Consider the following 57,671-nt stretch of genomic DNA (forward strand, 5'->3'; position numbering starts at 1 on the left):
ATTATGCGTTTAATAGTCGGTCTTCCATATTCATCACCGGGAGCAATCCCGCGGCAACTCCAGAACTTTTACTCGATGAGCGGGAGTTTAATATTAGAGCCAAGGCGAGACAGATCTTTCCCTAGAGTCGTGAAGAAAAAGCCAAGCCGATATCCTAGAAAAAACAATGCCGCTCACCTTAAGTGAACGGCATTAGAGCAACGGCTCCCTCTTTAATGAATCAAAACTTAGTTTAACTTGTTTAGCGTTGGGTATTCAGAGTTTTTAATATCATCAATACTCTTAACGAACGGCTGCAGGTTTTTGAAAGTCGCTGGAAGAGCTGATATTGCCTTTTTAGCTTCTAAGCGTGTCGCATAGTCACCGTAAAGTACCGTGAACCACTTAGTGCCATTCACCATTTTGTAGTTTTCCCAGACCGGCTGAGACGCCGTTGGGAGCATTTTCACGAAAGAGTCGACTTTACTTTGGCTACCAACCGCAACAACTTGAACTGTATAGCCAAAACGCTGGTTCATATCTTGTTGTTTTTTCGTTGGGCCTTTCACCGCCGCAACGGGTTTAGCCGTCGTGCTTTTAGTGACCTTCTGTTCAACAGGCTCGGTCTTAATAACGTTAGTCGTAACATTCTCTTCAACAACGCTTGTTTGCTCAGATTGAGATACAACTGGAGCTTCAACTTTAGCTGTTTTGTACTCTTCCTGATAACTATCTGAAGTCACATCCGTGATGTAGTTCTCAGAGACACATGCAGCCAAGAGCAGTGGCAAAGTCGCAATTGCAAATTTTTTCATGGAAAGCTCTATATCCTTAATAATAGTTACTATAAATCATGCCGATACGCTGATTTAGAATCAAGTTAACTTTGAGATTATACATCATTAGTGGGTGACCTATTTCACAAACTTTATGCCGTGTCCGCTTATTCATCTAAATTCGGTGAATAAGCCGTCAGCCTATCAGTGAAAAGTAAGTTACGATGAACTTACGTGCATTGCTAGGATATGTCCATGAATCATCTTGATCCCCTACTCAAACCCCGTTCAATCGCCGTTGTTGGTGCCTCTCAACGAGAATCACATGCGGGATACATCGTCATGAATAACCTTTTGCATGGGGATTTTAAAGGTGCGGTGATGCCCGTGACGCCGAAATACGGTTCAGTCGCGGGGGTCCTCTCTTATAGAAACATTCTATCGCTGCCCATTGTTCCCGACCTAGCGATTTTGTGCACCAATGCGACGCGTAATATTGCTCTCTTTAAAGAACTTGCTGACAAAGGGATCGCTTCTGTGATTGTGCTCTCTTCTGATATGCACCAGCACTTAGACAATGGCGAAACGTTTGATTCAATGTGCCTAAAGATCGCCAAGCAACACAACATTCGTGTGCTCGGGCCGAATAGCTTGGGCGTGATCATCCCTTGGCTTAACCTAAATGCGTCTTTTTCTCCTGTCACTGCACTGCCCGGTAAAATCGCGTTCATCTCTCAATCAGCAGCGGTGTGTACCACCATTCTTGATTGGGCCAACGACAAAGAGATTGGTTTCTCTGCGTTTATCTCGATAGGTAATGGTAGTGACATCGAGTTCTCTGAGTTGTTGGATTACCTGAGTACCGATTCCCACACAGAAGCGATATTGCTTTATGTCGACAGCGTTAAGGATGCAAGACGATTCATTTCTGCAGCAAGAGCTGCATCACGTAATCGAAGAATTCTTGTGTTAAAAGGAGGTCGCACCGAAAAAGGCAGAGCCGCCGCTATCGCACACACTGGCGGTACCAATACGTTAGATATCATTTATGACTCGGCGATTCGTCGTAGTGGTATGCTGCGAGTTAAGAATTTGCATGAACTGTTTGCAGCGGTAGAGACGCTCACTCATTCTGTACCTTTACGGGGGGAACGGCTTGCTATTGTTACCAACGGCGGTGGGCCGGCTATCATGGCAGTGGATACTTTATTTGAACGCGGCGGTAAGCTTGCTGAGTTATCAGATAACACGCTTGATGCATTAAGCAAGGTGTTGCCAACCAGTTGGTCACATAGCAACCCCATAGACATTGTTGGTGATTCTGATGTTCAGCGTTATATAGACACCATCAACATTCTGCTTGATGGTGACGAAACCGATGCCATTCTCATCATGCACAGTCCTTCTGCGATCGCGCACTCAGCCAACACCGCCAAACGAATTATTGAAGCGATTAAAAAGCACCCTCGCCATAAGCGGTTTAATATTCTGACCAATTGGTCTGGTGAGTTAACCGCAAGACCTGCACGAAAATTGTTTACTGAAGCGGGGATCCCTACCTATCGTACACCTGAAAGTTCCGTGGTTGCTTTCATGCACTTGGTGGAGTACCGACGTAATCAAAGACAATTAATGGAAACGCCGACCACGGCAGAAAAAGTTCACATTGAAGACTTAGCCGATGCCAAAAACTGGATAGAACAACAACTACTGGATAAAAACACAGTTAGTCTTGATACCCACCAAAACAGCCAATTTTTCAAACACTTTAATTTGTCAGTTTTACCTACCTGGATCGCTTCTGATCCTAGTGAAGCGGTACATATTGCAGAGACAATTGGTTACCCTGTCGCGGTAAAACTGCGTTCGCCAGATATCGCCCATAAGTCAGATGTACAGGGTGTGATGCTTAACCTGAGAAACAGTAATGAAGTCGCTAATGCCGCGCAAGCCATTCTCGATCGGTCTCAATTATCATACCCGACCGCCCATATTCATGGCTTATTGATTCAAGGAATGGCCAAACTTGCAGGTAGCCAAGAGTTACGGATCAAAGTGACCACCGACGACACCTTTGGTCCTATTATTTTATTGGGTCAAGGTGGATCCGAATGGGATGAATCCATTGACGCTGCTGCGGCGTTTCCACCACTGAACATGACACTGTCTCGTTACTTGATTATTCGAGCGATAAAAAGTGGCAAGATTCGTTTGCAAAAACTGCCGAATCCGATTGATATTGAGGGACTATCTGAGCTTCTGGTCCGTATTTCGCAGATGGTTGTTGATTGCCCTGAAATTCATGAACTGGATATACACCCAGTACTTGCCAATGGTGATAAATTCACAATACTCGATGCCGATATTATACTAAAAGCCTATGAAGGCGACCCTCAAGAAAGGCTCGCAATTCGTCCTTACCCTGTTGAACTTGAAGAATATATAACGTTGAAAGATGGTTCAGAGGTGTTATTGCGCCCGATCCTTCCTGAAGATGAACCACTGCATGCTGACTTTATTCACCGAGTTTCAAAAGAGGATCTCTATAAACGTTTCTTTAGCGATGTCGGTGAATTTAATCATGAGGCGCTCGCCAATTTCACGCAAATTGATTTTGATAGAGAAATCGCCTTTGTGGTCGTTAGTGAAGAACATGGCGTTCCAGCAATTATTGGTGTGTCTCGAGCGCTGATTAACCCAGAGAATACCGATGCAGAGTTCGCGATATTAATACGTTCAGACTTAAAAGGTGTCGGTTTGGGTCGTATTCTGATGACTAAGGTTATCGATTACTGCCGTGCAAAGCAGACGAAACAGATGTCTGGAATGACGATGCCGACCAATAGAGGAATGCTGACACTAGCTCAAAAACTTGGTTTTAAGCTAGATATCAGTTTTGAAGATGGAACCGCAGATATGGTGTTACCGCTATTTTAATGACCAAGTCTTTTTAAGGTGTTGAATGCACCAAGATTTAGCATCACCCATTTTGTTGCGGCGCCACGCCATAACAATGTCAATCGCGTGTAATTCTGTCCCTGAGATCTGCTGTAACACACCAGATTCTATTAATGGGTTCGCGATAACCGTCGGCATGGTGCCAATTCCTAATCCTGAAGTTAACGCGTCAACTTTGGCGGCAAAACTTGTCACGGTTAGGCGCGGCTGTTTTTCTAGAATATTGATACTCATTGCGGGTTGATCACGGGCTGTATCGGCGATAGCAATAACCCTGTAACTTTCTCTTGCCTTTTGATCAAACTCACCTGAACGCTTGTGAACATAGTGGTTTGATGCTGCGACCCAAATCATCTCTATCTTACCAATGACATCACTTTTCATATCATTTGGAATAGTATCGATCTTCGGGCACACCAGTAAGTCGGCACGTCCATCGGCGAGTGACTCCCAACATCCCGCTAAGATCTCTTCCTGTAATCGAACTTGCGTTTTACTTATTTTACCTAGCTCATCGACCAATGGGAACAAATTGGCAATGGGGATAATGCCATCAAACGCGATGGTTATATTGAGCTCCCAGCCGTTAGCAAGAATACTCGCATCATTCACTAGTCGTTCTGTCGCACCAAGAATCAATCGTCCCTGCTCGAGTATCAATTGACCCGCTTCCGTGAAGTTAGCTCGGTGTCCAGATCGATCAAAAATCATAATATCTAACTCTTGTTCGAGTTTTTGTATTTGATAACTGAGTGACGATGGCGCTCTATCCATTTCATTGGCCGCCGCAGCGAAACTGCCACGACGTTCAATCGCATCTAATATGTGTAACGCTTCGAGTGTTATTGGGCTATGCATCAGTACTTCACTTTATAAATGAGAGGTTTATCACAAAAATAAAAGCATTTAATCGTTAAGCGAAACGTATTAAAATCCTTTTAATACAGTGGTTTACTGTACTTAAAAAGCTTTCAGTTGATAAAGTTATAAATAAATTTAAATACAAATAATAGTAATTATCATTTAGATCCAATAGTATCTTTCTCGTAATCAAGATAATACTATGGAATTAAGGTAACTATCAGATGTATAAGCAATCCCTACTCTCTGCTTCAATCATTTTAGCGCTTTCATCAACCTCAGCCTTAGCTGAAGATTATGCCCTATTTAACGAGGTTGTTGTATCTTCAACTCGTACAGGTCAACAACTTGAAGATGTGGCGGCTTCAGTCACTGTGATCAACGAGAAAGATATCGAAAAAAACATGGTCACGGATGTAGAAGATTTATTTAAGTACACACCAGGCGTGACGGTAACAACAAATTCTCGCCAAGGCATTCAAGGCATTAATATCCGAGGAATGGAAGGTAACCGAGTCAAAGTTATCGTTGATGGGGTCTCTCAAACCAACCAATTTACGCCAAGTGGTACTCAATCATTCAATTTCATTAACTCTTCCCGTGTTGATGTTGATACCGATATGTTGAAGTCCGTAGAAGTTGTAAAAGGCGCAGCGTCATCGCTATACGGTTCAGACGCCATTGGTGGTATTGCGGCATTTGAGACAAAAGATCCAAGCGATTTTTTAAAAAACAAAGATTTTGGTGGCCATGCTAAGTTCAACTATTCATCTTCTGACAACACTTTTAGTGAGTCTGTCGCTTTAGCAAATCGTGTTGGCGATCTTGAAACCTTAGTAGCTTATACTCGAAGAGATGGCGAACAAATAGATAACTTCGGAACACCTGATGAGCAAGATACTCAGAACAATAACTTATTAGTTAAGCTTCAATATCAACTCAATGAACAGCACCGTTTAGAATTCTCGGGCAACTTTATTGAAAACTCTGGCGATACAAACTTAGAAGACTCAAGCTACACCAACTACACTGGCGAGGACTCAACGAGCCAGCAACAAATTGGCATCAAACATATTTGGGATGCCAATTTAGCGTTTGCCGATACGATGACTTGGCAAGCAGACTGGCTGAGTAAAGAAGAAAATGGCATCACCAATCGTACTTCGAACGGCGGAATGTTCTTACCGCCAGCAGGAAACATTCAGAAAAAAGACTATGTCTATTCGGATGAAGGTTATCAATTTGATGTTCAATTCGATAAGTTCTTCATGGCTGGTAATGTAGAGAACTACTTCATTTATGGCGCTTCTTATTCAGACAAAGATATTGAAAACGTAAATAACGAATATAACTCTATCAGTGACGATCAGGTTATCTTCTATATTCCCGCCGCCTCAGAAAGAAAATATGGCTTCTTTGCGCAAAATGAAATGACGATCGGCAATTGGATGGTCACTCCTGGCGTTCGTTTTGATAGATTTGAAACGGACCCGGGCGATGCCAGCCAAAACCCAAGTGGCAACCCTGAAGAAGATTATGCTAAATACTCAGATTCCGCTGTCACGGGCCGTTTAGGTGCAACTTACACACTCAATGATGAAAACAAAATTTTTGGTCAAATCAGTCAAGGCTTTAGAGCTCCTGATTTCCAAGAGCTGTACTACTCATTTGGTAACCCTGCTCATGGTTACGTGAATGCCCCTAACCCAGATCTAGAAGCCGAAGAAAGCCTCTCTTATGAGCTCGGTTGGCGTCATAACACCGATTTCTCATCAAGTGAGATTGCGGTCTTCTACAGTGATTACGATAACTTCATTGATACGTTGCCAGTAAGCGGTTCTGGCTCTCCAATGGACCCGACAATCTACAAAAATGTGAATATTGATGAAGCGATAATTAAAGGCATCGAAGCATCTAATACTTTGTCATGGAATCATTTCGTGTCAGTAAAAGGAATTAGCACGCGAATTGCTGCAACCTACACTGAAGGTGAAGATGGAGAAGGCAACCCTCTTAACAGCGTAAACCCTTGGAATGCGGTCATTGCCTTCAACTACGATGCACCGACGTCACTTTGGGGCACGTCATTGAACATCAGCTACACTGCAGCTAAAAAGTCGAGTGACATCAACAGTGTCGGTCTAACTGACGAAATTCTTCCTATTGATTCAGCAACGGTCGTTGACCTGACGGCATATTACTTGCCAATGAAAGATCTCACACTGCGTGCGGGACTCTTTAATGTTACCGATGAAGAGTACTACTCGTGGAATGATGTTCGTGGATTCTCACAAGAAGAGAGAGATTACACACAAGCTGGTCGAAACTGGTCAGTAACGGCTAAATACGAGTTCTAATTCGTTAGAAGACTGATATTAAAGCAACTTATCGCACTAAAAACTAAAAAGCCAGCACATGCTGGCTTTTATTTATTTCACTAAAAATTGTATAAAAAAGGGAATAAAGTGAAATTACTGTTCTGCCATCTCTTTCTTAACCATTACAGCAGATGCAATGATGAAAGCGATAATTAGACCTAGTTCCATGATTAACTCCAAAGAAAATTAACATTAAGCAAACAATTCGAGAGAATGGTAACACAACAGTTTTAGAATGATACTTTTTAACGGCAAATTTATTTTTTATTCGATTTAGATCAAAAAAAGATGCCCAAGGCATCTTTTTCTACATTAAACATTCATGAAACTGCTCGATCAGCTTGGGAAACCATCAGGGTTTGTTGACTGCCAAAGCCATGTATCTTCTGTCATGTCCTTTAGTGTGCGTGTAGCATTCCAGCCCAACTCTTTTTGAGCTTTAGCAGGATCGGCCCAGCACTCTGCAATATCGCCAGGACGACGTTCAACAAGCTTATAAGGGATATCTTTACCGCTCGCTTTTTCGAACGCTTTAACCATATCCAAGACACTAGAGCCATTACCTGTACCAAGATTATAAATATGGAGGCCGTCGTTATGCCCTACTTTATCTAGTGCTGCGATGTGTCCATCAGCTAAGTCCATTACGTGAATATAATCACGAACACCAGTGCCATCTTTTGTTGGGTAATCGCTACCAAAGACAGACAAGAACTCACGTCGACCAACAGCAACTTGAGAGACAAATGGCATTAGATTGTTTGGAATACCTTGTGGATCTTCTCCTAGCTCACCACTTGGGTGGGAGCCTACTGGGTTAAAGTAACGCAGCAGCGTAATACTCCAATCTGGATTGGCTTTTTGAAAATCAGCTAAGCACTCTTCAACCATTAACTTACTGCGACCGTATGGATTGGTTGCACTGGTTGGAAAATCTTCAGTAATCGGTACGCTTTCAGGATCACCATAGACCGTAGCCGACGAGCTAAATACCAATGATTTCACATTAGCATCGCGCATCGCATCGACCAGAACTAACGTGCCATTGACGTTGTTATCGTAGTATTCCAGAGGTTTAGCAACCGACTCTCCCACCGCTTTCAGGCCTGCAAAGTGGATAACTGCTTGGATGTTATATTTTTTCATGGTTTCAGTCAGTAGCGATTTGTCGCGCACATCACCCTCAATGAAATCAGGTCGAACACCAGAGACTTTCTCGATACGCTCTAAAACGCTTGACTTACTGTTGTACAAGTTATCAAAAAGCACTGGCGTCATACCTGCGTTGATCATCTGGATACTTGTATGGCTACCAATGTAACCCATGCCGCCTGTAACTAAGACATTCATGTGTCGGAGACCTTTTTGTTTAAAAATATTTAACCTGTCACTTAGGATACAACAACTTAGGGTAAGGTCACAAACATCCGAGCTGATTAGCCGACCGTCAATAACACAAAGTTATGTTGCATGGCTATCGCACTTCTTTGGGGAGACTTTCCTTATGATTTCAAGATGTGAGCATTGGCTTTAAAGTCGTAGAATTCTCAAATGCTGATAGTATTCATAAAATTTATATTATTAAATAAGAACGTTAATTTTAAGTTAATAACTTACCACTCACTCAACAATAGCAAAACTTTGAGTTAGGTCACTGTTAAATTCTGCCATTTGTAAGAACGTCTTAAACAGCTGCAACCATAATCCGAACTACAACTACAAAAACGTAAAGGAATGACATCACGTGACAGCCAAGGTATTGCTTAATTGCGACATGGGAGAAAGTTTTGGCAACTGGAAGATGGGTGACGATGAGTCAGTCATGGAATGGGTTGATATGGCGAACATCGCTTGTGGGTTTCATGCATCAGATCCGCACGTTATGTCCAAGACCATTAAACTCGCGCAACACTATCACACTCAAATTGGTGCTCACCCGGGTTATCAAGATCTGGTCGGCTTTGGACGTCGCTCGATACCGCATACGATGGATGAGATCAGTGAATTAGTCTGTTACCAAATTGGGGCCTTGCAAGCGCTTTGTCGTTATCACCACACCACCGTTAGCTATGTGAAGCCTCATGGTGCACTTTATAATGATATGATGGCGAATACCGATATTTTTAATGCGATAGCTCAAGCCGTCGCTGAATTTAACATCCCTCTAATGATCCTCTCTTCTTCAGACAATCAACAGTATTTAGATATCGCGGATGATCATGATTTACCCTTGTTATTTGAAGCCTTTGCTGACCGAGCGTACTTGAATAACGGGCAGTTGGCCCCACGAATGATGAAAGGCTCGGTTCATGTTAATAAAGATGATATCTATAACCAAGTGATGCAGATCATTAACTACGGCTCTGTCACCACCATACAAGGGGAAAGACTGCCGATTGAAGCCGATACCATCTGTGTACATGGTGATAACCCTCACTCTATCGCCTTAATCAGAAAAATCAGACAAGACCTCAATACATTTAATTAGCATGCTGCGTGAACTCATCACCTGACAAATCATCAATGAATAAAAAGAACACTTTGGAATAAAACTAGATTCGATAGTTAGGGCGCTGATTATCGAGAAGAGCAGTATGGAAACGAAATGATGACGAATCCGATTGAATTTAATATCGTGCCGGTCGCTGAGTGCAGCGTTTTAGTCACGCTATCGATAAAATCAAAGCAACAATCTAGCACTCAGTACGCGCAATATATGGCTCACTTTTCCGATACGATTCGCCAAAAATTTGCGTCGGTGCTGATGAACGTCACACCGTCTTATCACACTATATTAGTCGACTATCTCCCTTATTGCATTTCAGAAAACCAATTTATCGAGCAACTTAATGTCTTGTTAAGTCAAGCGGTCTCCTCATTTTCGAGTACGAATAAGGCAATCAATATTATTGATCTACCCGCCTATTATTCAACAGAAACCACGCTCGATTTAGCACGATATCAAGACAAAGGCTTGTCGTTAGACGATATCATTCATTATCACACCTCACAGACCTACACTGTGAGTGCAATAGGGTTTATTCCGGGTTTTGCCTTTATGTCTGATGTGGTCGATGAGCTGGCTTTACCTCGCCAATTAACTCCCCGCTTAAGTGTTCCGAAAGGCAGTATCGCTATCGCAGATTTGAAAACAGCGGTGTACCCCTCAGAATCACCGGGCGGCTGGAATATTATTGGTAACTGCCCACTGACGCTATTTGATCATAGCCTATTGAACAACAGCGACATCGCGCAGTGCTCGCTGTCTTTACTCAACGTTGGTGACTCAGTACGTTTCTCGGCAATATCAAAACAAGAATTTGTGGCGCTTGGTGGAGGGATTGTAAATGATTAAATCCATCTATCAATCGACACTGACCATCATTAAGCCCGATCCATAGAGCCTGATTCAGGATTTCGGACGATTTGGGGTTGCGCATCTAGGATTGACGCAAGGTGGTCCGATTGACGATGACTCTTACCGTTGGGCAAATCATCTATTTGGCAACCCTGTTAACCAAGCTGCGTTAGAAATCACTCTTGGTCAATGTCGGTTAAAAGTCGACTCAGACTGTGAAATGGCGTTATGTGGTGGTGATTTACAAGCCAAACTTGATGATAAACCACTGGATAATTGGAGTACATTCCAAGCATTTAGAGGACAGGTTCTTTCATTTGGCTTACCCAAGAATGGATTAAGAGCATATTTAGCGATCAAGGGCGGCTTCAATGTTCCAGTAATGCTTGATAGCTGCTCAACCGTAACACGAGAAAAAATTGGGGAGTTAACACAAGATGGGGAGCCATGCCAACCAGGACAACAAATTGGTTTTACCCAGCATGCTCTTTCTCACCCCTTTAAAGCGCTCGGTGTCGCTTATCGATTCAAACCCGATTTCAATTTGCCATTGAACTTAAGGGTTATTGAAGGATATCAAAACGAACAGTTCTCTGAATCAGCAAAACAGACTCTCTATAGCGCACAATTCAGTGTTAGCCAACACTCCAACCGAATGGGTTATCGGCTCACTGGCGACGCGGTTGCCTCGCCGAACATCACCTTATTGTCGGAAGGCATTGCCCTTGGTGCGATTCAAATCCCCCAAGATGGACAGCCAATTGTGCTGCTCAACGACAGACAGACCATTGGTGGGTATCCGAAGATTGGATGCGTCGCTAGGATTGATTTACCCCGTTTAGCACAAGCAAAACCCGGTCATCAGATATCATTTAGTAAAGGGGATCGTCTAGGTTTGCAGGCAGTTTGGTGCCAATGGGCTCGGTTTTTCGGCTATTAGTTTTTGCTATGTCGCTAAAAGTATTTAGCCTAGAAGATGAGTTTGGATGATTTTCGCTATCTAAACTGGTATTTGAATGAAGATTCGGCTTACCTATCACGGTAAGCCGAATTGAAGGAGTGCAGCGTAGTCGATCATGACTGACGATTAAGAGTGCTCTTGCCCTGAAACTTTAGCAAGTGAGTCTGGATATCCACGCTCTTGGGTTAACCCTATCGCTCGGTCTTCAATTTCGCGTAGGTTAAGTGACATTGTCACGGTGTGGCTATCTTCAATTGATACCGAGTCTGATGTGTCAAACCAGTGCTGGGCAATCTTTTGTGCCGCCTCAAACGTTGAAGATGCTTTTACCACCTCAAGTCGCGCGTAGCGATCACCGCAAAATGAAACATCAGCCGCTCTCAAGCTAGGATCCGTCCCTGGGATCTGCTGTGCGCCAAACAGAGGCTTGCCGCCAACCACTGCAGAGCCAAAGCTTGGGATAAACTGAGACATATGAGTGATTGCAGCGCGAGTTCTGAGATCAAGCTGCGCTTCACTCCAGCCAGACACAATTTTCTTGAGTAACTTGGACGGCAATTGAGGTTGTGAGGAATCGGTGGAAGACGATACCAGCCCCCCTTCAAACAGAGTGATGCCTTCTGTCATACCATGCAACTGAAACACACCATCGGCATAAGGCGTCAGTTGTGCCATACCTTGCGGTGTGCCTCTTGGGCCATGAAAGATCACCTCAGGCCACTCTTCCTGACACGCTTGCGAATATGCCCATTCGGTCACATAAGCGGCTTTGAATTCCACCAGCCTTTGCTGCTTAGAGCCAACAAAGTCATCCACGATGCCCGTTTCAAAGCCACTGGCATTAATCAGATAGTCAGCCTTAAGATGACGACTTTGATTTTCACTGTCGGTATAGGTTAACGACCAACCTTGATCTGTCGACTGTGCTGATTGTAATCGACTGTTCGTCAACACCGTACAGTTTGGTTGCTTACCTAAAGACAATTGAGCCGTCGCAGATAATCGGAATACGCTCCAGCCATACTCTTGAACCACCACAACGGGGAACTTAAGTGTGTCTAAATCTGTATGCTTGGCAAAAGGAATGCACCAATCATCAAGCGATGTCGGATTCAGAGGTTGCGTTCTTTTAGCAAGAGCCAGCAAGTCTTGTTGGCTATATAGCTTGTAATATTGTTGCGGATCGCCCAAGACTTGGTTACTCGCATCTTGTTTAACAAGCTCTGCGTAACTGTTTTGGATCACCTTAAGTCGAGGAAGCAACGCCAAAGGATCTCCACCATCACTATGCGGAACAGCAATGATGGTCGGACGAATATTGATCGTGTGAGGAAATAAGCGGACGGTATCAATAGATTGTGTAAGCAACTTAACGCACTGCTCCACCGAAATATCTCGATACAAATTGCCGCCTGCGTGCAAGTGACAAATAGGTGGGCCATTAACCAAACTCGGCCCTTTTTCCAGAATAGTGACCTTAAAACCTAACTCGCTAAAATGAATAGCACTTGTGGTTCCAGCAATACCACCACCAACAATGGCAATAGAAGGTTGATTTGTATCCATTTTGTTGTAGTTCATCACTTTATAAAGAATAAGATTAACTGCCACCATTCTACTTTTGTTCGGTGACGAATTAAAACACATTTTTATCAAGGTCTTAGCCGAACGGTCATTAATATGTATGTAAAAAACATAAATAATCTCTTGACTCAATAACTCCAGCAAGAATTTTAACGGTTATTCTAACCGCCAAATTTGCCCTAGGTGACGCCACACAAAGGCTGCCTTAACACCCGTAAAACACCGACGCCAACTTATCCCTAAAGTTATCCACCGATTTTGTGGATAACTGTTGATAACGTTATGATGAAGTTGCGCAAACCCTTTGTTTACAGGGACTAACCGCCATTCATTAAGTCGGCATTATTGAACAATTGATTTTGAAAAATGCTAAAAATAGCGAAAATTAAGGTGGAATATGTCTTGTTTATACTAAGGGCTGTTAAGCTTTCTCGGTTAAATAAAATCGATTTTCTCAACATATGAAGATTATCCGAAATCTTTGTTCATTGGTGCTAATAGACGCTTAATCAAGCTATTGACCACAGCGGCTAGCGTGATAAACGTCAGTACTGGCAATGCGACCCAAAGCATAGGGTGCAGTGAAGGTTCCAGTTCGAAGCCAAACTTCATTACGCTTGCGACACTCAGCTCTGAGCCCAACGCTGCAATAGAGCCAGCCACTAACGCCATCAAGCCGTATTCACACCAGATGGTGTTAAGAATTCGCTTCTTGCTCGCGCCTAATGTGCGGTACAAACGTATCTCTTGTTGTCTTTGGGATAAGCTTAGTCTCAGCAGTGTAAAGATAAGCAATAGCCCTGCCACCACACCCAAAGCGGCGAGTACAGTTATCGACCAAACGATCTGCTTGAGCAATTCTTGGATCTTATTGCCCATCTTACGAATATCCATGAGGCTCACCGTCGGGTGATTTCGAGACAGTTCGTTGAGCATTTGATCGTGCTGCTGCTCCAATTTAAAGCTCACTAACCAAGTCGATGGGATAGAACTCAATACATCGGGAGTAAAAATGAAGTAAAAGTTTGGCTTCATCTCACGCCACTCGACTTTTCGAATGCTATTCACCTTAGCTGTGACATTCTGGCTGTTAATGGTAAACGCAAGCGCATCACCAATTTTCAAGGCAAGCTGCTCAGCGACATCAGACTCTACCGACACCCCCTGCTCTTGTGTCCAACTGCCTTGTAACACTTCATTGTACTCAGGCAGGTTATCACCCCAAGTGAAGTTGATCTCGCGGCTTAGCGCGTCTGTTTCCCCTGAGGTATTGCTGTACTCCGACGCTTCAACACCATTAATGGTCGTCAGTCTTCCTCGGATAATTGGAAACGCTTGGGTGCGCTCTACATCATTTGCGTCAATGGTCGCGAGATAACTGTCTTTCTCATAACTTGCAATATTAAGCGCAAATGCATTAGGGGCGTTCTCAGGCAAGGTCTGTTGCCAATCTGACAATAAATCGCTTCTAACCAACCAAATGATAGACAACAACATCAGTGAAAGGGCCAAAGAGCCAAATTGAATACCTGTTGCAAATGGCGTGCGATTGATTCGACTCAATGCCAAGCGCATAGAGGTCGAAGTCGGCAACTTGCCAACCAAGCGCAGAACAAGCGTACTGACAATCGCAAGCACTAAAAATAGGCACGCAATACCAGCAAGAACGATCCATACCAACAGGTTACCGCCGTACATCAACATCATTGGAATGATCGGCACCAGCAACAACAGGTACTTCTTGTAGCTTTCATTAGACTGATAGCTTGATTGAATAACACTGATGGCCGAGGTGTTGACCAAACCAATCAGCGGAATACCTAATGCCGGTACGCCAATGAGGATACTTGATAAAATCGCCAAAATCGCAGGTTCAACGCCATAACTTGGAAGTGGTGATGGCAACAGGTCCCCCAATGGTATGCGAAGCAAAAATTCTAAACCAATACCAATAGTGATCCCTAGCACACCCCCAATAACAACCAGCAATAACACCTGTACCGATAGCCATTTAATGATCCACGGCTTGCTTGCACCCAAACTCTTCAGCATCGCGATGGTTTTACGGCGACTTGCAACATAGTGCTGGCAAGTGAGCACTAAAGTGGTCGCGGCCATGATCACCACAATAGCAACAGTTAACGAAAGGTACTGGGTCGTGCTTTCAAACATGTCGTTGGTGCGACTACCGGAATCTTGCGTGCGCCAGCGGTCGCTCGGCGTCAATTCAATAATGTCTTGTGCGGCTTTGAGTTTGGCCTCATCACCGTTCAAAAACAGTCTAAAGCTGACACGACTGCCCGGTTGAATCGCCCCTGTGGCATCGATATCACTTCTGTGAATCAGTACTGCTGGCATTTGTTGGAATGGGTTAAAGCTTAAACCAGGTTCTTGTGTGATTCGCCCAGTTATCGCTAAATCAGCATCGCCAATAGTGACATTGTCACCAATTTCAACCTCTAACTGTGCGAATATACGCTCGTCTAACCAAAGTTCACCCGGCTCAACATGATGGCTGGACGCTTTATCGACACCCTCTAAGATCATTTCGCCGCGCAGTGGATAGTTGCTTTCAACCGCTTTAACCGTCACTAACTGCATTGAGTTATCACTGAATGCCATGGTTGAAAAGCGAGTTAACTGCGAGCTTTCTAGTTGCTCAGCTTGGGTGAGATCGAGTAATGGTTGTGGGATTGGGTTAGCGGAAATAAACACACTATCGGCAGTGAGCGCATCTTTACCCTGCTTAACGATCACCTGCTCCATGCGCTCGGCCAATGCCGACAATGCAAACACACAAGCAATGATCAGGGTTAATGCAATAGAAACCGGCCATAGCTGACCGTGTCGAATCTCTTCGATACTCCATGAGAATAAGCGTTTATTCAGTCCGTTTGATGAGTTCAATTTAGACTTCCTCTATCTGACCGAGATGCATTTTCAGTGTTCTTTGGCAGCGCTGTGCGAGCTTAGGATCGTGTGTCACCAAAACCAGAGTTGTACCGTGTGATGAGTTCAATTCAAACAACAGTTCAACAATTTTTGCAGCAGTTTGCTGGTCTAAGTTGCCTGTTGGCTCATCGGCAAACAGGATTTTTGGCTTGATCATAAAGGCGCGCGCTAAAGCGACCCTTTGTTGCTCACCGCCGGATAGCTGAGATGGCAGGTGATCCAATCTATCTTTTAGGCCAACCGACTCCAGCAAAGCAGTGGCGCGTTCGATGTCTTCGTCTTCCCCTTTAAGCAAGCAAGGCAGCGTGACATTTTGCAACGCAGAAAGGCTTGGGATCAGTAAGAAACTTTGAAAAACAAACCCGACCGATTCACTGCGGATTTTAGCTCTTGCCTCGTCATCAAGCTGTGAAAGAGGCTGCCCCAATAGACTGATTTCGCCTTTACTTGGCACATCGAGCCCGGCAAGTAGCGTCATTAAGGTCGATTTGCCCGCACCCGATGTACCAACAATCGCGACTGTTTCACCTTCACGAATATCGATATCAACATGCTCTAGGATTGTTAAATGTTCTTGATTAGTAGACACTGTCTTAGAAACAGCTTCTGCTTTAATGATGGATGTATGCATGACTCGACTAATTTCCTTTTTATTCTTTATTTTATTTTCAACGGCTTCTTTGGCCCAAACGCCAGCTCAAAGCTCTACATTACTGGTCCTTGGCGACAGCCTAAGTGCGGGTTACAACATGGACATCAAACAAAGCTGGCCAAGTTTACTGCCCGACGCACTCGCTAAGCACAATAAATCGGTTACCGTGGTTAACGGAAGTATTTCTGGTGACACAACAGGTAATGGTTTAGCTCGCCTACCGCAACTACTCGAAGAGCATGCACCAGACACCGTGCTTATTGAACTCGGGGCCAATGACGGACTTCGCGGTTTCCCACCTAAGTTAATGTCCGCAAATTTAGATAAAATCATCAAGCAAATAAAAGCGGCGGGTGCCAAACCTGTCATAATGCAGATTAAAATCCCGCCGAATTACGGTAAGCGTTACAACCAACAGTTTGAATACGTTTTTGCCGCTCTCGCTGATCAACAAAATGTACCGCTTGTGCCATTTTTCCTTGAGCATATCATTCTTAAGCCTGAGTGGATGATGAACGATGGATTGCACCCCAAACCAGAAGCTCAACCTTGGATTGCTGAATTTGTCGCCGAGGAATTATATCAGTATCTTTAGGTTTTAACGGTCTAGCTCAATAAATTTTACACAGCTTTACGTTAGCCTAAATGCATATCATCGATAAATGTAAGGTTATTTATGCTGCTCGAACCTGTTATTAAGGGTGTGGTTGCCAAAAGCGCACACCCTATTGGCTGCCAAGAAGCCGTAAAGCAACAAATTCAGTACGTTAAGAGTGCGCCGCAAATCAAAGATGGCCCTAAACGAGTATTGATCATCGGCGCATCCTCTGGCTTTGGCCTCGCGGCTCGCATCGCCCTCACCTTTGGCGGAGCAAAAGCTGACACCATTGGCGTCTCATTCGAGCGCGGTCCCAACGAAAAATCCCTTGGTAGTGCCGGTTGGTACAACAACATTTACTTCAAACAAGAAGCAGAGCGAGAGCAACGTACCGCCATCAACATCGTTGGCGACGCCTTTTCATCGCATACACGTGAACAAGTGATCGAAGCCATTGAAACCTTCTTCGAAGGCGAGGTGGATCTCGTTATCTATAGCTTAGCGACAGGCGTACGACCTAAACCGGATTCCGACGAGTTTTGGCGTTCAGCCATTAAGCCAATCGGCGCAAGCGTGACTGGCGCGACAATTTCTCTAGAACACGATCGCTGGGTAACGAATACGCTTGATGCTGCCACGCAAGATGAAGCCGAAAGCACACTTAAAGTGATGGGCGGTGAAGATTGGGAAAACTGGATTGATGAACTGATTAACGCAGAATCGATCGCTCAAGGCTGTAAGACGATTGCGTTCTCTTATATCGGCCCGGAAAGCACGCACCCTATCTACCTTGATGGAACGCTGGGACGCGCCAAAATCGACCTTCATCAAACCAGCCATGCGCTTAATCTTGAACTAGCCAACTTTGGTGGCAGTGCCTACGCGACTGTCTGCAAAGCGCTAGTCACCAAAGCCAGTGTGTTCATTCCGGGATTAAGCCCTTACCTACTTGCTTTGTATAAAGTGATGAAAGAGAAAGAGACCCACGAAGGTTGTATTCAACAGATGCAGCGCTTGTTTAGCGGCAAATTATACGGCCAAGAAAAGGTACCATTGGATGGAGAGCGCTTAATTCGTATGGATGATTGGGAGCTTGAGCCTGAAACTCAAAAACAGGTATCTGAGATTCTCAAAAAAATGGATGAAAGCAACTTCCAAACATTAGGTGACTATCAAGGGTTCAAAGAAGAGTTTTTGCAGTTGAATGGCTTTGCTCAGCAAACCGTTGACTATAGCCATAAACTCAACCCCTCTGAGTTTATAGAGTTAAAGCCTTAATCTTAAGGCGACACGATCTCAATACTGAGACAACAACGTATATAAAAGAACCTCTGACTCATTACAGAGGTTTTTTTATACATCCTTTCTATACTTAACTTACTCATTATTGCCACTTTTGAATTCATCATAATTAACACAGGACGTGTTGATGCTTACTGCATGATTGACTCGGAGTCATATGAAGAAGATTAAAACGCTCGATCTCGACATACCACACGACATGAAATTAGGTTGGCAAAATATTGTCGACCTCCTCGCTCAGATCACCCAAGTGCAAGCCGCACTCATCATGCGTGTCCATCATGACTTTATTGAAGTCTTTTCTACTAGCCAAAATGATAGCAACCCATACTCTCAAGGCAGTGCAGAATTACTGGGAAAGGGTCTTTATTGTGAGAGTGTGATGCAATCTAAGCAGACGCTCATTGTGCCCAACGCTTGTTCGGACCCTGAATGGGAACATAATCCAGACGTCAAACTGGGCTTAATTTCGTATTGTGGTATTCCACTACTTTGGCCCAATGGTGAGCTGTTTGGGACCATTTGTATCTTGGACTCTAAAGAGAATAGCTACACTTCAACCTATATAAAATTAATCGAAAGTTTTCGCCTTTCGATTGAGTCGCAACTCAAGACCTTGTTTCAGCATGCAAAGTTACGGCAAATGAATCAGGCGTTAAAAAACCGTGTTGACACAAGAACCAAAGATCTCGCCAGCCTTAACGTCTCATTGAATCTAGAAATTAATAAGCGCAAAGCTGCTGAGCAAACCGTCAACTTCCAAAAAAACCACGATTTTGGTACCGGATTTTTAAACCGAAGTGCTTTTGAGTCTAGACTCAATCACAAACTCTCGTCACAACGTAAGCTGACAAATTGTTCATTCGCGGTGATTCATATCGGGTTTACCAACGGCAGACGCATCCAAGCCCGATACGGCTACGCCGCCTTAGACAAATTACTGATTGAATATCGCCAGCGGATAGAAAGTATTACTGATATTGATGTGTTAACCGCGCGCCCTACTTCCATTGATCTTGTTCTGGCATTCAGTGTTAAAGACTTGCACGAACGACTGGATAAACTGATCCTTGAGCTCGTCAGAATAGGCCACTCAGAATTTTATATTGGCAATGACAGCGTGCATCTTCATGCTTACATCGGTATCGCGATGACCGACGATGAAGACCATGCGGAAAGTATCTTAACCAAGTCTTCCGAAGCGATGTTGGCATGTAAAGATTCTGGTCAAAAATTTGCTTACTACAGTCAGTCTTACCCTGAGAAACAAAATCATACCAATAAGGTGGAAGGTTATTTACTTCAGGCGATTCGCAATGACGACCTTATACTCTACTTTCAACCTAAAGTTTGCCCTTCAACTCGCCGCTGGGTAGGCGCAGAAGTTTTGCTACGCTGGCAACACCCTGTGCTAGGCGATATTTCTAATGAACCCCTAATACATATGGCTGAGAAAAATGGTCTGATATTTGAGGTAGGTAGCTTTGTTCTACGCAATGCGATTGAAAAAGCTAAAGAGTGGTCAGAATACGTTGATGATTTCAAGTTGGCAGTGAACGTGTCTGCGGTGCAACTTAATAATGCTCACTTTGCCGAGCAGGTCCTCCACTTATTAGAAACCTACCATCTCGAGCCTCGCTTTTTGGAGTTAGAAATGACGGAAAGCGGCCTGATTGCGGATGAAGTGGTCGCAAGGAACACACTTGAATCTTTACACAACATTGGCGTTACATTGTCACTAGATGACTTTGGACAGGGGTATGCCTCTTTCAGTAACCTGAAAAAGTTTCCATTTGATACGATCAAAATTGATAAAAGCTTCATTGACCAGATGCAAAACTCACATGAAGACTCTGAAATAGTGCGCTCTATTATTCTGATAGCGAAAAAGCTCAACTTGAAAGTGACCATTGAGGGCATAGAATCCGAAGTTCAAGAGCAATTTGTCATTGATGAAGAGTGCAATTCCGGACAAGGTGACCTATATGGTAAACCGATGACTGCTCAGGAATTTGAGCACAGCTTAATCAATCAAAATTATTTAGGGACAACGCGTTCCGCTTAGAGCGATAAAGAGCAGTTAGTTTTGGTTTTCAGCCTACTTTCTCTTTACTCTACTGGTGGTGGTTTTTATAATCGCCGCCTTTCTGTATTTATCTTCCCCTCTATATAATAGGCATTCCTCGTTATGGATCAGTTGACTGCAAAGCTTAAAAAGCTCGAAAAACAAAACTACCGTGCATATCAACAAATTAAAGGTCAATACGACTTTGCTGATTTTGAATTACACATCGACCACATCCAAGGTGACCCATACGCGTCAGCTTCTCGTTTTCGCGCCACACGCGCGTGGTCGTTAACTGGGTTAGATTGGCTGAAAGAAAAGTCTTACGAATACCAAGTCGCCGCGCGTGACTTTATTGCACGTAGCTTCTCTGAGTTCGCGAAACAAGAATCAACGGTGTCTATCGCCCTGACAGGTCAAACGGTATTAGACAACACAGCGGTTGTTTTCACCGATCACGGCATCGAAATTCGTTTTCGCATCAATCTACCTGCGGATGGCCGAAGTATTCTTGCGAAGAAAGCGAACAACATTATCACTTTCTACTTACCGAAGTTTATTCGTCGTGCGACGCTAGAGCGTGAACTGAACATCGATGCAATGATTCAGCATTGTGAAACGATTGAAGACCAAGAAGCACTGCGTGCTCAACTTGACGAAAATAACCTAGCGGCGTTCGTTGCCAACGGTAGTGTGCTACCGCGTATTGCTGGTAACTGCGACCTTCCAATGAAAGATGCTGTCCCTTTCACGGCTCCAGAATCCTTGAGTGTGACTTTAAATACCCCAAACCAAGGCGACATGACTGGTCTCGGTATTCCAAAAGGCATCACGCTGATCGTTGGTGGTGGCTTCCATGGTAAATCGACGCTATTGAACGCGGTTGAACGTTCGATCTACAACCATATTCCTGGTGACGGTCGTGAAGGCATCGTGACAGCGATTGATACCATGAAGATCCGCGCTGAAGATGGCCGATGTGTGCACAGCTTAAACCTGTCGAACTACATCAATCATTTACCAATGCAGAAAGACACTTCAAATTTCAGTACCCAAGATGCTTCGGGCTCTACTTCACAGGCCGCTTGGTTACAAGAGTCGATTGAAGCGGGCGTGCAAACTCTATTGATAGATGAAGATACGTCAGCGACTAACTTCATGATCCGTGACGAACGTATGCAAGCGCTAGTATCAAAAGGCGATGAGCCAATCACGCCACTTGTTGACCGTATTGGTCAACTGCGTGAAGAAATGGATATCTCTACCATTGTGGTTATGGGTGGCTCTGGTGATTACCTAGATGTAGCGAACACTGTTATTCAAATGCACGACTACCAAGCAGTAGACGTGACTGAAAAAGCAAAAGACGTGATTGCTCAGCACCCGACTCAGCGAACTAACGAATGTGAGACGGCCTTGGAGACCTTTGTACCACGCTCATTAAACCGCACTTCACTGATGAACATTCTTACTGACGGTAAGTTCCGTGTTAATGCTAAAGGCAAAGAGTCGCTGCGTTTTGGTAAAGAGTTTACTGATTTATCAGCACTTGAACAGTTGGAGTCGACTTCTGAGGTTAATGCGATTGGTTGGGCTTGGTTCCAATTTGCGCAAACGCCAGGTTGGTCAAACAACCCTGCGAAAGAATTCAGCGCTATCTTAGATAACGAATGGCACGCGAATATGCCTAACTATGGTGATCTAGCAAAACCAAGAACATTGGATGTAATGGCAGCGCTAAACCGCATGCGTAAATCTCAATTCAAGCCTTCGAACTGATCGCGTTACTTGATTACTTAATTCGTTAGCTAGTTAGTAAACAAATTAACCTTCTACGGCTCTCAATCTGAGAGCCGTAGATTTATCTAACGAATTGAATATGCCTATAGAAAATGAATAATCTATGGATCTTTTTTTAGAACAAAAAATCCCCATCACTGGGGCTTTTGTGGTATTCACTCAATATCGCTCACGTCTTCTACTGCTATAGATGCAATTACTGCCTTAATACATGCCATGCTTCGCAGAGGGCTTGAAATTTAGCCGTGTTACCCTCGTCTCGGTCTGGGTGCCAACGCAATGCCAAACGTCTCCACTGTTTACGGATCTCTTTTGCAGAGGCATCTAACGGTAATTCAAACAAACTCAGAGCGTGGCTTCTATCCATGTCTGTTTCGCTTCCGCCAACAAACTTTTTGTATCGAGTCCAAAACTCGTTAAGTAGCCTTTTTACTTCTCCCTCATCCGCTTCATAGTTCAACCAGTTGATGTAGTACTCACGCAAGGGGTCGTGACGATCAATAACATGTGTGTTCGCATAATAGCGGCCGAAGAGTAACTCTATATTCATCGCTTGTACCTGAAGCCAACTGTCGGGATACAGTGTCTCTTGTAACTGATAAAGGGCATTCATGATCAAAAAATTCTTTTTAAACAATTCTTTATCTGGTGATGAATCTAAAGTGGGGATCAAGCCAAGTTCATTGAGATGAGTGGCTAAGGTATGCACTTTCCATCCACAGGGTTGCTGTTTGAGCACTTCCATAATGGGCCACAACAGAGGGTTTTCCATATGAGTATAAAAATGGGTACGAATGTCTTGGTGATGTGATGTATCTGGCTGGTTTAACATAGTTGAATGAGCCTGTTACCATATGCATTGAAGTCTCTATTAATTGAAAGCCATCGAGCGCAGTTTGTCTAGTTTCGCACTTCAGTAGTTGAATTGTGATTTAAATTTCAATCAGTTATATATATTCAAACCATAGGATTTATCTGCGTTACCATTTAAATTTTGTTAAACTTTAGTGATGGCTCGTCTCTATGTGAGCCAAGCACCGTCGTTCTCGACAAATTTAGCTATTTCAGCTAATTAAATGCTGCTGATTATTATGTGACTATAGTCAAATCTCCACGAGACCTTGAAATGACCACTACGCCACTTGCTCATAACAGACCATTGCTTTCACTCACAGCGCTTTATCTGATTGTGTTTCTTTTTTCTGCTTTTGCCCCCTCTTCAAGAACCGTGTGGATAGCAGAAATTATCCCGGCACTCGGTATATTAGTGGGTATTTGGTGGCTATCAACTAAGCTCACCTTCACCAAAACAGCCTACGTTTTGATGTTTATTTGGTTAGTCCTACATACTATCGGCGCAAAGTATACGTTTGCAGAAGTGCCATTTGATTGGTTCAATAACATGATAGCTTCTGAACGCAATAATTTTGACAGAGTCGCTCATTTATCTATTGGTCTCTATGCTTACCCGCTTGCTGAATATTTGATGCGTAAGCAACTCGTGCAACCTTTCATTGCTTGCTTGTTTTCACTGTTTGCAATAATGAGCGTCGCGGCGGGCTATGAGATCATTGAGTGGTGGTATGCGGAAATAGCCGGAGGTGATGAAGGCATCGCTTTCCTTGGCTCACAAGGTGATATTTGGGATGCACAAAAAGACATGTTGTGCGACACCCTTGGCGCGCTGATTGCGTTATTACTTCTCAAGATTCAAGGGCGAGCGAGAGTGACTCCATCTTAAGGTTTGCGCTGCTACGTTATCGCTTTTCAATCATAGCTTCTAAGCTATCATTTATAAGCTCTTGTTCCTAAGTGTAGTTCCTAAGCCAAAGCTTCTAAGTCATATCAAATGATGGACATGGTAAGATCCACGATATCAATAATTGTTGTGAAGCGTTTATTTCATCGTTACTTTGCCGCCAATAAATTTATAGGCAGGCGTACCTCGCACCAAGGTATCACGCGCAAATTCAATTCTGCATTCAGGACACACACATGGCTCGGTCGTGAAGTCGTCCACAATACGCTCCTTAAAGCATTTCACAAGTGCACCTTTGCCCCCTTTTCGATATTTAAAAAGCTGGGTTTTACATTTTGCACAGAATATTTGCACCGTTTTAGTCGGTTGTTTCTTATTAGGTTTAGCCATAAGAGTCCGAGATTAAGATCTTTTTGTATTGAGTTTCGGAGCGACAATGACCAAGCCTATGCCAAGTAGAATGACCGTGGACGAGATAACAAATTGCTTGGTGACAGGTTCTGATAACAAGATCACCCCCCCTAGCGTCGCGATAACCGGAACTGAGAGCTGGGCGATAGATGCCAGCACTGTGTCGAGCTTTTTGACCACGTAATACCATAAGCTGTAACCCATACCAGACGCCACAGCACCAGATATAACCGCGTAAATCATGCCTTGTTTGGTAATTTTGAGTAATGGCATCGCATTAGGTAACAAAATCAAAAGCGTTAACAGCGCTAAAATAGCCAAAGAGCAGAATCCGAAGTTAGCGGCGGTTGACTGCAATGCATTTAAGGATTTCTTTCCGGCTAAGGTGTAAATTCCCCAACCAATACCCGCAAGCACCATTAACATAACTGACAAGAAATCAGGTGCCGCGATCGACTGACTCGGCATTAATAAGTACACCAACCCAGTGACAGACAACAGACAACCACACCACTCAATAAGTGACATTCGATTGCCAGATATCAGGTGGGCAGCGATCATGGTAAATTGCACGGCCACAAACAAAACGAGCGCGCCAAGCCCCGCTCCAAGTTTTACATAGGCAAACGAAAAACCAAACATGTAGACCAGCAGCGCGACGATTGCGGTTAAATCAAACTGAGCTTGGATCTTGGAACGAACTGAAACGTTATCGACCGCTATATCGACTTTGACTTTGCTTTTAACTGAAGCGCTTTTAAGGCGAGCATTAAACGATAAGCAGAGTAGGATCAACAAAGTCAGCGCACCGGACACAATACGCACGATCGAAAAACTCAATGGATCAATCGTTTGATCCATTAATGCCCAGCGACACAAGACTGAATTGGCAGCAAAGGCCACCAGCGTAATAAGTGTGATCATCGCAGTTTGCATTGTTTGTCCTAATTGCATTTTCTAGTATTTCAATCAACTTCAGGCTTAACCCAAACTTGGCTAAAGTCGAACCAACCAAGTGCATTGCACTTGGCATTTTGCAGCGTACCGCATTGATCTTTATTAACACCTAACCAGCAATGGAACATCGGTATCAATTGATTACTTTGTACGAGTTGTTTACCAAGTTGTCTTGCAGGGAATTGCTCAAATTCACCGGATCGCCAACGATCTATCATATGGCACCATTGATCAAAGTCTTCTGCCGGGCTAGATTCATCCAGAAAACTGTAATCCATCAACCACCCTGCCAAGGCATCATCTCGATTATTGGCGATGCCCATCGGATTGATCCAAATATCAACATTGCCGGCGTGTGGAGGATCCGTTTCGTAGCCAAAAAGATCGACATCAAGATCGTACTGCTTCAACACTGTCACGATGGCTTGGGCAAGCGTTGGGAACATAGGGTGCTGGCATTGATACGCGACTCGAATAGTGGGCTTTTCCCTTACTGGTGGGCATATCGCCGTCTTTAACTTAATATCGTACCAACCGGGCTTTATCCCATAGGCATGCAATACACCTAAATCTATCACTGTCTCTTTGGGAATATGGACAAACAAATCAGCAGCATTCAACGCATTCGATAAAAACTTCGCCCATTCTGGGTTTTGTGCGATACCGTTCTTTCTATTGAGCAACAAATAAGTACAACCCGGGTCTAGCTCAACTTCATCGCTATCACCACGATCGGCCATTACCGGCTTCGAAAGGCTTGGATAAACCATTGAAGAGTAAGCTTCATCAACCACCCAAACTTCGACACGATCAATCAAGGGTCTAAAGCCGAAGTATCCGTTGAACGCGTTCAACACCAATTGCTTATCGTCATTCTTCTCCACGCGATACGGCCCAGTGCCTATCGGTCGAATGTCATAATCTTCGCCCCGTAAACTCATCGGCAGCGTCACTTTGGCAACCGACTCCGTCAGTGCAAGGGGGAAATACTTATCAGCGCGCGTCAAAAACACATCCACAACGCAATTCGCAGGGCAAGAGACATCTTTTATATGAGAGAACATATTAAGTGGTTCGAGTGACAGCAGTGTATCCACCACATGATGGGTTAGCAGAGGCTCTCCGTTGTGAAAACGTACACCCGGCCTTAAGAAAAATCGCCATTGATGATCACTGATTTTTTGCCATGAATGGGCAAGATCGGGTTGTAGTTGATCGTTCTCATCTAAGCGAGTTAACCCACTAAACACCTGACAGGCAATATGCTGCTCTGAACGTCGCATCGATTTTGTCGGATTCAGCATGGAAAGCGGACGATAGTAAGGCAAACGGATCACCTGCTCACCCTCTTGATACTGCACACCCAAGTAGTTTTGAATCACTTGAGTTAGTTTAGCGGCATCGTGATCAAGTACCGACAAGGCTTGGCCGACTTTTCCTGCTTCAAGATAACGGCGAGCGAGGTGTTCGCTGACATCGTTGCGGTTTTGCTTGAAAATAAGTTGAGATAACTTACCGCGTCCCGCAGCGGGTAGCCATTCAACCCACCCCTCCTCTTCGAGCTTGTTGAGCACCATTCGGGCATTACGACGCGTACAACACAGCACACTGGTGATATCGTCTAACCGAACATCAGCATCGTTGCCATCAAAATATTCAAACAGGGTTTCAAATTGAACGCGAAGTCTTGGGCTGCTCATAAAGAGGAAAACTTATTCAAAGGGTATTAAATGCAGTTTCCCTATTTTTTCTTTCAAAATCAATCCAACGGATAACATTTTACCAAGAGATGGCTTATCTCTGTCGATTGACACGCGATTACATCACATCACAACCGATCTCATTGGCAATATCGCGTAATTGTTGCTCATTATCCAGCTTAATCGACCACTTACATTCAGAGCCATTGGCCGAGATGACATTTGCCCCTTTTCCGATCAATTGAATCGCATCAACTTGCGCTTGCAGCGTGACCCTATGCTCGCCATCAAGACGAACAACAAGCTCATGTGCCGTCGCAATAACTTTCCCATTTTTAAAGGTGATGACCATGACTTTCTCTAATTAAAATGAATTCTGTTTATCAGGCAAATAAGGCGTGAAACTGGGAAGATACCCCATAACACTTAACTATTAACTATTAACTATTAACTATTAACTATTAACTGATTGATAAATATGTTGACTTGCTAGGTTAACGTTTATGTTTCTTTACTGCGATGGTTAAGCGACTGGTGCAGACTAAGCGCTTACGCTCATCCGTAATATTTATCTGCCATACTTGGGTAGAAACACCAAGGTGGATAGGCTCGGCAGTACCGATAACATGACCTTCTCGCATTGATCTTACATGGTTAGCGTTAATATCAAGCCCGACACAGTAATAGCCCTCTGGCACGCAGAAATTTGCGGCCAATGACCCAAGAGTTTCCGCTAAAACAACCGATGCACCGCCATGTAACATACCTAATGGCTGATGTGTAAAATGACAAACAGGCATCGTCGCCACCAAAGAATTATCGTTTACCTCGGTATACACAATATTGAGATGCTCAATTAAGGTGTTTTTTGAGGTCGCATTGAACGTATCTAGGTCAACGGGCTTTTTCCAAATCGTCATATCGGTCCTTAGTGCTGGATGCTGTATCGAGTGAGCCACTTTCATATCTAATAATTTTCGTATTTTGTACGTTTATTCAATCATTTTCCGCTACGGTTGGTATTATACAAGTTAATGTTAACATGCATAAAAACCGAATACACAGAGGAGATTGTATGATGTCATGGATGAAATTCACCTCGCTTCTGACCCTTGCAGGCTTAACCGCGTGTAGCGCTTCCCCAACCGGAAGAAACCAATTACTGCTTTTTTCAGACCAAGATATGTCTCAGCTTGGCGCACAATCTTTTGAGCAGATGAAGCAAGAGCTGTCGATCAACCAAGATGCTAAGATCAACGCTTATGTGCAGTGCGTGGCCGACAGTATTACTCAACATATCCCTAAACAAGGCTTCAGTGAATGGGAAGTGGTGGTGTTTGATAGCGATCAAGTGAATGCGTTTGCATTGCCCGGCGGCAAAATTGGCGTCTACACCGGGCTACTCAACGTCGCGGTTAACCAAGATCAACTCGCAACCGTTATTGGGCATGAAGTGGCGCACGTTTTGGCTGACCACAGCAATGAACGCCTTTCACAGTCACAACTGGCGAATACCGGGTTATCGATCACTAACGTTGCTTTGGGTTCATCGGAATACAGTCAATATCAAAGTCTAACGATGGCCGCCTTGGGCTTAGGTGTTCAATATGGAGTCATGCTCCCTTATGGGCGAACGCAAGAGTCTGAAGCCGATATCGTCGGTTTAGAATATATGGCTCAAGCGGGTTTCGACCCCAATCAAAGCATTAACCTATGGCAAAACATGGCAAAAGCATCTGGGGGAAGCCAGCCACCGGAGCTTCTTTCGACCCACCCTTCTCACAGCACACGAATCAAAGATCTGCAAACCAAGATCATCACCTTACCTCAGTCGAATGCGAGCAAGCCAAATTGCAAAGTCTATTAACTTAACTCAAAGTACTGGATACAAAAACGCCCTAGCCAGCTGGTTAGGGCGCTCTCTGTCAATTATCTTTTCTCACTCGAAGGCCAATTCGAATCGTTACGTTCCTAGAATTTGCAGTGGCAGGCTGAGTAACTGATCACCCGTTGAGGCGAAGTACCAGATCACGCCGATCAAGCTACTGACTAGCCCTACATACCAAACCAATGACACCACTTGGCCATAGCGATCCAACGGCAATAAGTGGCTATGGTGACGCCCTTTCCACTCAAACAGAATTTCCACACTGCCCATCAGCAATAAGAAGCCAAACAAGGTTAAGTTCAACTGGTAGCTCAACACAATGCCAGCCACAGCCGCCATGATACACAGCACTATACCTAACAAGCTGTTCATCGAGAAACTGATACTTTTCAGTACATGTCCTCCATCGAGAGGCAAGATCGGTAATAGGTTAAACAAGTTTAATAAAGCGTTGAATACCGCAAGCCCCGCGAAGAACATTTCGCCTGTCATCCAGTACAGCACGGTAAACACCAGCGACAATATCAAGCCAAACAGTGGCCCCATGATCGAGATCACCACGTCTTGCCAGCGAGTATTGATCTTCTCATCAGAGAGCGCCAAACCACCAAGAAAAGGGATCAAATAGATGCCTTTGGTCTTCATACCAAAGTATTTCATCGCTCGGATATGACCGTATTCATGAAACATCAAACAAGCGATTAGGGACAGAGCGAACTGAATTGAGAACAGCCATGAATACGCGGCTAAACTGGCTGAAGCGAGTACCACCTTGATCAATTTGGCGCTTTTTAGTGCTTTCATGCCCAGTGACACTAACCCGATTAAACTGAAACGCTTCTCTGGCTTTGGTGGCACAACGGACGTTTGTTGCTCGATATCTTTGGTGTTGCGGTGGCCTTCAGTGATGGTTTGACCATTAACAGTCGCTTTATATGCCATCTCAAACGGTTGCCACTGAACCAACGCCTCAACGTGACACTGCAACGTTTCTTCATCAGCACGAAGGGTAAATGCATGCGTTCTCGCCCCCTCTTGCTCAGCCGTTGCATCCAGCTGAGAAACTAATGTGTTGTCCCAATATAACTGTTGCCACCCTGCCATCGATCCCTCTAAACGGAGCGGTTTCCCAAGAAACTCTATCGCGAGTAATTCCAAACTAAAATTCCAATTTAATCACACTAACAGTAAGCCGACATTATGCCGATTTAGCGACAAACGGTAAACACAAACAAATTCGTTACATTTGGAGCAATTGAACGCCATTTATCGCTATACAGCACATAAAAATACTGGTCACACCTCCAACCTATAGTAAACCATTGATTACAATCAGTTAACAAGTTGCAAACCCTGACCATCAATGCACATAAGTTCACATTTTAACCATGTATTCTTTGACTTTTTATTGAATTAAATTTTAACATGTCATTTACATTAGAGCTTCAACACCAAAATGCTCAGTGTGTTTTCAATAATAAAAATGAGATTTGATGCCCTAGGAGGGTCAAGGATGAAAACAGTACAACGCTCTCTCGTTTCACTTTCCGTGTTATTTGCCTGTAACTCACTGGCGGCGGGCTTCCAAGTTGCAGAACACTCTGCCTCAGGCCTTGGTCGTGCATTTTCCGGTGAAGGTGCTGTCGCCGACAATGCCGGAGTGCTCGCCAGAAACCCCGCTGCCATGACCCTTTTTGATACTGCACAGTTTTCAGGCGCGGCTTCCATCATAGACCCAGAGGTGAACATTACTCAGCACGATGTTCCGGGTTCTGGCGGTCAAAGCCAAGTGTCGAAAGATGTTGCTCCGCTGCAAGTGGTCCCTGCGGCCTATTACATCAGTCCAATCAATGATAAATGGGCTTGGGGGATTGGCATGTTCTCCAACTATGGCGTCGCGACCGACTATCCCGATGATATTTATGCCGGTGATTTAGCGGGTGATACGTCGTTGATCTCTGTCAACGTGAATCCGAATGTGGCTTATCGAATTAATGAGCAGTTTAGTCTCGGTGTGGGGGCGAACTTTGTTTATGCCGAAGCCGAGCTGAACCGCCACCAAGGCGCAATATCAAATATTACGGGGGATGCTGCGTCGAGCAAGCTGATCAGCATGACAGGTGAAACCTTTGCATTGGGCTGGAATGTCGGCGCGCTGTATGAAGTGAATCAAAACCACCGATTTTCTATCGCCTACCGCTCTGAGGTCGAGCTCGATTTTGACGATGGCGACTTTACCGATTACACCGGCAGCATAGTACAAGGCAGCGCTACCACCACAACGGGACGCCTCAAGGTCACATTACCTTCCATCATCGAGATATCCGCCTTCCATCAACTGACCAACAAATGGGCCATTCACTACGGCTGGCAACAAACAGGGTGGAGTAGCTTCAAAGAGTTAAAAGCAACTAGCCCAGATTGTACCGACGGTGAATGTTTCATAAAGACCGAACACTACGAAGATAATAACCGCTACTCATTAGGTGCCACGTACCAATTGAATCAACAATGGACGCTAAGAGCAGGCCTCGCCTACGACGAACAAGCCGGAGAGACCACATTGAGCATCCCCGACAGTGACCGTTACTGGTACAGCGCGGGCTTAACCTATCAGTTCAACCCTAGCCTTTCTGTTGATGCGGGCTTTGCGCTAGTACAAAGTAAAGATGGCGATTTCACAGAAACCAACGAATTGGGTCAAACCCTTGAATTCTCTGGCGAAGCAGTCGCCTACCTATCTGCTATTCAAGTCAACTACACCTTCAACTAAACGGAATTAAGACATGAAAAAGTTATTTAATGTTTCGCTGCTGACTTCAGCAATGTTTGTTGCCGGTTGTGGTGACGAAACATCAAGCTCTGGTGCTTCAACCGCAGTTCAATACGAGCAATATATCCAAGATTCACTCGCTCAATCGACCAACATCAAGTTTCAACTGACGGGCGCAGACCTCGCAGTGCCGCTGCCAAGCTTCGCGTTAATGGATACCACCGATGGCACACTTGCTCTACCGACAAGCGGTGATGATTCGTTAACCAACCCTATCGCAGCAATGAACACAGCCGATGGCTGGTCTACCTCCATGCCTATCATCATGGAATTTGAAGGGACTGGCTTAGCCGATGGCGTGGCAACGGGCGGCGTCTATCTGTTAAAGCTGAGCGACTCACTAACCTCTGAAACTACACCAAGCATCACGCAGGTACTAACGCTAGGTATTGACTTCAATGTGCTATCGAGTGCGGCAAGCGACACCTTCACCATTGTATTTAATGAATCACTCGATGCGTCCAGTGAATACGTATTGGCACTGTCGAGTGAGCTGACCGATGCAAACGGTGACCCAGTTGGTATGTCAGCAAGTTATGCGGCGCTTAAATCGAGCGCAGTCATCTACACCGATGGCAGCTTGGCTCAGGCTCAACAAGTGACGCAAGTTGTTGAGCCTGAGCCAAGCTGCCGCTGCGGGCGCTATTAGCCTTAATACCGAAGACATTATTTACTCGACATGGTTTACCACCGAATCGGTGGGTGACACACTATTCGCCACCAAAGCCGCAACGGCAACTGGATTGTCAACGGCCAACCTCAATGGAGTATGGACTGGCAGCGCTAACCCTAACTCGGTTGATCTAACAACAGCTTACGTTATGCAGTTTGCGTCAACGCAATCCTTTAAAGCAGCATTGGCTGACGATAGTGATTTTGACAAATACATTGCTGGTGGAGAGGCTGCTACCATTACGGCCGCTAAAACAGCCATAGAAACCATGTACGATAGTTCAGGTGCTGATGTCAATGTCAGCCAAGGGTTTGTGCAACTTCCTCATTACCTAGAGAAAGGCAGCAGTGATTGGAACTCTCAACCTTTTGAATCAGGGATGCCTAGCCTCGCCAAAGTCTCCAATGCCTTGAGCAACAGTGCGGAGCAAGCCAACATGGCTCAACAGCTTGTTGCCGCAGGAATTGACACCAGCATCTTAGCGACCAGCCAAACAGAGCAACTGAAACTTATCGGCTTAAGTTTGACGCTTGCGGATGGATCACCGCTCGATAGCGAAAGAGTGATCACTAAGTATTCACCCGTTCCGCAAGCTAAATCCTTAGAATCGGTTGAATTCTTACTGTTTACACCAAATGGTTCAGACCCTACTGACGTGGTTATCTATCAACATGGCATTACCTCAGCAAAAGAGAATGCTTATGCGTTTGCGTATAATCTTGCTCAAGCAGGCATAGCAGTATTAGCCATCGATTTACCCGTCCATGGCACGCGCAGTTTGGATGATACACGCTCAGCTAACTCTGACGTTTTGGCGTATTTAAACCTCACGAACTTGCCCGTCGCACGTGATAACATTCGTCAAAGCGCACTGGATGTGATGGGTTTACGCGCGGCACTCACGGTCTCGTCACAAGCCAGTTTGCTTGGAGACTCGCCACTGAAAGCGTTTGACTTAACCACAGGCTCACAAGTTAAGTTCTTAGGTCACTCCTTGGGCGGTATTGTGGGCGCTCCCGCCGTGGCGGCGTCGAACCGTACGCTAGGCAGCGTGACTGCCGATGCCCTGTATTCTTTCAGCGCCGCAGCGATTGAGAATTCAGGCGGTCAAATATCCAACCTTCTGCTTGGCTCTACTGAGTTTGGGCCACAAGTGAAGCATAATGTCGCGTTGAGTGCTCCAACAGAATACGCCAGCTTTGCGAGCGCGAGCTGTGCAAGCTTAACCGACAAACTGTGCTATGAAACCTTTGAAGCCAATGCAAGCGAAGAGCAGCTAGCCACGATGAGCTCGGCATTTCAACAGTTCGCGTATGCCGCACAAACCGTGTTAGATACCATTGACCCTTACACAAACGCTGATCACTTGTTAGAGGCGACGACCCCGATGCCAATTTACATGGGGCAAGTACAAGACGATGACACTGTACCGAACTCAGTTGCAAGCGCACCGCTTGCTGGTACCACGCCATTGGCGACTAAGCTTGGATTGACCGTTATAGATTCAAGTAATACAACACCGAGCGGCAGTGGCGATTTTGTTAAGTTCAACAATGTTGCTGCGCACAGTACTTTCGCTCTGCTGCAAGATGACACAACACCACTGCCATTGGATTTCGCTCATCATGCTGAAATGCAGGCTGAAACTGTGGATTTCTTGTTAGACAATAACTTGGATTCTGTCTCGAACGCAGGGTCTGTTTTAGAGTAACCCCTCCTACTCTATTACCCCAATGCCAGCCTCACCGCTGGCATTTTTTATTTGTCCCTTCACGAACGGTCTCATACCAATCACAGTAAGTAAGTGGTCAGAAATAACGCAGGGAAAAAGCTTGAAAACAAGGCGACTCTTTTCGACAAACAGCTTAGATAAATAATTATTCTACAATCAAAAATTCTAACGAAGTTAGCGAGGTTTTTAACAAGCTAGTGTGACCAGTTATTTACTACGATTGGTTTCAGTAACCCCCGTATAAAAAATTAAAACACACGCGTTTGATTTCGGCTAAAATTAATCAAGACAGAATACCGTACGACCTCTTTCTTTATTGCCAATAAAGTGGATAATAGCGCGGTAATTAATACCTAATAAATGTGAGTCCATTATGTCTTCTGAAGCTACTATGCTAGAACGCTGCCAATCAAAATGTGAACTATGTGGTTCTGATTCTTCTCTTACTGCATACGCAGTGCCGCCACACAGCCACGTAACAGTGGATCACGGCATCATGGTATGTGACAAATGTCTTGGTGAGATTGATGCACCTAAAGATATTAACCACTGGCGCAGCCTAACTGACAGCATGTGGAGCCAAGAAGCCCCTGTGCAAGTGACAGTTTGGCGTCAGCTAACGCGTCTGAACTCTGAAAGCTGGGCTCAGGATGCACTAGACATGATGTATATGGAAGAAGAGACATCAGTATGGGCTCAGATTGGCATGTCTGCTGATGACAAGCCTTTTGATGTAAACGGCGTTGAGCTTAAAAAAGGTGACGACGTAACAGTAATTAAAGATCTCCCTGTGAAAGGCACTAACCAAGTGATTAAGCAAGGTACGGTTATCCGTGGTATCAGCGTTGGTGACGATCCTAAGCTTGTTTCTGGTAAAACAAACGGTGGTCAATCCATGTACGTGATCGCTGAGTTTTGCCGTAAGAAATAACCTTACGTTAAGAGATAACCTTCCACGAAGATACAGGTAAACACAAAAGGGCGCTCGGAATGAGCGTCTTTTTAATTAGAAAAAAAGTTGGTTGAGTTTAGAAGCCGCTGCCCATATTAATATATACCGCATTCTCTTCACTGCTCATGGCATAGTCTACGCCAAGATGTAAGCCATATCTGCGCGCGATCTGGTAACGGAAACCGACACCACCGGCATTAACGGTGCTATCGTCGCTGAAACTGTCGTCATGCTTTGCGATACCCGCACCATAAAAGCCGGAAACCTTCCAACGATGATCAATGCTGTAAGTCAGTTGACCTTGGATGGTCTCAATCTCATCCCCTTGATAACGGTAAGAAGAGACACCACGCAAAGAAACGTACGGTTTCGCGGTTGGTGGTACCACCAAATCTTGCTGGTCGAAGTTTTGATAATTAGCAGCCAAACCCAAAGTCCACTTCTTAGAAATTGGGATAAAAGCTTGGCCATCGATATTCAAGTTACGGTAATTGTGGTCACTGCCTATCGCTTCGTCGTAGACCATATAATCTGCGGTCAGTTTATAGCCTTTGGTCGGATAAAAAATGTTATCTCGGGTGTCATATTCCGCCTCTAAGCCTAAACCAGAGCTGACGGATTCATTACCAAAAATCAGATCTAAAAGGGTATTGTCAAATTCGATCTCAGATTTTGCTAACAACTGCTTTAGGCCTAACATCCACGGGGTATGACCAATTCTAAACTGCACCTTTTGTGATATAAGCGCGACTGAAGTCGAGGAACTCACCTTAAAATCTTGGTCTATCGGCCCGATATTTATTGACGTATATAAATCTAGATTCACCACACCAAAACCAGCGCCACCGGTATATCGAATCGAATCATTGAACCATGAACGCCTGTGACCACCAAAGACAAGCCACGTATCATTTTCTGTACCTGCAGCACCCACAACAGACATAGCAGAAGGCATTAATTGAGCGCCACCATCAATGGCAGCCAGTGCCGCTTGTTTTCGCTGTTCCTTTTCTTGTTCGGTCTCGTGCAGAAACAGCCCAGCAACACCGCCACCGTAACCGATAGCAGGTTCCGTAATTAGAATAGGGATAGGCAAGAAACCATGAGCGTTTTCAGCAAGGTGGTGTCCCATATCAAACCGACCATCTACTGGATCGTGAAAGGATGCCTTAGCACCAAAGGTGGTCAGTAAAGAGCTTGAGAGTAACACAAGCAAACCGCAGCGATTCATATTAAGTAGCCTCAAAAAAAACCGAGGCGTAGGCCTCGGCTGGAAAGTGTTCATCCATGCAATCAACAGTTGAAATTAAGAACTTGCTCTGACGGGTAAGCCCCTATCAGCACAATTATAGCGACTCGAGCGTCATTTCCCTACTCTCATATCGAGGATGCCGCCCTACAAAAATGGAGGGACTGAAGTACAACTGTATATTTTATGACGCTAGGTCACTGGGTAATCTTGCGACATAATCTTTGATAACAGACAATATCGATCGTTTGACTTCATCCATTTGCTTCGAGTGCTGACACCAAAGCGAGAAGCCAACTTTCATGCCCGTCAGCATCTCTGATACCCTAACAGGCTCAATGTCGTAATGTGCAAATTCAGTATCAGCAAAAGTTTTCGGTAGTAAAGCCCAACCCAATTCGGCTTCCACCATTTTAATCACTAACCCTAACTGATCGATCTCTTCATTGTCTGAGCTGAAGGTGATTTTTTCAGACATATCGTCTTCAATCAGCGATCGCAAGATAAACTGTTTTGAATTTCTTAAGACAGTAAACAGCTCACCGGAATCAAGCGATGCAAACGCGCCATTTTTTTTGACGAAAGGAAGAAATTCGATATGTCCCAGATAGGTGGCATCTAGGCTGTGTATTCCGCGACTGTCATGTACATTCACTAACCCGAAGTGGTAATCGCCACTTTGGAACCCGTGTTTGATGTCGGATTTATTTCGAACTAAAAAGTTCACTCGCATCATTGGGAAGTCACTACTCAACTTCTTGCGAATTTCAAGCAGCAAGCCGTGAGGGATAACATTCGAGTACGCGAAGGTGATGCTTTCTAGCCCACCATAGGAGAGGCTTAGTGCCACTTTGTCAAAAGTACGGGCTTGCTCAATGGTTTGCTTGGCATAGTGATAAAGGTGATCGGCGTCTTCAGTCGGTTTGACTGAACGTCCGACCCTTTCAAAGAGATTAACCGCCAGCTGGTCTTCAAGGTTGCTGATCACTTGACCAATGGTCGTTCGATGTTTATTGAGCTTAACCGCCGCTTTGCTGAAAGAGAGTTGATCGTAAACGGTGACAAAAGCGAGTAGTTGTTCAATACTAAAATTCATAATGCACTACTAATTTTCTTACGTAGTCTCATAAGATATCACAAGAACGGATGATTGCTATCTAATTATGCTAAAAAACCCTATAAGTAGAAATAAAAAAAAGGCCATTCACTCATAAGTAAACGGCTTTTTTTGAATAATTATTTGTATTCAACAATACGTGCTAGGTAGTTAAAGTCACCTGAATCACCATGGTAATCACGGTAAACATCAACACTAAAGTAGCGTGGGCTATCTTCTGCAATACGCGCCATCATTGTTTGCTCTAGCGATTCAAGGCTTTCACCTGTTTTAGCGTAGACAAAGTGCTTGTTTACTTGTTGTAGTTGCATTTTCTTAGCTTCTTTATGAGACACGTATTGCTCAGAAGCAACCCACTTGCCAACAAACTCAACCGTAGCATAGCTAGAGTTTTCATCGATCATAATTACAGCCACTTCTTCCTGACCACGCTCCATTTGTTGCATTTGAGCGTCAACTTGTTGCTGCTCAGCCGCTGTTAAGCTTTGTGCTAGTACGCCCGTAGAAAGACCAAGCATAACTAAAGCTAAAATTGTTTTTTTCATTGTCTCTATTCCTTTTATTATGGTAGCTCAGTGACCCAAAGTTTTCCTTGCGTCGCTTTGTAATAACCGTGTTGATAAATTGTTTTTAAATAATGTTCGTCAAACATATCTTTAGTACGTTTAGCGAATCCAAAATCTTGTTCGATGTAAGTAAATTGCATATCAATATCATTTACTTCACTTATGTATTTCATTCGGTAAAGATCGCCTCTGGTTTGCGCCAGCGTTAAACTGCTTACGCTTTTCGCCACCAAATCCAAACCTTTATCTTTAAGTGGATGATAAGATGCTTTTAGTTCACCATTTCGAATCACATCAAGTTGCGGTGATGTGTTTAAACCCAGCGCCTCAGATATCTTCTTGTAATTGAAATTAGATGGATCAAAAAACACTTGAGCTGTAAGACCACCATCTACATGTAGCTCTTCATAAGTTTGACCGTCGAGTTCGGTATTAATAAACTGAGGTGGGAATACCCCAGGAATAGACGCACTCGCTGCCAGTACTTTATAGACAAGTTCCGCTTTATCTGATCTGTCACTATTTGCAATCGCACCTAGGTTCCAAATCACTAATTCTCCAGAATCAAAATGGGTGCTGCCAATAAATAAGCGTTTACCATTTCTATGTTTCAGAGCGATTTGATCAATCATCGACTCAGGATAAGCCTCAGCAATAAATTCATATAAGTGTTCACCATTAGTAAACGCGTCTTTGAATATTGTATTTAAAAAATTCTTTTTGCCGAGAATCGCTTTATCGTTAATATTGAGCATGACTGATTTCATATCAGTTAATGCATCGCCACCGACAAAAACAAACGGTGCTATTAATGCCCCGGCACTAATACCAGTCACTATTGAATAATCTTTTAACTGCCCCGTTTCCTCTAAACCGATTAGAACACCCGCACCAAATGCGCCATTAGCCCCCCCCCCCGAAAGCGCGAGTATATTCAGATGCTCACCACTCACCCTAATTGGCGTGGTGTTATTGTGCACCGAATAAAGAAAATCTGGGGCCTCATTTGCCCATATACGTAATGGTTCATGAGGAGGTGTTGCTTCAATCGCGACGTCTTTATAGTTGTCTTCAGTAACTCGTACGTCCAGTGTATGAGGTGAGCTGCATGCCATTAAAATCAAGGACAAACTAACAATTAAACTACTGTAAACTCGACTTTTCATATTTAAGCTCATATCCCTGTTGTCTTGTTAAGACTTTATTTCAGGAGTTAAAATTTAAAATAAAGTCCGTTTTCTGCCACCTAATATAACGAACATATCTCAGTTGGAATAATCATGTATGTAGGATATAACCCTTCAAAAACTGCATGCCTATTAATTACGCTATTTTAACCACATTGAAATCGCTGGTTGGTTCTACAAATTCATATTGAGCGTTAATAGTTTGCAGTTCCCAAGTACCGTAACTTTTGGTGGTTTCCAATACACCGTAGACAGCGTTGTGAGCGTGACGGAATGCCGCTACAGGGGACATTTGTTTCACTAAGCAGCCAGTAAACAGGCCTGAAATCAGATCGCCAATGCCAACGGGTTGCTTAGCAAAATCAATCTTAGGTCGTTGAGCTAGATAGCAGGCTTTAGGTGTTGCCAGAATCATGCTGAAGGCATCTTCAGACAACGAATGAAGGTGCTTAACTAATACGATTTTAGGGCCGAGTTCTAACGCTTTTTTACACGCGGTAACCGCGTCGTATAAAGAGTTAATGTGAATGCCCGTTAGCTCGGTTAGCTCAAACTGATTTGGAACAATGACATCAGCAATGGGTAATAGATTGTCAATAATCGACGTCTTTACGCCATCATCGACGATGCAGCCTTTGTCTGGGTCTCCCATTACAGGGTCACAAACATACAGTGCAGTGTGATTGTGCTGTTTCACTAGCTTGACTGACTCTGCGACAGCCTTACACTGGTCAGCGCAGCCCTGATAACCCGACAAAACTGCACCACAGTCTTTTAGAACGTCGATATTGTCCAGCCCCTTAATGAGTTTGCGAATCTCATCTGATGCAAACTTTTGCCCAGTCCAGCCTTGATCATATTGGGTGTGATTTGAAAACTGTACCGTATGAATTGGCCAAACACCTAACCCCATTCTCTGTATCGGAAAAACAGCAGAACTATTGCCTGCATGGCCGTAAACCACGTGAGATTGGATTGAGATAATACTTTTCATCGGACACTCTTGTTATATTGATTGGCGACTAAATAAACACAATGAAGATAATGCATACACTGTGCTTATGTGGTCGGAATTGCCTCAACTTGGTCGAGGTTTATTCTTAGGTGTTAAAAGTGTTCGCTTTCTATCGCGAACACTTGCTTTCTATCGCGAGATATTAGCCTTGGAATTCAGTAAAGTACTCGTCAAGTACAATGCGAGTTGCGCGGCCAATCAGCTCGTAGTCGTGGTGAGTCAAGTTCGCTAAAGAAACACGAACAGATGCGTTTACCGTATCAAAACCTGCACCAGGAAGTAGGATAACGCCCGTTTCGTGAGCTAGACGGAATAGGAAATCTTTACCTTTACCGCTCGCTTTGAACCATTCAACAAACGCTTCGCCGTACAGTTTGCCACCTAGAGCGTCTAGCTCTAATAGTGTGTAGTAATCCACACGGTCTTTGTTATGTTCAACTTCTAGACCCATATTTTTGTAAAGCGTTACATAGCGCTCACGGATGATGCGTTTACATGCAGCTTTGTAGTTTTCTTCTGAATCCATTAGGCAAGTTAACGCAAACATTGCCATTTGCACTTGTTGTGGTAGAGACAGACCCGCAGTATGATTCAACGCTACGCTACGGCTGTCTGCAACGATGCGGTCGATGAACTTAATGTCACGAGGCTCTGGAGTCAGGGTTTTGTAACGGTCATCAAGTTGGCACTGTTTCTCTTCGCTAAATGAACGCAGTGTGTCATCAAATACGTTTTTGTGTTGGATACCAATGGTACCTAAACGCCAGCCTGTTGCGCCGAAATATTTAGAGAACGAGTAAACACAAAGCGTGTTGTACGGTAGTTTTGCAAATAGAGAAACAAAGTCATCCGCGAATGTGCCGTAAACGTCATCAGTGATGATGAATAGATCGCTGCGCTGCTCGTTCACAAAGTTAGTCAGGTTCTCTAGCGTTTCATCAGAGAATTTTACTGACGCTGGGTTCGCTGGGTTAACCACACATAGTAGTTTGATGTCTGTATCTGCCAGTTTTTCGATTTCAGACATTGGTAGCTGCCAAGTTGTCTCATCAAGACGCAGTTCAACGATCTCTAGTTCATACTCAGAAAGCTCTGGGATTTCTAGGTAAGGGGTAAAGATTGGCGTAATGAGCGCCACTTTGTCGCCTTTTTTCAATAGGCCATTGTTGAACATTGTTTGGAATGTGTAGGTCATTGACGCCGTACCACCTTCCGTTGCGAACAAGTCGAAATCTGTAGTCATTGGAACCGGGCCATACATCTCTTCTGCGATGTACTGTTTCACCACTTTCTCAATGTTAGTCAGCATACGTGGCGGTACTGGGTAGTTACACGCTAGGTAAGCCAGAACTAATTCGTTTAGGAATGCTTGTTTTTCAATACCTAAACGGTCATGTGCGTAGCTCAGTGCACGTTCAATGAATTGAGCCCCCTTATCGTTAGTGTAGTGTTGAGCGAATGTGTCAAAACGCTCAACGATACCCACACCATCTGGGATACCACCAAAATCACCACCAAGGTAAGCGTAGTTACGCTCAGCTTCTGCAACAGAGAACTCACCAAGGCGAATGAACGCTTTACGTGGCAGAGTTGCTAGGAAGTTAGGGTTACCACGGCCTGCATCAAGCAGTGCGCGGTCTGGAACTGTTTGTGCCACTTCGATAAGTTTATCTTTAAGTTCGAATGGGCTTAGGTCTGCGAATTTTGAAAAATCGATTGCTGAAATTTGAGTAGTCATAATAGACACCTTATTAATTTAATTTCGGCAAGACGCTCCCCTCTCTTAAGGATTTAAAGGAGGCGTCTTGGTTCTTTAATTTGAGTATGTTTAATTTAAGTACGTATATCACTTGAGCTGTATTTAACTTAAGCTGCGTTTATATCATTAAACGTTTATTGAATTCTTACATGCCTGCATTAACCGTGATAATACCGACGATAATTGGTCCCCACAGAGTCAGTAATACGTTGGCTACTGCGTAAGTCACTGTGAAAGTGAATACTGGTGTTGCATTGCCTGTTTTTTCCATCAGAGCGGCAAATGCTGGGTTAGCGCTTCGACCACCCGTTACACAACCTAACGCCTCTACTGGGTTTTTAATCTTCAATACAAAGTACGAGAAAAAGAACGAAATAATCTGTGGAATAATAGTAACCGCTACCCCTAAGAACAGCAGTGACATACCGTGCTCTTTGATGGTATCGACCGCTTGTGGGCCAGCCTGTAAGCCAACAATACCGACAAACGCTGCCAAACCAAAGTCACGAATAAAGTTTGCTGCTCCTGCTGGGAACTGTGCAACATGAGGGTTTTTGCTGCGTAACCAACCAACGATCAAGCCAGCGATCAAACAACCTGCACCAGAGCCAATCGTGACTGGAATACCGGCAATGCTAAAGCTAATCAAACCAATCAGTAGACCAACAACCATACCCAAGCCAAGAACAATAAAATCAGTCATGGTTGCTGAGCCCATACGTTGACCGATGTTTTTCTCGACGCGGTTAATATCCTTTGCGTTACCTGTCACTTGGATAATGTCGTTTTTCTTAACCACTAAATCCGGAGTTAATGAAAGTGATACACCTTCACGGATGTAATCGGTAATGTAAACGCCACGGTATACACCTTCGTTTGAGCTCTGTTTGATTTCTTGAAGTGATTTGCCGATAAACTTACGGTTATCTGCGATAAGCTGGCGATTTTCTTCAATAACTTCATAATCTTCAGGAAGAGAAACTTCACGGCCATGAGCATCACACTGCAACGCTTTAACGGCGTTTCGGCGGCCAGTCACGACAACAATGTCACCCTCTTTGAGTACCGTGAACTGGTCAGCATTAAGCTCTTGTCCATCACGTTCAATCAATTCGATACCAGCAGAAAGCGATGTTTCGTTCAGTTGTGATAACGTTTTACCAACCAGCTTATCGCCAGTGTTCACTTTGAAAGCACGGGTTACTAATGCCGTTAGCGCATTAAATTCGCCAGGCGCCAGTTCACGTTTGCCGTCTGAATTTTCCTCTTCAAGAGCAATCGCTGCAGCTCGAACGTCCCACTTCATCAGTGTTGGGAACACCCATGTCACCATAAGGATAGGACCTAGTGAGCCAAAGATGTACGTTACCGCATAGCCAACAGCGACATTGGTCTGCATCAGCTGTTTCGCTTCTTCAGACACGCCACCTAAGCGTGCAATGGCATCACCCGCCGTACCGATGATCGCAGATTGTGTAAGACCACCAGCCGCAAGGCCTGCTGCCGTACCTCTATCTAGGTCAAATAGCCACGCTGCCGCTAATACACAAAGCAAGCCAGACACGGTCATGACAACCGCTGAAAGCAGAATATTAATGGTTCTAAAGTTAAGTGCTTTAAAGAATTGTGCACCACCTTGATAACCGACTGCGTAAATAAATAGTGCGAAGAAAATACTTTTCACGCCTGGGTCAATATTAACACCGAACTGTCCAATAATAACGCCCATTAATAATGTTCCGGCAACACCGCCTAAAACAAATCGACCAATGGTAATTTTACCTACCATATAACCGAGGGAGAGCGTAATAAATAGAGCAACAAACGGTGCCATATCAAAAAGATTAGAAATTATGTCCATGACAAATTTACTCGTATTCTATATATAAATGGTAAATAATCTAACGAATAACTTAGTCATGCTATTTGTTGGATTATTCAAAAGTTAAGAAAGCATCTCGTTGCTTCGAGATGAATATTAGTGAGAAAGGATTATTTAATTCAATCCCGTTTGATGGATCAAACCATCCAAAGCTCATTAATTGAGCAGCATATCACGCAAAAACCAACAAAATCCCTTACTTTCAATAACTTGAAAGTTTTAGTTTATTTACTAATTTATAAATTATTTTTGAAAAGACACAATTTCTTTCATTCTCCCTTGCTATATAGAGGAATTTCCGCAACCACTGTTCAAATTTCAACCATGGATATATCAAAATTATTCAACTGCATTCAATTGCGCTCAACATTCCGCCTGTTCTGTTTTTTTGACGGATCCAACCCTCTAAACACGATTATCAATAACTACCAATCTCCTCTATTCTCTCGTCCATCAAACAAATAGAGAGCAAAACCATGAACACCATGCCGCATGAGCTCGTGTGGGGCGAGATTTACTTCCCACCGTTGCTACTGGTTGTCGCATTGGCTTACATGTTAACGATCTTAACTGGGTCAATCACAACACGATTAGGGCTTCACAAGTATGTCGCGTTCCCGGCATTAGCTGAATTGAGCTTAATCGTTATTTTTTCTGGCATCATAGGCCAATTTATTACCATTTTTTGAGGCAATTCCCGTGATAAAACGTTATCTCATTTCACTTTTACTCTTTGCTGCAGCTGGGACTGTCATTTATAACTATTACCAATCTTATTCAAGCAATCCTTGGACGAGAGATGGTCAAGTCAGTGCCTATATTATCTCGATAACACCGCGTGTTACAGGACAAGTAACAAAAGTGCATATCGATGATAACTCTCGCGTTTCCAAAGGCGATATTCTGTTTGAGATTGACCCTAGTATCTACGAAGCCACTTACCACAAAGCCCTTGCTTCAGAGAAACAAGCTTTAGCATTGCTTGCAAAAGCGAAGAATGAAGAGCAACGCGCCTTTAACTTAGAGAAAAGAACACCGGGTGCGGTGCCGATCTTGACTTTGAACAACCTCACCAATGCGGTTGAAACGTCTGATGCCAATGTTCTGCTCGCGAAAGCAAGTGTTGAAGAAGCAAGGCTGAACCTTGAATTTACCAAGGTATATGCGCCAACAGATGGCTATATTACCAACCTAAATCTGCGTGAGGGCTCTCAAGTGGTCGCCAACTCGCCAGTGGTTGCGTTGATTGATGAAAACAGCTTCTGGATTGAAGGTTACTTCAAAGAGACAGATTTAGTCGGCGTCGATGTTCAGGACACTGCTTATGTGACCTTAATGATGCACAACAATGTTCAGCTAGAAGGACAGATCAAAAGTATTGGCTTTGGTATCGCCACACAAGATGGCAGCACAGGTAACGACTTATTGCCTAACGTCAGCCCTAATTTCCAATGGATCCGCCTTGCTCAACGTATTCCAATTAAAGTGAAGTTAAACCATGTCCCTGAGGATTTACAACTTCGTGTTGGTATGACGGCTTCAATCAAAATAATTAAATAACTCGGTAATCTCTATGTTCAGTGCCTCAACTAAAGAAGCGATCAAAGTCGCGCTCTCTATTGTTATTGCTCTATGCCTTGCCCTGTGGTTCGAATGGGAGAAACCTTACTGGGCCGCGATCGCTGTCTCAGTGATGGCATTGAATGAGAGTTTCGCCCACTCGCTCAATAAAGGTCATAACCGACTGCTCGGCACCTTGCTAGGTGTCAGTTATGCCTTTTTCTTGGTTGCTATGTTCTCGCAAGAACGTTTCTTATTCCTGACATTTCTGACTGCTTTTTTAGCGGTGTGTATTTTCATGTCTAGCGATGAGAAATACGGTTACGCGTTCTCAATTGGCTTTATCGTTTGTTGCATTATCACTTGTATGGGGGGCTTCGATAGTGCCAACACCTTCCAATACGCGGTAATACGTCTACAAGAAACCATTCTTGGGGTTGCTGTGTTCTCCTTTGTTTTTCGCTTGCTGTGGCCCGCAGATTCAGAGCAGAAGTTTCTCGGGTACTTTGAATCAAGTCGAACGGCCTTGATTAAGGCGATGCAAAACCCTGATACGATAGATAGCGAAGCACTAGCAAATAATGCGCTAACCATTAACAAACTCAAGCAACTATTAAACCTGCCCCTTTCAGGCAGCTATCACTTGAAACAACACATTAAAGCGTGGCGTTTGCGTGTCCAAGAAATGGCGCACCTACAAGATAAACTAGCACAGCATACATCGGGCGACCTTCAGCAAACCGAAGATTGGCCTGATCTGATAGACCGGATGGAAAACTTCAATGTATTAACGCCAAGCCAGCCTTTGCTTGACGACAATGAGCGAATCAATCTCAATTTGGATAGACATGCGACTTGGCACAAAGAACGTCGCACGTTTGTCCAACACTTAAATGAAGATGGTCGCAAAGTAATACAAGGCGTATCCATGTTCGTGACCTCGTTATTGATCTGGATATATCTCCCAGTACCCGGTGGCTTTATTTTTCCAATGATCGCAGGTGTTATGTCTTCACTGCTACCGACTATGCCGCCAAGTGCGATTAAACATGCCTTCTTCGGCACAATCGGTACTGGAACCGCCATCCTTTTGGAGTACGTGTTTGTGATGCCGATGATGAGTGAATTATGGCAACTCGCCCTGTTTTACTTTGTCAACGTCATTATTATTTGGAAGGTATTCAGTGCACCTAATCTGATGATACACAGAGTATTGGGGATCAACCTACTGGTGGTTCTCACCTCTGGTGCGCTGAATCTAACGCCCGCTTATACGGTTGTGGTACCCATTTTAATGCTCATTAATTTGTTAGTTGTATTAATGATCGCAAAAATATTCACCGACCTATTCAGAACTCGCGTCATTTTCTAAGTACCCCAAATAAAAGCCCCGATAAGTTTTTACTTTTCGGGGCTTTTATTGTCATTTTCGCTCCATTTGTCAGCATCTAACATCCAAAAAGCTAAGCGAGGATAACATCCTTCATATGCGATTGACTTAATTCCCCCTCCTACCTTAAAATCCTCGCATTGATTGCCACAATGCATTCTCAATTTCAGCATTCACACCGAGAATCATTACTAAAACGCGCATATAATAGCTTGAACAGGATGTCTAGCTGAACTGTAAAATGCTAAGTCTCAAAGGTTAGAGGCTTACCTGATTGGACATCGTCACGTCATGAGTTTTTTTAAACTAAAACAAAGGAACACTATTTCTTTGTTAGCCAGTGCTCTAATTCTTACTGCTCCCACTTTTACTGCTTCCGCCGAAGAAGAAACCGCAACTTACACCAAAGCCATGGCTCATGGACGTGCAGTATTTGAACAATATGGTATCAGCCGCGATCTGCCAAAGCTTGCGATGAGCTCTCTCGTACAAGGTGAGCATTTGGTTGAACATACGCACCGCACCCTTCAAGTAGGCGACGAGATTCGCGATTCATCAGTTTATCTGATCAAAAACACCGACAGCAAAGGTAACATTGATCTGCGCATCAAATACAACCCGCAAGAGCTGAATGAAAACGAAAAACTGATCGATGAAATTGAAGAGTTTACCCGCATAGAGTATCGCCTAAGAAACTACGCAGAAAGCTTCGATCCATCGTCAGTGAGAGTCACAGAAAAAGACAACGGCGATGTGACCATCAGCTTCAACTATTCGAAATATGGCTTACCACAAGACATCGCCTATTTCCGTTTTTTGAACGTTGATATTGAGCTTGTTGACGGCACACCAAAACGCATGGTGATCACCAACGACAAGTCATTTATGAATGGCGATTCCAAAGTCGACACCTATTACCAAACTATTGATTTCTCTCAATTAGATTCAGGTAAAATCGTAATTAAACGTAAGACAACCAATGTTGTCGGTACGTCGAAAAAGAAGCCGATGACCATGACCAGTGTGGTTGAACCGGTTGCGATTTATGAAGACGACAACGGCGTTAATGTGCTGCATGCCGATCGATTAGAAGAAGTCTCTGACCCTCGCATGAAAGAAGTGAGCGTAAAGCTAGATCGCGTATTCCCATTAATGGGTGACATGGTGCGTCGTCAAGGTATCGATTTACCACTACCGTTTGGTATTTCTGTTGCCTACCGTAATCAAGACATGGACATCCCAATGACCGATTACGTGATTGGTGGTGTACGCTTGAACGATCTGTTCGACCCTGAAGACAGTGTTGCAACGGTTAACGCAGAAAGCCTTTCAATCCGTGGGGATGTGAATATTCTGCCATTCTGGAATGTGTTCGGCTATATCGGAAAGGTCAATGTTGATGCTAATGTTGATGCTTCTTATACCGGCGCGGCAGGTAAATACCTACAAGACAAGCTCAACGACAAATTACCCGGTTCAGGCGACCTGCTTTGTGAAGGCATATCAATGTTGTGTGACCGTGGCCGCCTCAATGTGCCACTGCATCTTGAATACGATTTACGCGGTGTGGGCACCACATTGTCTGTTGGTTATAAAGAGTTTTTTGCCTCAGTTACGGGTACTTACTCACAAACACGTCTAAAGGGATTGGATAACTGGGGCGACGGCATTATTACCGCTCAACCTATGCTTGGCTACCAATTGGTGGATTACCGCGCTCAATTTTTCGTCGGCGCAGAGTACCAAGGGCTAAATTCACGCATGCAAGGTACGGTTAAAACGGGCGACATTGAGTTTGATTACGACGTGGGTGTTGACATCAACCAATGGGCATTCTTAACGGGATTCAACAAACAGTTTGGCAAGCACTACAACATGACCATGTTGTACAACAAGGGTGAAACTCGCTCGTCTTTAACGCTGAACCTTGGCTATCGCTTCTAGCTCCCAATAATGCAAAGAGTGGTCGCGACCACTCTGGTAGGGCAGCGTCCTACTTATGCGATTCCATCAATCGTAATAATGCCTTTAATATACATCCTATAAAAAAATGATATATATCCAAGCACGACAACTGTCGACAATAGCGCACGAAGTTGCTGGTTTGGTAACAACAAAAACTGTGGACATAATAATGAAACTCAACAAACGATCAATTCTTGCTGTGACCATCTCAATGCTACTTGCGGCTTGCGGTACTGATAAAGAGCCTACCGTTCCCTTACCAGACAAACCAGAACCGTTAGTTCCAGCACCCGCTGAACCGCTTCTTGCTCCAATCGGCGATGTTATGATTGACGCGACCAAAGAAGAGTTGGTTGTTACATCAAATACCGAAGACGACAAACTGGCTTCTGTTGAGACCTTTAAAGGTATTAAGTATGCCGACGCAAAGCGTTTTGAGCACAGTGACACTGTTGACTTAACTGATCTGGCGAATTCTGAGGGTATCGTTAATGCCTCTTCGTTTGGTGATGCATGTCCGCAAATTCGTGCTACTGAGCAAGTTCAAAGCGAAGACTGTTTAAACCTGAACATTTGGCGCCCAGTAGGCGTTGATGCTGATGCAGATCTACCGGTTTATGTATTCATTCACGGTGGTGACTTTGAATATGGCTCAGGTTCTGAAGCACTTGTTCACGGTGATACCGTAGTTGCTCAAGGAAGCGATGATGGCAAGCCTTTCATCTATGTGAGCTTTAACTACCGACTTGGTCAGCTAGGGACTCAATGGATTAAGGGCGCGAACGAAGATGGCAACTATGGCCTAGGCGACCAAAAGCGAGCCTTGGAGTGGGTACACAATAATATTGCTGATTTCGGTGGTAATGCTCAAAACGTAACCGTTATGGGTCAAGGTTCTGGTGCTATGTCTATTGGTTTCTTACAGCAAGATGAAGATATCGCAGGTCAATATTTCCAGCGAGCCATCATGCAGAGCAACCCTTATGGCTTTGAGTATCCTAGTTATGGCGTGGCAAAAGATCGCAGTAAGAACTTTACAGCAGACACTTCGCTCGACGAGATCATGGCATCACAAGAAACAGCTTTGGATGGTATTGAACAGCTAAAAAATTGGTTGTTAGGCTCCTTGCAAATTCCAATTCTGAGCCCAACAGCAGACGAGACTCCAATGTCAAACCTGATGCCTTTTGCTCCGTACATATTGTGTGAAAAAACTAGTATTCTTGGTAGCTGTAGTGAATCAGCAGAATCACCAATGCAAGCGAGCCTATCAGTACCAACTGTCCTAGGTGAAAATGCACATGAAGCGAACAGCTTTGGCATGCTCTTTACCACTACGTTCTTAATTCCGACTGTCATCGAGTTATTACCAAATGATGAACCAGAACTGCTTACTAATGAAGATCCAGCAAAGCTAGCTCTAGCGATGGTTAACTGGTTAGAAGATGAAAACAACGTCGCTCTTCTGCAGCAAAAACTATCAGAGCAAGCAAGTGATGAAGTTTCAGCAGAGCTTGTATTACCAAGCAGCGCTTACAGCGCAGTAACGGGTTTATTTTATGGTGCCAAACTAGAAGGTGATTTAGTTGAAATGACTAAATGCATTGATACCAGTGATATTGCGGGTACCGTAGGTTGCTTGGTTAATATTGTTGACATCACGAGCCACCAGCAAACCCAAGATATTCTGGCTCTAACTGACTTTAACCCTAACTCAGAAGCTAGCTTAGGTGGCGCTCTTGACAACATGAAGCAATTTAAAACCTTGCTAAATGACACCTTGTTCAATGGTCCAGCGCGTTATATGGCAGCAAACAGTAAGGTAGAAGCAACGCTATATCACTTTAACCACAAACCAAGCTTTAACATGTGGAACTACAATACGGCGAAAGATGAAAACGGTGAATATGGCGCTCTCTCTATTCTAGACCTGTTCAAAACCATCGGCTGTATTAGCGGTGCATGCAACGGTTCAGAACTGCCGTTTGTTTTTAACAAAGCCATGCGTTTTGATGGCAGTGAAGTGCATCCATCAAGCAAGGAAAAAACACTAATGAATGAAATGTCACGTCTTTGGTTTAGCGATGAATTGTTCCAGAACTACCAATACAGCGATGCCGACAATGTGCTTGTAATTGATGATGCAGGATTCAGCGAAAACAGTACTACCTTCAACTGGGACTATGTCACAAACCCAGGAGTTGATCCAAAGCTTAGTGAAGGTCGCTTAACCGGCCTAGAAGATCAAGCTCTTATGCCTTGGCAGTGGTACCTAAATTAAGCGTACTCAACACTCCTCCTACTGTAATGGCCAGCTCGCTGGCCGTTTTTATATCCAAATTTTACGTTCAAACGCAGGTTAATCTATGACACTTAGCAAACTTAAAACAGCATGCATAATGATGTTGATTGCTTTGGTCACAGGATGTGTCCAATCATACCCCGATGTTGAACCTGACTTCGAAGCTAACTGGCAAAGTACAGAACACCAAGCTGAGGTGTATCTAATTCCGACAGCTCCCGAAGCCTTTGCACGTCGTATTGAGCTGGTGCGCCAAGCCAAACACTCGATTGATATGACTTACTTCTCTTGGGAACGTGACACGCTAGGTTTGATGCTTCTAAACGAGCTAAAGCAAGCGGCGGATCGTGATGTACGCGTCCGCCTAACCTTAGATGACCTACTGGTTTTTAACGATAAATGGTTGGCCGATCTAGACTCGCACCCAAACATTGAAATCCGTTTGTTCAATCCGTTTGATTCACGTAAAGCTGGCTGGATAGGACGTGCGTTTAACTTCTCGACTAACCAAAAACAGCTAGATAACCGACTGCATGAAAAATATTTCAACGTCGACCACCAATCGATGATCCTCGGTGGACGCAACATCGGTGATGACTACTTTGGCTACAGTGAAAACGCCAATTTCTTTGATATGGATGTGCTGTTTAAAGGTGGCGTGATTGCTGCGTTCGACCGAAATTACCAAGCGTTGTGGAGCAGCGAGCATGTAGTGCCAATTCAAGAACGCATTAAAATCAAAGAAATGGAGCAATACCAAGCATTCAGCAAAGCGTTGGACAAAGGCAAGAAAAATAAAGCATTGATCATTTCTGAAGTCGAGAATCAAATAAAGCACTTAGACCAACCGAGTTTCATTTCGGCTTCTGTCACGCCAGTATTCGACTCACTGAAGAAGCTTAATGACAACAAACCCTACTTTCGTCAACGTACAGAGCACTTAATGAAGCAAAAGGTGCCTTCACCATCAGCAGCGGTGATTTCTACGCCTTACATGATACCAAGCGATAACCAGTTTGTGTTTATCGATGCATTAATACAGCAGCAAGCCGAAGTCACCTTGATTACGAACTCTTCAGCTTCTAATGATTCGGGTTTTATTCCAGCTTACTATGAGAAACATCGTCAAACCTTACTCGATAAAAACGTCAACATATTGGAATACAAGAGCCAAGCCATTCATGATGATCACTACTTCCATGTCGATACCTACTATCACAACAAAACGGTGATTCTCGATCAACGTGTCACGTATATTGGGTCATCTAACTTCGATCCAAGGTCGGACTTTTTGAATGTCGAGCTAGGGGTACTGATCGACAGCGAAGCGTTTGCCCAGCAAGTGATTCACTATTTAACGCGTCAGAAAGAGGAATTGTTCTGGGCTGTGTCGCGTGATGAATCAGGCAAGACGACTTGGGTTTCAGGTGAGCAAATACAGACTAAGAACCCTAACTACAGTTCATGGAACAAACTACCCGATTGGTTGTTTAGAAAAATGGACGGAGAGTTCGAGCTGTAAGGTCTAGGGTCTAGGGTCTAGGGTCTAGGTCTAATGCCCAAAGCTATAACCACGCTATTAGATTCACTTACAGGCTCAATTGGGCAGACACCAGATTAACCTCGGTTAGGTAGCGATCATAAATTTCAGAGTTATAGGTTAGAATTGCGCACCTAATGAGAAGTGAATACGGAATTCATCGCCTTTTGGCGCATCTAATCCATACGCGAAATCGAGTTTGACTGGCATGAATGTCGAGTTCCAAATCAGGCTAACACCCGTACCACGCTTAACATCAATGTACTCATCAAAGGCATCACCTGCATCAAAAAAGATCCCCATCCATATTGAGCGGTAGACTTGATGCTGGTATTCCAGCCCCGCTGTCAACAGGTAGCGACCACCGGTTAACTCTCCATTTTCATCTTTAGGGGAGATGGACTCATAGTCATAACCTCTTAAGCTACCATCGCCACCTGCAAAATAACGCAGCGATGATGGGACATCCGATAAAGAGTCCGCGAAGTTGATGCCAACGTTTGAACGAAAATGGAGCTTTTGTGAATCACTAATATCCCACGAAAGTACGCTGTTACCTTCAATCCTCAGGATATTCGAATCTGAAAACAGATGTGAGTTAGACACTTCAAGCGAGTACATATGGCGGTGCTTCACTTCAAGTCGGTCATTCTTACGATCAACCTGTGAGAAACTAATACCAGGTAACAACAATTGAGATAGCTGCTCTTCAGAGGCTTGCTTATATTGCTCTCGAAGGTATTTTAAATACACTGAGCTTTGCCAAGCGCTGTCGAGCTGCCAATACCTTTCAAAGGTCAAATCGTTGGAGAAGCTTTGGGTATCGCGATAGTCGGTGTGCTTCGATTCAAACTGAACACCGTAGTAGTCCGTGGTCACCTGCTGTGTCGGTATTTTATAGCTAAGCAGTAGTGACTGTTCTTGTTCCGATAAATACGCTTGAGCTTCTGAGCTGTGCCCTTGACGGTTGTACCAAGGCTTGGTCCAATTTAACGACGCACGCAAGCCAAGATCGGTCGAGTAACCACCACCGACTTGTACGATGTTCTTCGAGCTTGGCTCAGCAATCAGCTCTATTGGGATCTCTCGATCTTCCTCGCCTGTCTCATTAAAGTCCCCCTTAACATAGACACTTTTAAACCAACCAGTCTCTGATAAGCGCGCTTGAAACTCACCCAGCTTGATCGTATCGAACCCCTCGCCTCGTTTGAAGGTGGCAATCTGTTCAATGCGCTTAGGATCAACGCCATCATCAGGGACGCTTAAGACACCAAATTTATATCGCGGTCCACTGACAAATTGCAGATCGATATTCGCTCGGTTTTGGCTTGGGATAACCTCGATGGTTGACGCCGTAAACTTGCCGTCTAAGTAACCTTTTTTTTGCGCAAGAGAGAGAATACCTTGCTTCAAATGGTCATATTCCGCGTGTCGCAGAGGAGCGCCAGACGCTAAAGGGGTCTCTTCCAACAATAGAGTGAAGTCAGGATCGGTGGCCGCTTCACCACTGATAGCGATATTTGAACGCGCAATGATGACCACGGGTCCACTGTCGATATGCAGTTTGGCTGATTTTGAATCTTTGATGTCAAGTTGCAGTTGTGGGTGGTAATAACCATACGGATTTAGCGCATCATTAACCAAGCTCGTTAGCTTATTTTTTGAGAGTTGCGTAGCAGGCACATCGGCCAGAGGGGTTAGGTAATATTCAACATTGTCGGTCAGCTCGTCATCAAGCCCCAATACATCAAACTCAGCCGCATAGGACGCCTTATGAGCAAACAGTATCAGTAATGACAACCATCCTATTCTTTTAAGATCGACAACCACTGACTTACCCAATTACAAAAAACAAGTTAGCTTAATCGTTAATGGCTCTATCAAGGAATCTCATATGTAGGATGTAACCCTTCGTATTGAGTGGGCTATTGATGTCGTATGGGCCTCGAAGCTTAGCATTGTCGACAATAGCTAAAAGAAATAAGCCAGAAAGCGATAACCAGCAAACAAAAACGGCGCCAAGGTGGCACCGTTTGATTCACTGTCGGTTTAGTTATTTCTCAACCAAACATCCTGACTACTCTGTGCTTTTTTCTTTTTCTTCTTTTTACCTGTGCCAGCAGGTGGCGCAACCGGTTTTAAGGCAGCGATAAGCTCAGCGGTTGCTGCTTCATCCACTTCAAAGCCTTCAACTTGTTCGCGATCAAGACGAATTTTGTTCTTCTTCTCGATGATTTTGAAGTGATGGTAATCTTCGTGATCGATTAACGATAATGCAAGGCCGACCTCACCCGCACGACCACTACGACCAATACGGTGCATGTAGTCAGATGGGCTACGTGGTAGATCGAAGTTGATCACAACAGGAAGCTTCTCAATATCGAGACCACGGGCTGCGATGTCGGTTGCAATAAGAACATCAATCTCGCCAGATTTAAAATCCTCTAGGATACGAGTACGTGAACCCTGCCCTTTATCCCCATGGAAGACTTCCGCGATGATGCCGCGTTTGTAAAGCTTGTCAGCTAAGTGCTCACAGCTGTTCTTTGCATTAACGAAGATCAGCGCTTGTCGCCATTGATGTTGCTGAATAAGATGCGCTAACAGTGCAGTCTTGCGGCCTTTTTCCACTTCGAAGACACGTTGAACCAGTGTGCTTGCATTCGCGCTCTGCAGTTGAACTTCAACGGGATCATTAAGCAGTTCATGGGTTAACGCCTGCACTTGCTCAGGGAAAGTCGCTGAGAACAACAAGGTTTGTTTGTTGCTTGGCAGTAACTTTAAGATAGCATCCAGCTCTTCGGTAAAGCCAAGGCTTAACATGCGGTCAGCTTCATCAAGTACCAAGGTTTTTACTTTGTCTAACTTGATAGCGTTGCTTGAGATAAGGTCCAGTAAACGGCCTGGCGTTGCCACTAAGATATCCGTACCGCCACGCAGTGCTTGCATCTGAGCATTGACTGACACACCACCGAAAACACAAACGGTTTTGATCGCACCGTTAAAGTGAACCGCGTAAGACTTCACGCTATCCGCGACTTGCTTAGCAAGCTCACGAGTCGGCACCAAAATAAGGCCAGACACAAAGTTACCTTTACCTGCTCTGCGGTCTAAAGGTACATCTTGGTGGATCTGCTGCAACAGTGGCAGTGCAAAGGCAGCGGTTTTACCTGAGCCGGTATTTGCGCCAGCAATGAGGTCGCGTCCTGCTAACACACTTGGAATCACTTGCGCTTGGATTGGCGTTGGCTGTTGGTATTCAAGCTCAGTTAAACGAGCCATCAAAGGTGAGATTAAGCCAAGATCAGAAAAGTTGGTTGGTGTTGTGGTGTTAGTCATTAATTGCAGGAACTCAAAGCTAAAATAATAGCGCGCTATATTAACGTATTTCAGCCGTATTACGTAATGAATTCGCCTCTTGTGTCTTGTTTCAGCTTAGAGCGAATCTATTTCAGTCATGAACTCGCTTATTCTAACGACTCGCTTCTTGCTTCACCACGATCTTTCTTACTTCAACCACGATCTTTCTTGTGTAAGCAACAAAAGTCCCCTCTAGCATTTTGTTACCAATACAAAAACGCCAGCATTTAAAGCCGGCGTTTTTACATTCTGTGCTGCTAACTGCTAGATAGCCACATGTAGATCAACGGTTGTGCTAAAACTAACGATTATGCGGAGATTAACGGTTAAGACCGATATCACGCTGCATATGGCTAGATAAATCACTGGCGTTGTAACTGCGTGGTGAGTTGTCTACAAAAAGAATATCGAAAATGTGTGCAATCAATCCTTTGAAGTTAACCGAATAGGTCTTCTTATCCATAGAGTTAGGAACAGCGATAGTATTCACTTGCATTGCTTGAGCCATGATTGCCTCTCTATAAATTGGTCTAAATGTTTGTTTTGATGGCAATAATAGTAGATGAATATTTACAGGTTAAAAAATGACTAAAACTAAAAAGTCAGATTAGATTTTCTAATAAAAACAAATACTTAACAAGGTCAAATATAGATATGCACACTTTGTGAATCAAAATTCAACAGAGCGTATTAATCACGCATTTAGTACAAATAAACCTCACAGCAAAGCCTGAATTGTCACATTTATTTTACAAAAATAATTTTACTCATCCACTATCAAGGTGTTTCTTGATGGATTTTAGATAAGTTATATTTGGCTTAATTGATGGATTCAGCGTCTGGCTTCTTCGCATAAATTGACGCAAACACCGCAATGGTCATCGTCGCAACCACAACGACCAGCGACCAAGAAGTGGCAATAGCCCACTCACTCTCAACCAATAGCATTTTCACACCAATGAAAACCATGATGAAAGCGAGTGCTGGCTTCAAGTAGATGAACTTATCCATCATGCCTTGCAGCACGAAGTACAACGAACGCAGACCAAGCAGCGCAAACACGTTCGCCGCAAGTACTAAGAATGGTTGCTGGGTGACAGCAAAAATAGCAGGAATAGAGTCTAGCGCGAACATAACGTCCATCACGGCAATCACCCCAATCACTAACGTCATGGGCGTTAACATCCATTTAGCGCCTTGCTTTATCATCAACGCAGAACCATGAAAGTCGTCACTGACGGGCATAACTTTGCGCAGTAGCTTCTCAGGTAGCGTGTTGACGCTCTCTTCTTCGACTTTATCCAACGCCAATTTAATACCTGTCGCAATCAAGAAAGCGGCAAACACGTAAAGCACCCAGTGGTATTGCGCCAACAGCTGAGCACCGAGCGCGATCATAACCGCACGCAACACTAAAGCACCAATCACGCCCCACAGAAGCGCCCTAGGTCTGAGCTGCTCCGGGACTTGATATTGAGCAAAGATCATCGCGAAAACAAACAGATTGTCGACGCTCAGTGATTTTTCTAGTAGATAGCCCGTGATAAATGCCACTGCTGCTTTTTGCGCTGTGTAGTCGCTATTGGGCGCATAAATGTCCCAAAATAGGTAGATAGAACCTGCAAACAAAAACGCAAGAACAAACCAGAA

The 57,671-nt window shown here is 44.2% G+C and carries 43 protein-coding genes and 2 pseudogenes (1 of these 45 running past the window's edge); 21 read left to right on the forward strand and 24 right to left on the reverse strand.

The window, feature by feature from the left end; all coding sequences use genetic code 11:
- Nucleotides 1-186, forward strand: a pseudogene (locus tag Q1A70_RS06195) (IS4 family transposase); the annotation flags it as partial.
- 41 nt (nt 187-227) lie between these two features.
- Here Q1A70_RS06195 and Q1A70_RS06200 read toward each other — a convergent pair.
- Entirely contained in the window at nt 228-794 is a 567-nt protein-coding gene (locus Q1A70_RS06200; protein WP_299688102.1) for an SPOR domain-containing protein, read from the reverse strand.
- A 216-nt stretch (nt 795-1,010) separates the two neighbouring features.
- Between Q1A70_RS06200 and Q1A70_RS06205 the strand changes: the two genes are divergently transcribed.
- Nucleotides 1,011-3,692, forward strand: coding sequence for a bifunctional acetate--CoA ligase family protein/GNAT family N-acetyltransferase (locus tag Q1A70_RS06205; RefSeq protein ID WP_299688105.1), 2,682 nt, complete (start codon nt 1,011-1,013; stop codon nt 3,690-3,692).
- Here the strand turns inward: Q1A70_RS06205 and Q1A70_RS06210 are convergent.
- Nucleotides 3,684-4,571, reverse strand: coding sequence for a LysR family transcriptional regulator (locus Q1A70_RS06210; protein WP_299688108.1), 888 nt, complete (start codon nt 4,569-4,571; stop codon nt 3,684-3,686). The genes Q1A70_RS06205 and Q1A70_RS06210 overlap by 9 nt on opposite strands.
- Nucleotides 4,572-4,798: 227 nt before the next feature.
- On the opposite strand from Q1A70_RS06210, the gene Q1A70_RS06215 reads away from it, so the two are divergent.
- Nucleotides 4,799-6,931: a TonB-dependent hemoglobin/transferrin/lactoferrin family receptor gene (locus Q1A70_RS06215; RefSeq protein WP_299688111.1), complete on the forward strand. Its 2,133-nt coding sequence runs from the start codon at nt 4,799-4,801 to the stop codon at nt 6,929-6,931.
- 357 nt (nt 6,932-7,288) lie between these two features.
- On the opposite strand, the gene galE is transcribed toward Q1A70_RS06215, so the two are convergent.
- Complete coding sequence (gene galE, locus Q1A70_RS06220; RefSeq protein WP_299688113.1) at nt 7,289-8,302, reverse strand: UDP-glucose 4-epimerase GalE; 1,014 nt, start codon at nt 8,300-8,302, stop codon at nt 7,289-7,291.
- A gap of 394 nt (nt 8,303-8,696) precedes the next feature.
- On the opposite strand from galE, the gene Q1A70_RS06225 reads away from it, so the two are divergent.
- From Q1A70_RS06225 to Q1A70_RS06235, 3 genes are all read left to right on the forward strand, one after another.
- Entirely contained in the window at nt 8,697-9,440 is a 744-nt protein-coding gene (locus Q1A70_RS06225; protein WP_299688116.1) for a 5-oxoprolinase subunit PxpA, read from the forward strand.
- Between the two features lie 117 nt (nt 9,441-9,557).
- The gene (locus Q1A70_RS06230) at nt 9,558-10,307 is read left to right on the forward strand and encodes an allophanate hydrolase subunit 1 (RefSeq protein ID WP_299688119.1); all 750 of its coding nucleotides are present in this window, start codon (nt 9,558-9,560) and stop codon (nt 10,305-10,307) included.
- A gap of 49 nt (nt 10,308-10,356) precedes the next feature.
- On the forward strand, nt 10,357-11,250 hold the full coding sequence (locus Q1A70_RS06235; RefSeq protein WP_299688226.1) for a biotin-dependent carboxyltransferase family protein: 894 nt from the start codon (nt 10,357-10,359) through the stop codon (nt 11,248-11,250).
- Between the two features lie 147 nt (nt 11,251-11,397).
- On the opposite strand, the gene Q1A70_RS06240 is transcribed toward Q1A70_RS06235, so the two are convergent.
- The 3 genes from Q1A70_RS06240 to Q1A70_RS06250 all read right to left on the reverse strand — a co-directional run bounded on the left by Q1A70_RS06240 (nt 11,398) and on the right by Q1A70_RS06250 (nt 16,438).
- A complete protein-coding gene (locus Q1A70_RS06240) occupies nt 11,398-12,852 on the reverse strand; it encodes an FAD-dependent oxidoreductase (protein ID WP_299688229.1) in 1,455 nt (484 codons plus the stop codon).
- 471 nt (nt 12,853-13,323) lie between these two features.
- Nucleotides 13,324-15,762: an ABC transporter permease gene (locus tag Q1A70_RS06245; RefSeq protein ID WP_299688122.1), complete on the reverse strand. Its 2,439-nt coding sequence runs from the start codon at nt 15,760-15,762 to the stop codon at nt 13,324-13,326.
- 1 nt (nt 15,763) lies between these two features.
- On the reverse strand, nt 15,764-16,438 hold the full coding sequence (locus Q1A70_RS06250; RefSeq protein WP_299688125.1) for an ABC transporter ATP-binding protein: 675 nt from the start codon (nt 16,436-16,438) through the stop codon (nt 15,764-15,766).
- Here Q1A70_RS06250 and Q1A70_RS06255 point away from each other — a divergent pair.
- The 4 genes from Q1A70_RS06255 (at nt 16,437) to Q1A70_RS06270 (ending at nt 22,203) form a co-directional block, all read left to right on the forward strand.
- A complete protein-coding gene (locus Q1A70_RS06255; protein ID WP_299688128.1) occupies nt 16,437-17,054 on the forward strand; it encodes an arylesterase in 618 nt (205 codons plus the stop codon). The genes Q1A70_RS06250 and Q1A70_RS06255 overlap by 2 nt on opposite strands.
- A gap of 81 nt (nt 17,055-17,135) precedes the next feature.
- The gene (gene fabV / locus Q1A70_RS06260; protein ID WP_299688131.1) at nt 17,136-18,335 is read left to right on the forward strand and encodes an enoyl-ACP reductase FabV; all 1,200 of its coding nucleotides are present in this window, start codon (nt 17,136-17,138) and stop codon (nt 18,333-18,335) included.
- A 181-nt stretch (nt 18,336-18,516) separates the two neighbouring features.
- Nucleotides 18,517-20,424, forward strand: a complete 1,908-nt coding sequence (locus Q1A70_RS06265) for a GGDEF and EAL domain-containing protein (RefSeq protein WP_299688134.1) — start codon at nt 18,517-18,519, stop codon at nt 20,422-20,424.
- 123 nt (nt 20,425-20,547) lie between these two features.
- Complete coding sequence (locus tag Q1A70_RS06270; protein ID WP_299688137.1) at nt 20,548-22,203, forward strand: ABC-ATPase domain-containing protein; 1,656 nt, start codon at nt 20,548-20,550, stop codon at nt 22,201-22,203.
- Between the two features lie 217 nt (nt 22,204-22,420).
- Here the strand turns inward: Q1A70_RS06270 and Q1A70_RS06275 are convergent, their stop codons facing one another.
- On the reverse strand, nt 22,421-23,056 hold the full coding sequence (locus tag Q1A70_RS06275; RefSeq protein ID WP_299688140.1) for a DNA-J related domain-containing protein: 636 nt from the start codon (nt 23,054-23,056) through the stop codon (nt 22,421-22,423).
- Between the two features lie 294 nt (nt 23,057-23,350).
- On the opposite strand from Q1A70_RS06275, the gene Q1A70_RS06280 reads away from it, so the two are divergent.
- Nucleotides 23,351-23,965, forward strand: coding sequence for a DUF2238 domain-containing protein (locus Q1A70_RS06280; RefSeq protein ID WP_299688143.1), 615 nt, complete (start codon nt 23,351-23,353; stop codon nt 23,963-23,965).
- A gap of 156 nt (nt 23,966-24,121) precedes the next feature.
- Here Q1A70_RS06280 and Q1A70_RS06285 read toward each other — a convergent pair whose 3' ends face one another.
- The 5 genes from Q1A70_RS06285 to Q1A70_RS06305 all read right to left on the reverse strand — a co-directional run bounded on the left by Q1A70_RS06285 (nt 24,122) and on the right by Q1A70_RS06305 (nt 27,971).
- Entirely contained in the window at nt 24,122-24,373 is a 252-nt protein-coding gene (locus Q1A70_RS06285) for a hypothetical protein (protein ID WP_299688146.1), read from the reverse strand.
- Nucleotides 24,374-24,385: 12 nt separating this feature from the next.
- A complete protein-coding gene (locus Q1A70_RS06290) occupies nt 24,386-25,330 on the reverse strand; it encodes a DMT family transporter (RefSeq protein WP_299688149.1) in 945 nt (314 codons plus the stop codon).
- Nucleotides 25,331-25,359: 29 nt separating this feature from the next.
- Nucleotides 25,360-27,051 (reverse strand): SgrR family transcriptional regulator, encoded by a 1,692-nt coding sequence (locus tag Q1A70_RS06295; protein WP_299688152.1) that lies wholly within the window; start codon nt 27,049-27,051, stop codon nt 25,360-25,362.
- 118 nt (nt 27,052-27,169) lie between these two features.
- Entirely contained in the window at nt 27,170-27,403 is a 234-nt protein-coding gene (locus Q1A70_RS06300; protein WP_299688155.1) for a DUF3389 domain-containing protein, read from the reverse strand.
- Nucleotides 27,404-27,545: 142 nt separating this feature from the next.
- Nucleotides 27,546-27,971 carry a hotdog fold thioesterase gene (locus Q1A70_RS06305; RefSeq protein ID WP_299688158.1) on the reverse strand — a complete coding sequence of 142 codons (426 nt, stop codon included), beginning with the start codon at nt 27,969-27,971 and terminating at the stop codon, nt 27,546-27,548.
- 155 nt (nt 27,972-28,126) lie between these two features.
- Here Q1A70_RS06305 and Q1A70_RS06310 point away from each other — a divergent pair, with 155 nt between their 5' ends.
- Complete coding sequence (locus Q1A70_RS06310) at nt 28,127-28,918, forward strand: M48 family metallopeptidase (RefSeq protein ID WP_299688161.1); 792 nt, start codon at nt 28,127-28,129, stop codon at nt 28,916-28,918.
- Between the two features lie 96 nt (nt 28,919-29,014).
- Here Q1A70_RS06310 and Q1A70_RS06315 read toward each other — a convergent pair whose 3' ends face one another.
- Entirely contained in the window at nt 29,015-30,097 is a 1,083-nt protein-coding gene (locus Q1A70_RS06315; protein ID WP_299688164.1) for a site-2 protease family protein, read from the reverse strand.
- 355 nt (nt 30,098-30,452) lie between these two features.
- Between Q1A70_RS06315 and Q1A70_RS06320 the strand changes: the two genes are divergently transcribed.
- From Q1A70_RS06320 to Q1A70_RS06330, 3 genes and pseudogenes are all read left to right on the forward strand, one after another.
- Entirely contained in the window at nt 30,453-31,712 is a 1,260-nt protein-coding gene (locus Q1A70_RS06320; protein WP_299688167.1) for a porin, read from the forward strand.
- 13 nt (nt 31,713-31,725) lie between these two features.
- A pseudogene (locus tag Q1A70_RS06325) lies at nt 31,726-34,156 on the forward strand (VolA/Pla-1 family phospholipase).
- 394 nt (nt 34,157-34,550) lie between these two features.
- Complete coding sequence (locus Q1A70_RS06330) at nt 34,551-35,108, forward strand: PhnA domain-containing protein (protein ID WP_299688170.1); 558 nt, start codon at nt 34,551-34,553, stop codon at nt 35,106-35,108.
- Between the two features lie 97 nt (nt 35,109-35,205).
- Here Q1A70_RS06330 and Q1A70_RS06335 read toward each other — a convergent pair whose 3' ends face one another.
- The 7 genes from Q1A70_RS06335 to aspT all read right to left on the reverse strand — a co-directional run bounded on the left by Q1A70_RS06335 (nt 35,206) and on the right by aspT (nt 43,883).
- On the reverse strand, nt 35,206-36,360 hold the full coding sequence (locus Q1A70_RS06335) for a BamA/TamA family outer membrane protein (protein ID WP_299688173.1): 1,155 nt from the start codon (nt 36,358-36,360) through the stop codon (nt 35,206-35,208).
- A 202-nt stretch (nt 36,361-36,562) separates the two neighbouring features.
- Entirely contained in the window at nt 36,563-37,474 is a 912-nt protein-coding gene (locus tag Q1A70_RS06340; RefSeq protein WP_299688176.1) for a LysR family transcriptional regulator, read from the reverse strand.
- A 140-nt stretch (nt 37,475-37,614) separates the two neighbouring features.
- Nucleotides 37,615-38,040 carry a hypothetical protein gene (locus Q1A70_RS06345; protein ID WP_299688179.1) on the reverse strand — a complete coding sequence of 142 codons (426 nt, stop codon included), beginning with the start codon at nt 38,038-38,040 and terminating at the stop codon, nt 37,615-37,617.
- A 17-nt stretch (nt 38,041-38,057) separates the two neighbouring features.
- A complete protein-coding gene (locus Q1A70_RS06350) occupies nt 38,058-39,227 on the reverse strand; it encodes a patatin-like phospholipase family protein (RefSeq protein ID WP_299688182.1) in 1,170 nt (389 codons plus the stop codon).
- A gap of 157 nt (nt 39,228-39,384) precedes the next feature.
- Complete coding sequence (pdxY, locus tag Q1A70_RS06355) at nt 39,385-40,242, reverse strand: pyridoxal kinase PdxY (RefSeq protein WP_299688185.1); 858 nt, start codon at nt 40,240-40,242, stop codon at nt 39,385-39,387.
- A 163-nt stretch (nt 40,243-40,405) separates the two neighbouring features.
- Nucleotides 40,406-42,001 carry a bifunctional aspartate transaminase/aspartate 4-decarboxylase gene (locus Q1A70_RS06360; RefSeq protein ID WP_299688188.1) on the reverse strand — a complete coding sequence of 532 codons (1,596 nt, stop codon included), beginning with the start codon at nt 41,999-42,001 and terminating at the stop codon, nt 40,406-40,408.
- 166 nt (nt 42,002-42,167) lie between these two features.
- Nucleotides 42,168-43,883 carry an aspartate-alanine antiporter gene (aspT, locus tag Q1A70_RS06365; RefSeq protein WP_299688191.1) on the reverse strand — a complete coding sequence of 572 codons (1,716 nt, stop codon included), beginning with the start codon at nt 43,881-43,883 and terminating at the stop codon, nt 42,168-42,170.
- A 497-nt stretch (nt 43,884-44,380) separates the two neighbouring features.
- On the opposite strand from aspT, the gene Q1A70_RS06370 reads away from it, so the two are divergent.
- From Q1A70_RS06370 to Q1A70_RS06395, 6 genes are all read left to right on the forward strand, one after another.
- Nucleotides 44,381-44,593 carry a DUF1656 domain-containing protein gene (locus tag Q1A70_RS06370; protein WP_299688194.1) on the forward strand — a complete coding sequence of 71 codons (213 nt, stop codon included), beginning with the start codon at nt 44,381-44,383 and terminating at the stop codon, nt 44,591-44,593.
- A gap of 10 nt (nt 44,594-44,603) precedes the next feature.
- A complete protein-coding gene (locus tag Q1A70_RS06375) occupies nt 44,604-45,464 on the forward strand; it encodes an HlyD family secretion protein (protein ID WP_299688197.1) in 861 nt (286 codons plus the stop codon).
- A gap of 13 nt (nt 45,465-45,477) precedes the next feature.
- Entirely contained in the window at nt 45,478-46,836 is a 1,359-nt protein-coding gene (locus tag Q1A70_RS06380; RefSeq protein WP_299688200.1) for an FUSC family protein, read from the forward strand.
- 309 nt (nt 46,837-47,145) lie between these two features.
- On the forward strand, nt 47,146-48,798 hold the full coding sequence (locus tag Q1A70_RS06385) for a hypothetical protein (RefSeq protein ID WP_299688203.1): 1,653 nt from the start codon (nt 47,146-47,148) through the stop codon (nt 48,796-48,798).
- A gap of 190 nt (nt 48,799-48,988) precedes the next feature.
- Nucleotides 48,989-51,100: a carboxylesterase family protein gene (locus Q1A70_RS06390; protein ID WP_299688206.1), complete on the forward strand. Its 2,112-nt coding sequence runs from the start codon at nt 48,989-48,991 to the stop codon at nt 51,098-51,100.
- Nucleotides 51,101-51,185: 85 nt separating this feature from the next.
- On the forward strand, nt 51,186-52,643 hold the full coding sequence (locus Q1A70_RS06395) for a phospholipase D family protein (protein ID WP_299688209.1): 1,458 nt from the start codon (nt 51,186-51,188) through the stop codon (nt 52,641-52,643).
- Nucleotides 52,644-52,781: 138 nt separating this feature from the next.
- On the opposite strand, the gene Q1A70_RS06400 is transcribed toward Q1A70_RS06395, so the two are convergent.
- From Q1A70_RS06400 to Q1A70_RS06415, 4 genes are all read right to left on the reverse strand, one after another.
- On the reverse strand, nt 52,782-54,470 hold the full coding sequence (locus tag Q1A70_RS06400; protein WP_299688232.1) for an autotransporter assembly complex family protein: 1,689 nt from the start codon (nt 54,468-54,470) through the stop codon (nt 52,782-52,784).
- Between the two features lie 240 nt (nt 54,471-54,710).
- The gene (locus tag Q1A70_RS06405) at nt 54,711-56,000 is read right to left on the reverse strand and encodes a DEAD/DEAH box helicase (RefSeq protein WP_299688212.1); all 1,290 of its coding nucleotides are present in this window, start codon (nt 55,998-56,000) and stop codon (nt 54,711-54,713) included.
- A 340-nt stretch (nt 56,001-56,340) separates the two neighbouring features.
- Nucleotides 56,341-56,529 carry a hypothetical protein gene (locus tag Q1A70_RS06410; protein ID WP_299688214.1) on the reverse strand — a complete coding sequence of 63 codons (189 nt, stop codon included), beginning with the start codon at nt 56,527-56,529 and terminating at the stop codon, nt 56,341-56,343.
- A 311-nt stretch (nt 56,530-56,840) separates the two neighbouring features.
- Nucleotides 56,841-57,671, reverse strand: partial view of a TerC/Alx family metal homeostasis membrane protein gene (locus Q1A70_RS06415; RefSeq protein WP_299688235.1) — the 3' portion only. Its footprint extends 171 nt past the window's final position; the window shows 831 of its 1,002 coding nt (coding positions 172-1,002); its start codon lies beyond the right edge, outside the window; it ends in the stop codon at nt 56,841-56,843.

The organism is uncultured Vibrio sp. (assembly GCF_947488985.1).
Lineage (GTDB): Bacteria > Pseudomonadota > Gammaproteobacteria > Enterobacterales > Vibrionaceae > Vibrio.

Excerpts from the sequence above, each read along its gene's own strand:
- Q1A70_RS06335 (WP_299688173.1), bottom strand. The coding sequence starts at position 36,360 with ATGAATCGCTGCGGTTTGCTTGTGTTACTCTCAAGCTCTTTACTGACC.
- Q1A70_RS06200 (WP_299688102.1), bottom strand. The coding sequence starts at position 794 with ATGAAAAAATTTGCAATTGCGACTTTGCCACTGCTCTTGGCTGCATGT.
- Q1A70_RS06380 (WP_299688200.1), top strand. The coding sequence starts at position 45,478 with ATGTTCAGTGCCTCAACTAAAGAAGCGATCAAAGTCGCGCTCTCTATT.
- Q1A70_RS06230 (WP_299688119.1), top strand. The coding sequence starts at position 9,558 with ATGATGACGAATCCGATTGAATTTAATATCGTGCCGGTCGCTGAGTGC.
- Q1A70_RS06320 (WP_299688167.1), top strand. The coding sequence starts at position 30,453 with ATGAAAACAGTACAACGCTCTCTCGTTTCACTTTCCGTGTTATTTGCC.
- Q1A70_RS06265 (WP_299688134.1), top strand. The coding sequence starts at position 18,517 with ATGAAGAAGATTAAAACGCTCGATCTCGACATACCACACGACATGAAA.
- Q1A70_RS06205 (WP_299688105.1), top strand. The coding sequence starts at position 1,011 with ATGAATCATCTTGATCCCCTACTCAAACCCCGTTCAATCGCCGTTGTT.
- Q1A70_RS06385 (WP_299688203.1), top strand. The coding sequence starts at position 47,146 with ATGAGTTTTTTTAAACTAAAACAAAGGAACACTATTTCTTTGTTAGCC.
- fabV (WP_299688131.1), top strand. The coding sequence starts at position 17,136 with ATGCTGCTCGAACCTGTTATTAAGGGTGTGGTTGCCAAAAGCGCACAC.
- Q1A70_RS06390 (WP_299688206.1), top strand. The coding sequence starts at position 48,989 with ATGAAACTCAACAAACGATCAATTCTTGCTGTGACCATCTCAATGCTA.
- galE (WP_299688113.1), bottom strand. The coding sequence starts at position 8,302 with ATGAATGTCTTAGTTACAGGCGGCATGGGTTACATTGGTAGCCATACA.
- Q1A70_RS06340 (WP_299688176.1), bottom strand. The coding sequence starts at position 37,474 with ATGAATTTTAGTATTGAACAACTACTCGCTTTTGTCACCGTTTACGAT.
- Q1A70_RS06395 (WP_299688209.1), top strand. The coding sequence starts at position 51,186 with ATGACACTTAGCAAACTTAAAACAGCATGCATAATGATGTTGATTGCT.
- Q1A70_RS06300 (WP_299688155.1), bottom strand. The coding sequence starts at position 27,403 with ATGGTCATCACCTTTAAAAATGGGAAAGTTATTGCGACGGCACATGAG.
- pdxY (WP_299688185.1), bottom strand. The coding sequence starts at position 40,242 with ATGAAAAGTATTATCTCAATCCAATCTCACGTGGTTTACGGCCATGCA.
- Q1A70_RS06215 (WP_299688111.1), top strand. The coding sequence starts at position 4,799 with ATGTATAAGCAATCCCTACTCTCTGCTTCAATCATTTTAGCGCTTTCA.
- Q1A70_RS06330 (WP_299688170.1), top strand. The coding sequence starts at position 34,551 with ATGTCTTCTGAAGCTACTATGCTAGAACGCTGCCAATCAAAATGTGAA.
- Q1A70_RS06210 (WP_299688108.1), bottom strand. The coding sequence starts at position 4,571 with ATGCATAGCCCAATAACACTCGAAGCGTTACACATATTAGATGCGATT.
- Q1A70_RS06405 (WP_299688212.1), bottom strand. The coding sequence starts at position 56,000 with ATGACTAACACCACAACACCAACCAACTTTTCTGATCTTGGCTTAATC.
- Q1A70_RS06350 (WP_299688182.1), bottom strand. The coding sequence starts at position 39,227 with ATGAAAAGTCGAGTTTACAGTAGTTTAATTGTTAGTTTGTCCTTGATT.
- aspT (WP_299688191.1), bottom strand. The coding sequence starts at position 43,883 with ATGGACATAATTTCTAATCTTTTTGATATGGCACCGTTTGTTGCTCTA.
- Q1A70_RS06240 (WP_299688229.1), bottom strand. The coding sequence starts at position 12,852 with ATGAACTACAACAAAATGGATACAAATCAACCTTCTATTGCCATTGTT.
- Q1A70_RS06305 (WP_299688158.1), bottom strand. The coding sequence starts at position 27,971 with ATGACGATTTGGAAAAAGCCCGTTGACCTAGATACGTTCAATGCGACC.
- Q1A70_RS06370 (WP_299688194.1), top strand. The coding sequence starts at position 44,381 with ATGAACACCATGCCGCATGAGCTCGTGTGGGGCGAGATTTACTTCCCA.
- Q1A70_RS06290 (WP_299688149.1), bottom strand. The coding sequence starts at position 25,330 with ATGCAAACTGCGATGATCACACTTATTACGCTGGTGGCCTTTGCTGCC.
- Q1A70_RS06250 (WP_299688125.1), bottom strand. The coding sequence starts at position 16,438 with ATGCATACATCCATCATTAAAGCAGAAGCTGTTTCTAAGACAGTGTCT.
- Q1A70_RS06275 (WP_299688140.1), bottom strand. The coding sequence starts at position 23,056 with ATGTTAAACCAGCCAGATACATCACATCACCAAGACATTCGTACCCAT.
- Q1A70_RS06410 (WP_299688214.1), bottom strand. The coding sequence starts at position 56,529 with ATGGCTCAAGCAATGCAAGTGAATACTATCGCTGTTCCTAACTCTATG.
- Q1A70_RS06270 (WP_299688137.1), top strand. The coding sequence starts at position 20,548 with ATGGATCAGTTGACTGCAAAGCTTAAAAAGCTCGAAAAACAAAACTAC.
- Q1A70_RS06255 (WP_299688128.1), top strand. The coding sequence starts at position 16,437 with ATGACTCGACTAATTTCCTTTTTATTCTTTATTTTATTTTCAACGGCT.
- Q1A70_RS06280 (WP_299688143.1), top strand. The coding sequence starts at position 23,351 with ATGACCACTACGCCACTTGCTCATAACAGACCATTGCTTTCACTCACA.
- Q1A70_RS06285 (WP_299688146.1), bottom strand. The coding sequence starts at position 24,373 with ATGGCTAAACCTAATAAGAAACAACCGACTAAAACGGTGCAAATATTC.
- Q1A70_RS06295 (WP_299688152.1), bottom strand. The coding sequence starts at position 27,051 with ATGAGCAGCCCAAGACTTCGCGTTCAATTTGAAACCCTGTTTGAATAT.
- Q1A70_RS06310 (WP_299688161.1), top strand. The coding sequence starts at position 28,127 with ATGATGTCATGGATGAAATTCACCTCGCTTCTGACCCTTGCAGGCTTA.
- Q1A70_RS06360 (WP_299688188.1), bottom strand. The coding sequence starts at position 42,001 with ATGACTACTCAAATTTCAGCAATCGATTTTTCAAAATTCGCAGACCTA.
- Q1A70_RS06345 (WP_299688179.1), bottom strand. The coding sequence starts at position 38,040 with ATGAAAAAAACAATTTTAGCTTTAGTTATGCTTGGTCTTTCTACGGGC.